The following is a 57,671-nucleotide window of genomic DNA, read 5'->3' as shown; positions in this document are numbered from 1 at the left end:
TTTAATATTCCTGCTGCAATGCGAATATCTTCAATACGCCCGTTGGTGCATGTGCCAACGATAGCCTGGTTCAGTTTTGTTCCCTGAACTTCTGAAACCGCTTTTACATTATCCACATGATGCGGAGCCGCAACCACAGGGAATAATTCCTCAAGATTGATTTCAAACTCTTTTAGATATTTTGCGTCTGCATCGGCCCAGGTGCCTTCAGTTTTTGTTCCTATAAAATCCCACAGCACTTCATCGGCGGGAAATACAGCATTTTTAGCACCCATTTCGGAAGCAAGGTTCGCGATAGTCATCCTGTCTGAAATGCTCAGGGATTTAACGCCATCGCCATGATATTCAATAGACATATAATCGGCTCCGTCAGAACCCATCATGCCAATAATCCAGAGAGCAACATCTTTTGCATAAACACCGGGATTCAGTTTTCCTTTTAAAGTAATTTTTACCGATTCGGGTACACGAAACCATGTCTCGCCCTGCTTCCATAAGCCCGCAGTTTCTGTACGGTCAATACCTGCTGAAAATGCGTTGAAAGCTCCAGCGGTACATGTATGGCTATCGCTGCCCACAATGAGCATATCGGGCCGGGCATACAGCGACATCAACTGATGGCAAATACCGTCTCCGACATCATGAAACTTTTTGATGCCTTGTTTTGCCACAATGTCTCTTATCTTCTGGTAGTCATTGGCAAGTTTGACGTTGGTTGGCGGGGCATTATGGTCCAACACTATGAGCAGCTGGTCGGGAAAAGCTACCTTATCGCCACCCATTTTTGTAAATGTGGCATGTATACTGGCGGTATTGTCGTGCGAGAGCACAATGTCGGGCTTTTTAAAAACGATGCTTCCGCAATCGGCGCCCAGAATTTTTTCGGCATAGGTTTTTCCTGGCATAAATATTTTTTTTAGAATTTCTTAGCAAAGTTAAAAGCATTTTCTCAATAGGATAAGTTTCGCTATTAAATATTTTGTAAAACAAAAAATGTAAAATTTCAGTAATTTTGTTATCTTATATTCATTTTATGAAAACACTCATCACTATAATTATATGCACTTTCTTTTTCGCCGTTGTACAAGCTCAGCCGTGGATGCGTTCACCATACCTCGAAAAGAACAAAAGCGAGGCAAACTTTTATGATATTCAGCAGGCATTTTATAAATATTGGGGTGACAGGCCTTATGAACGCGGCAAAGGGTTTAAGCAATTTAAACGCTGGGAATATGAAATGACGCCGAAATGTTATCCCGATGGCATTATTCCTTCGCCATCAAAATATTATGATGAATACAAAAAGTTTCTCAGCACCCTCTCCCTGGAAGAAAAATCAAGAGCCGGTTCACCATGGACGCCCCTGGGAATTACGACATGGACAAATGGCCTAAGCGGTTATAACCCCGGCAACGGGCGCATCAATGCCGTTACTGTTGACATGACAGATACCGATATTATTTACGCGGCAGCCCCTTCAGGAGGTATTTGGAAAAGCAACGACTGCGGTCAGTCGTGGAATACCACTTTCGACACCATGAGCGTGCTGGGGACTTCAGCTATTGCCATACACCCCAACGAGCCAAACACCATTTTCATTGGCACGGGCGACAGGGATGCATGGGACTCAAGAGGCACAGGAATTTATAAATCCACAGACGGAGGAAACACTTGGCAACCCGGTGGGTTAAATTTCAACCCCTCAAACCGTAGTATAAATAAATTACTTATCAATCCGTTGAACCCATCCAAAATGTTTGCCGCCGCCTCCGATGGTGTTTATCGCTCAAAAAACGGAGGAAGCAGCTGGCAAAAGATTTACAGCGGCGAAGTTAGAGACCTGAAATTCAAGCCTAACGATACCACGGTGATATACGGCAGCGGAAATTATTTTATACGTTCTGTTAATGGTGGCAACACCTTCCAAAAACATTTGACAACGCTACCTAACGACACGGTGAGGATAGAATTCGATGTTACACCGGCAAATGCTGACTATGTGTACGTTGTTGTATCCCGTCCGGATAATACTTTTGAAGGCGTTTATCGTTCGGAGAACTCCGGCGAAACATTTAGCGGGCGTTGTTTTTCGCCTAACATTTTAGGATATGATGAGTATGGTGCTGATTCTGCAGGACAGGCATGGTACGACCTTGCCATTGCTGTTTCTCCCGAAAATGCCAATCATGTTTTTATTGGGGGCATCAACGTATGGAAATCCGTGGACGGTGGCACAACATTTTTTGTAAATACAATGTGGTACACCGATAGCCCTTATATTTACATTCACTGCGACATCCATTCGCTGAATTTTTACGGCAACAGCCTGTATTGTGGCAGCGATGGAGGAGTTTTTGTATCACACGATTACGGAAATAGTTGGAGCGACCTCAGTGCAGGCTTAGGTATTTCGCAGTTTTATGCCATGAGCGGATGCGAAACAGAGCCCGGCCTGATAACCGCCGGAGCTCAGGATGTAGGCTCAAACAAATACGATAACGGCTCATGGACACATGTTTTCGGTGCAGATGGCATGGAAACCATTATCAGTAATGCAAACCCTCAGACGATATATGTTTCGTACCAGATGGGAGGCATTCTCAAATCTATGGATGGAGGAGATATCTTTTTCGGAGCAAAACCTTATGATACTCTTGACGGCGGATGGGTTACGCCGTATGTTATGTACCCGGCAGATAATCAGACCCTTTTAGCCGGATACCAGGAAATATACAAAACAACAGATGGTGCTGCTTCATGGACACAACTGACCAGCAACCTGACAGGTGGATTGACTATCAGCAAACTTGCCATCGCACCTTCTGACCCGAATTATATTTATGCTGCTGAAAACGAAAACCTTTACGTTTCAGAAAACGGAGGAACTGACTGGAATACTTTTAACCCATCAAATGGATATTATATCTCAGGCATCGCTATTGATGAGTATAACCCCGAACGTTTATGGCTTACACTCACTTCATATTATGGCGATAAAGTATTATATTCGGAAAATGCCGGCGGAAATTTTGAAGATATAACTGGTAACCTCACCAATATGGGCTTTAACTGTATCGCACACCACAAAAACCTTAAAGACGCTTTGTTTCTCGGAACTGAAACGGGTATTTTTTACACCGACAGCACGCTGACAGGATGGGTGCCCCACAATACCGACCTGCCCAATGTCAGAATCAGTGAATTAGAAATAAATTATGCATCGGGGATGATACGCGCAGCTACCTATGGGCGCGGTATTTGGGAAACATCATTAGATTATGCCGCAGCAATTTCTGAAAAAGACAAGCACCGGCTTTTTAAAGTGTACCCTAACCCTGCAACAGACAAGCTTTCTATTTCCACTTACAATTTAAAGGGTAAACTGTGTATCAGAATTTTTAATATTGTGGGAAAGCTTGTTGTAGAAACAACTTTTGACAAGCCTGGTGATTTGCTAAGTGTAGATGTGTCAAAATTGGTTTCCGGAACTTATTTTATTAAAGCAGATTGCGAGGGAGTGTCATCAACGAAAAAAGTGGTAATATTTAACTAATCCCTGATATACTCAGGCAATGTTTCCGGAATTTCAACAGACAATTCCACCAGGCCTCTACATTCATTATTTTCATACCACGGAAGTTGATGTATTAATTTTCTGACATTTTTTTTTCGTATGGTATATGTGTTACTTTTTTTTGTACGAAGCAACTCCTTTATTTTAGCAGCAGCTTTTTCAGGGTGACAGTCAAAAATGCTTTGCCCGATAAGCGTATCCCCAGTGTGTTTTTGAAAAGTCATCTTTGATTTATCATTCATGTAAACAATAATGCCGTTATTGTCACAGATGGTAACTGCCACGTTAAACTCTTTAAAGTAATCTATATTCATATATATTTATTAAACAATGTTTTTGTCTCAGTTTCGCTGATTTTTTACTGATTAAATCTGCATTTGTCCTTGGTATCCCTGTCCTGCTGGCAGACAGGTGTTGGAAATTATTTTGAAGAATTAAAGTATTTACAAAAACCGGTAATCCCGCAAATATCGCAAAGTGGTTTACGCGCTTTACAGATATACCTGCCATGCAGTATCAGCCAATGATGTGCAATGGAAATATGTTTCTCCGGTATGTTTTTTACCAGTTGTTTTTCTGTTTCCAGCGTGGTTTTTGCATTCTCTGCCAAACCGATGCGGGCTGCCACCCTAAAAACATGAGTATCTACTGCCATGGCGGGTTTCTTAAAAACCACCGAGGCTATCACATTTGCCGTTTTACGGCCAACACCGGGCAATTTCTGTAATTTATCGACATCTTCGGGAACGATGCCTTTAAATACCTTTACCAGCATCTGTGCCATCCCCAGCAGGTTTTTAGCTTTGTTGTTCGGGTATGAACAACTTTTTATCAACTCATAAATTTCTTTCTCTTTTGCTTTCGACAGCGCAATGGCATTAGGAAATTTTTTAAAAAAAGGCGGGGTAATCATATTTACACGTTTATCAGTGCATTGTGCTGATAAGATTACTGCTACGAGCAACTGGTAAGGGCTCGTATAAACCAGCTCCGTATCGGCCTGTGGCTGGTGCTCCGAAAAATATTCAATAAATAACTTGTATCGTATTGTCTGGGAAAGCATTTTTCTGCAAAGATAAAAAAAGCCCCGCATCCTGCAGGGCTTTTCTATCTTAATTTTGAATCATCATGTTCAGTCCGGGCACTTTCATGTCCATAACTGCAAGCGCTTTGGAGTAGGCCATGATGTTTTTTACCAATAAGTCCGGCGGGTTTACCATACTGTCATCCATGATTTTTTTTGTATTTTTCAGTCTTGTATATTCTTCAAGAAAAGAATTTTTCGACTCTATTTCGTGAATGATATTTTCTTTCTGAGTCTCGTCTGCTTCGCCGTAAGTAAAAAGTAAAATTTCTTCGAGGGTTGAGATTTTATTCATAGGCAATTTTAATTAGTTAAACATTTAACTAAAAAAATAACGCCCATAATTTTTTCTTATTGTATTATTTAAAAAAAATATTAAAAAACATCTTCTTCCTGGTTATGCATTACTGAACTTAATTTTTTCTGTTGGCAGCAAAGGTTTTCTTAAATACTTCAACAGCAATTGAGCAACACTGACAACATCTTTTTCACAGTACCTGACAATGCGTGGCAGGTCTTTCTCTTTCCAGTAAACGGAAGCCACTTCACTGCCATTTATATCATCTTTCGGTGTTGGTATTTCAAACAATGCACATAAAAGTTCAAGGGAAGTATAGCTTTTATAATCTCCGAATTTCCATAAATCCATAGTGTCAATCAATTGAACTTCCCAGGGTTTCTTAGTCCGGGTATCAAGCATTTCAGGAATGTTATAACCGTTGATCAGCATCCTCCGTGAAATATACGGGAAGTCAAATTCCTTGCCATTATGGGCACACATATTTGTACCCGCAGTAGGAAATTCTTTGCATAAATCGTTAAATTTTTCAAGTACATATTTCTCATCATCGCCAAAAAATGATTTCACAACCAAAACATCATTCTGAAAATATGCCCATGAGATGCAGATAATTTTCCCAAACTCTGCATATATACCAGCACGTTCATAAAGTTCCTCAGAAGTTTGCTCTTTGCCACCGGCAATGAATTGTGCTTTATGGTCCCATAATTTTTTAAAATTATCAGGCATGGAGTTATAACTTTCCCAACGGGGAACTGTTTCTATATCAAGAAACAAGGTTTTATAAGGATTAATGTTATCGAGCATATATTTTGAGGTTTAATTTTATTAAAAAAGTAAAATTATAATAATAATCAGTAAAACTAATAAAAAAAAACCACTGATATAAATCCATCAGTGGTTCGTTAAAAATGCTTCTAAGATAAATTACTACGCCAGATTAAAGTTTCGGGCCTGCGGAGACGAGGCGCTTTCCTTCTACGTTATCTGTAAAACTGTTGAAATTTTTAATAAACTTTTCTCCGAGGTTTTTTGCCGCAGCATCCCATTCGGCAGGGTTAGCCCATATATTGCGGGGGTTAAGTATTTTGCTGTTTACGCCTTTGACTGCTTTCGGAATATTTAAGCCGAAAACGGGCAAATCTTCATATTCCACATCAACAAGGGAACCGTCTAGTATTGCATCAATGATGGCACGCGTGGAAGGTATGTCAATTCTTCGCCCAACACCATAAGGTCCTTCTATCCATCCTGTATTCACAAGATATGCCGCCGAACCATGCTGTTTCATTTTTTTTGCCAGCTCCTGAGCATAAACAGTGGGATGCAACAGAAGGAAAGCAGCGCCGAAGCAGGAAGAAAAAGTGGGTGTCGGTTCTTTTATTCCCCTCTCTGTGCCGGCAACTTTAGCCGTATAGCCACTTAAAAAATGATACATCGTCTGGTCATAAGTGAGTTTAGCCACCGGTGGCAACACACCGAAAGCATCAGCGGTAAGGAAAATGATATTTTGGGGATGTGTGCCTTTGGAAACCGGTTTCACAATGTTGTTGATAAAATAAATAGGGTAAGAAACCCTTGTATTTTCTGTTTTGGCAGCACTGGCAAAATCAATAGCGCCGGTTTTTTCATCGAATACAACATTTTCCAAAAGGGCATCCCGTTTGATTGCATTATAAATATCCGGCTCATTTTCTTTGCTCAAATTAATACATTTTGCATAACATCCTCCCTCAAAGTTAAAAACGCCATCGTCATCCCATCCATGCTCATCATCCCCGATAAGGAAGCGTTTCGGGTCGGCCGACAAGGTTGTTTTTCCTGTGCCCGATAAGCCGAAGAAAATTGCAGTATCTCCATCTTTACCCATATTAGCTGAACAATGCATGGAAGCTATGCCTTTCAGTGGCAAAAAATAATTCATCACGGAGAAAAAGCCTTTTTTGATCTCTCCGCCATACCAGGAACCGCCAATAACAGCCATACGTTCCTTCAGGTTAAATGCGACAAACACTTCGCTGTTGAGGTTCTGTTCTTTCCATTGCGGGTTAACAGCCTTACAAGCATGATACACTACAAAATCCGGGGTAAAATCCTTCAATTCTTCTTCTGTTGGTCTGACAAACATATTTTTCACAAAATGTGAAGCCCAGGCAACTTCTGTTATTACCCGTATTTTTATGCGTGTATTTTTGTTTGCACCGCAAAAGGCATCGCTGACGTAAAGCTTTTTGCCGCTAAGTTGTTGCTTTGCTATGCCTTTCAGATGCGCCCATGTTTCCTCTGAAATAGGTTTGTTGTCAGAACCTTTGCGTTCAGGGCTGGCCCACCAGACGTTTTTTTCATTCTCTGACTCTTTAACAATATATTTGTCTTTGGGCGAGCGTCCTGTAAAAATGCCTGTGTCAACATTAACAGCTCCTGTATTGGTTAAAAATCCTTTTTCATAACCCTGCAAATTATTATCAGTTTCGTGTTTAAACAAATCATCATAGGAAATATTATAAAATACTTCCTTGACATTATCTATCCCATATTGAGATAAATCTATAACTTTTTTATTTGAACAACAGCAATCCATAATTTTATTTATTTTTAATAGTTTTTTTATTCAAATTTGTTTTTTTTAATGAAGTGGTAATTTTTTTACCATACTTTAATGAAGCCTGAGCAGCAGCTAGTCTTGCAATAGGGACGCGGAACGGCGAACAGCTGACATAAGTCAGGCCTGCCCGGTAACAAAATTCAACAGAAGCAGGGTCTCCGCCCTGTTCGCCGCAAATACCCACCTTCAGATCCGGACGCGTGTTACGGCCTTTTGTGACAGCCATTTCTACCAGTTGCCCGGTTCCTTCCTGATCAATTGTCTGGAACGGATCGGCAGATAATATTTTCTGGTCCAGATAATCGTTGATAAATCCGTTTATATCGTCGCGGCTAAAGCCGAAAGTCATTTGTGTAAGGTCGTTGGTGCCAAAGGAGAAAAACTGTGCCGTTTTCGCCATTCTGTCGGCCAGCAGGCAGGCACGCGGTATCTCTATCATGGTGCCATAAAGGTAATTGATGCTCTTCACTTTAAATTTCTTACACACTTCATCATATATCCTGTCGGCAATTTTTTTGGTAACATCCAGTTCGGCCATTTCACATGTCACAGGTACCATTATTTCAGGTTTTGGGTGATAGCCTTCTTTTTGCAATTCAAGAGTGGATTCAAAAATAGCGCGGAACTGCATTTCCGAAACTTCGGGATAAGTAACACTTAATCGTACGCCACGATGTCCCATCATCGGGTTACTTTCATGCAATGATTCGCCGCGTTTAACTATATCTGCCACTTTGATGTTAAGTTCTTTAGCCAGTTCAGCCTGTTTGTCAGGGCTTTGAGGAACGAATTCATGCAAAGGAGGGTCAAGAAGCCGGAAGGTGACAGGAAGTTTGTCCATTGCCATCAAAGTAGCTTTAATATCCTTCTTCACATATGGATACAGTTCCTTGAGTGCTTTCACGCGTTCTTCCAAGGTGTTACTCAATATCATCTTGCGGAGTGCCAGCAAAGGTTTTTCAGCGCCAACACCATAAAACATGTGTTCTGTGCGGAATAGTCCTATACCTTCTGCGCCGAAATCACGGGCAACTTTGGCATCAGCCGGAGTGTCAGCATTGGTGCGAACACCCATTTCGCGGTAGCTGTCAACCATTTTCATAAAATGCCTGAAGAGCGGGTTTTCAGAAGCATCCATAAGTTTCAGCCCTTGCTGGTAAACATGACCTTTTGTTCCGTTCAGGGTAACCACGTCGCCTTCTTTCAATACAACGTTCGTACCTTCAACCTTAGCAGTTTTTGCATTTGCGTTCACATGTAATTTCCCTGCGCCTACTATGCAGCATTTTCCCCATCCACGGGCTACAAGGGCAGCATGTGAAGTCATGCCTCCTCTGGCGGTAAGAATACCAACGGCAGCACGCATGCCTTCCACATCTTCAGGGTTGGTTTCTTCGCGAAGCAATATTACTTTTTTGCCCTTGCGTTGCCATGCTACGGCATCTTCGGCGGTAAACACCAGTTGTCCGACAGCGGCGCCGGGACCGGCAGGTAAGCCTTTTACCAGCACTGAAACTTTCTTCTCTTCAGCCGGGTCACATATCGGATGAAGGAGTTCATCGAGCTGGGCCGGGTCAACACGCATCACTGCTGTTTTCTCATCAATAAGTTTTTCTTTCAGCATATCCATGGCCATATTCAGGGCAGCTGTGCCTGTACGCTTGCCAACTCTGCATTGCAGCATATATAATTTGCTTTCCTGTATAGTAAATTCAATATCAAGCATGTCCCTGAAATTCTTTTCAAGTATCCCTCGGATGCGGCATAAATCTTTATATGTATAGGGCATTTGTTCCTGCATGCTATGCAGGTGTTTATTCTGTTCGTTCTTGGTATCGTCATTCAGAGGATTGGGAGTACGGATGCCGGCAACTACATCTTCGCCCTGGGCGTTGATAAGCCATTCACCGTAAAAGAGGTTTTCGCCGGTTGCGGGGTTACGAGTAAATGCAACACCCGTAGCAGAAGTATCACCCATATTGCCAAATACCATTGCCTGAACATTGACAGCAGTACCCCATGTATCGGGGATACCTTCGATGCGGCGATAAGAAACTGCTTTTTTGCCATTCCAGCTTTTGAAAACTGCTTTGATCCCGCCAAATAATTGTTCTTTGGCATCATCGGGAAATTCTTTTCCGATCTCTTTCTTAATGACCTTCTTGAACTCACCGGCAAGAGATTTCAGGTCATCAGCATTCAGTTCAGTATCCTGTTTTACATTCTTTCTTTTTTTGTATTCATCCAGAATATCATCGAGTTTCTTGCGAATATTCAAATCAAGTCCTTCTGCTTTGTCCATAACAACATCGGCGTACATCATGATAAGCCTCCTGTATGAATCCCATACAAAACGAGGATTTTTTGTTTTTTCAATCAATCCTGGAATGGTGGCCGTGCACAGTCCGACATTAAGAACTGTATCCATCATTCCGGGCATGGATTTTCTGGCACCTGAGCGGCATGAAACCAACAGCGGTTTTTTAGGGTCGCCGTATTTCATTCCCATTTCAGTTTCCACCTTTTTCATATCAGCCCATACTTCATCATACAATGATTTTGGCAACTGACAATTATTTTCATAATATGCAGTACAACACTCTGTTGTGATAGTAAATCCGGCAGGTACGGGCAAGCCCAGGTTAACCATTTCTGCAAGGTTGGCACCTTTGCCGCCCAGCAGGTTTTTCATATCAGCTTTGCCTTCTGCTTTCTTGCCACCAAAATAATAAACATACTTTTTGTTTTTTGTTACCATTAATATTTCCTCCTGTAAATGTATTTGTTATAAATGTTTAAATGTTAAATTGTAATTCAGCGTGCAAAGGTATAATAAATAATTTTTATTAGTAAACAGAAATAAAAAAGCCGAACAATTTAGTCCGGCTCAATGAATAAGAAAATATGCTTAACGCCCGTTAATATAATCATTCAACTCATCAATAGAACTTTCAAATGTAAAGGCATCATTAAGTTTGTAATAATTTCCCTGGTCAAAAACACGGCTGAAAGCAAATTTTGCAAAATCAAGTTTTGTAGCCTCGAAAGAAAACAAATTCATCAAGTCTCTGACCTGAGAACAAAGCATGCAATTTGAAGTAAGTACCTGCTTCGCCATGGTTAGTTTGCTGTCTTCGAAAGACTTTGAAGATATGGACATTTTAGCCGACTGAAAATCCTGTTCCGACATAGGCCATGGGCAACCGACAGGGCCGCTGTATCCGGGCATAACGTAATGCTCCTGAATCTGTGTATTTGTTTGTACATTATTTGTCGTAGTAGTTGTTGTTGAAGTCGTAGTAGTTGTAACAGCACCGCCCGTCCCGGCAACACCGCCTGCAACCGACATATTGACACTGATAACTTCACCGGTAACCGGGTCAACAGCATTAATACTTACGGAGCCCCCATCACCGGCATTGTTGGTGTTTCCTGTTACTACAGTTGTTGTTGTTTGATTTGTTGTAACCTGATTGGTATTCGCTGCCGGTTTTTCAACTAACACAAGGGGAGTTGAATATTGTGTATTGTTGTTAGTTGCAGGCACTTCAGCATAACTGCTGAGTTTCAGTTTGTATTCTCCCTTTTTATCTTTGGCAACTTCATAACTAGTGCTTAAATAATTTCCATCTACGTCGCGGGTGAAAATCATTTTGTCAATCGCTGGCAGGCTGCTGTTTTCAAAAATCACCTTTATCTTGTAGTTAGGTTCAGTTAAGCCGGTGATTTTAACATTGGTCTGGGGGGTATCGTTTTGTTTTATACCACTGATTATCACCCAAAACCTTTCGCCTTCCTGATTAAAAACGCCGACACTCGACTGCGCATACATTTCAAATGTAAATGCAGTAATAAGCATGCAAATTGTAAGTAGTCTTTTCATAATTTCTAATTTTATTAATTTTTTTTAATATTTATTTTCTTGGTAAAGCAATATATGTGCCAAATACTTCTAAAAAATTTTTCTGTGAAGTTATACTATTTCAGTAAAAAATCCCTTACCAGCTCTCTGAAAACAAAAAGGGACTTTATATTTTTTAAAGTATTGGCTCTAAGAACTGCCCCTTCCCATGAGAACACAATCAGCTTTGTAATTTTCTCGATATCGGCATTACGGTCAATTTCTCCTGCTTTACGAGCTTGATTGAGACAAATGATATGTAATGATTTAATGTTTTCATAAAACTTCATTACAACTTCGCTTATCTGCTGGTTTTTCTCGCCAAGTTCTAACATCAGGGTTGCAGCAAAATTCCCATATATTGTTCCGCCTAAATTTGTATAATTATCAATATTATCGGAATAAAGCTTAATAATACGCTGCTTAGGTGAAATGTCAGGGTCTGTCAGTATTCTTTCTATTCTTTTTTCAACAATATTAATGTAATACTCAAGTACTTCAAGTGCAAAATCTTCTTTATTTTTAAAATAATAATAAAATGAACCTTTGGGAATTTCCAGATTTTTAACAATTTCATCAACACTAGCACCCTGATATCCATGCTGACGCATCAAATGATAGCCTTCACGTATTATCAGCCTTTTTTTTAGACTGCTTTTTTTCATAATTTTTGTCGTTAAAAAAATGTTTTAATTATTAAAAAAACAAAAATATTTTGTAAAATTAACAAAAATTTCAGAGCAATGAGTTTTTTTATAGGTAACATTACTTTAAATAAAAAAGTGTTTTTATCAGAAACTTTTTGTTTCAGTTTTATTTTTTTAAGTTTGCAGAAAAAAAATATTTATGAGTAAATTTATAGGCATCAGGCACGAAGACAAATACCTTATGGAACGACGCACACCACTCACACCTAAGCATATAGAACGCCTGATACAACATCACAAGCTTGATTTTATTGTTCAAACCTCTGAAAGACGCATTTTTTCGGACAATGAATATATCAAAGCAGGTGCGAAAATCGCAAAAGACTTAAAAAAATGTGATATCATTTTGGGGATAAAAGAAATACCCGAAAATTTTTTCGAGCCTGAAAAAACCTATGTATTCTTTTCTCATGTCATCAAAGGGCAGCCATACAATATGCCTATGCTTCGAAAAATGAAAGAGCTGAAATGCAACCTCATTGATTATGAAAAAATAATTGACGAGCAGGGGAAGCGCCTTATTTTCTTTGGCAGATATGCCGGCCTTGCAGGAATGATAAACAGTTTATGGGCTTGCGGATTAAGACTTAAAGAACTTGGCACAGACAATAAACTGATACGAATAAAACAGTCGCATCTTTATTCCTCGCTGAAAGAAGCAAAAGATATTATTTCTTCAATAGGCCAGAGAATTTCAGAAGACGGACTCACTGAAGGTCTGAAACCTTTTGTTGTTGGCTTCACAGGATACGGCAATGTTTCCAATGGAGCTCAGGAGATACTCGGTTTGCTGCCGGTAAAGGAAATTTCCCCTGAAAAACTCCTCTCACTTAAAAACAGGCATAACCTGCCAAATAATATTATTTACAAAGTTGTATTCAGTGAAGAAGATATTTACGAGCATAAAGAAGGAAAGGATTTCGACCTTCACGACTTGTACGCTAATCCTCAGAATTATAAAAGCAAATTTGAACAGTACGTCCCACACATGTCAATACTTATGAACTGTATGTACTGGGATAACAGGTATCCCCGCATTGTAACCAAAGAATACCTCAAAAAACTTTTTTCAAAAGGGCAGCCCAAACTCACTGTAATAGGCGATATAACCTGCGACCCCGACGGTTCAATTGAATGCACACACGACGGCACACACATTGAAGACCCTATTTTTGTTTACAACCCCGGCACTGATACATACAAAATGGGCTTTAAAGGTGAAGGCATCCTTGACATGGCCGTGTCTATACTTCCCAGCGAACTGCCGCGCGACGCTTCTTATTCTTTTGGCGATATGCTTTTTAACTTTATTAAACCTATTGCCAATGCAGATTATAATATGACCTTTGAAGATATTGACCTCCCCAGGGCTATAAAAAAGGGAATGATATTGCATAATGGAGAGTTTACTCCCGAATACAAATATTTAGAAAGTTTTGTTTCCGCTAAACTCCCAGAAGGTAAGAAGATATAACTTTAGCAGCATTCTCTGAAGCTCCCGAATCACCAAGCGCTTTTCGGAGCATGGCATAATCTTCTTTTATTTGTGCACTTGTGCCTGCATCATATACTATTTTAACAAACTCCTTCTCCAGGGTTTCTTGTGTAAGGTTCATCTGTATCAATTCGGCAACAACTTTTTTATTCATGATAAGGTTTACCAGCGAAATATATTTCACCTTAATGACCATTCTGGCTATCACGTATGAAAACCAGGAACCTTTGTAACATACAACCTGTGGCACATCCAGCAGAGCTGCCTCTAAAGTAGCCGTGCCGGAAGTTACTAAAGCCGCAACGGAAGTTAACAACAAATCATAGGTGCTTCCGTAAACAATTTTTGTATCTGTATTGCTGAGAAAACGGTTATAAAATTCTTTGTGAACAGAAGGCGCACCCGCGATGACAAACTGTACATCTTTAAACTTTTCACCGATGGCTATCATAAGTTGAAGCATGCGCGAGATTTCCTGTTTACGGCTCCCGGGAAGCAGTGCCACCAAAGGCCTTTCGTCAAGGCTATGTTCTTCCCTGAAATTACGGGTAAGGCTGCTATTTTTATAATTTTCAACAGCATCGAGCAAAGGGTGGCCGACAAATTCAACATCCACACCGAATTTTTTGTAAAAATCCTTTTCAAACGGAAGTATCACCAGCATTTTGTCAACATGCTTCCTGATTTTGAAAACCCGTGACTGTTTCCATGCCCATATCTGCGGCGAAATATAATAGAACACTTTATAGCCTTTCTGATGAGCAAAAGCAGCAATCTTCATGTTAAAACCGGGGTAATCAACCAGTATGAGCGCATCAGGGCTGAATTTGCTGATATCTGATTTGCAGAAGCTAAGGTTGCGTAGTATCGTTCTGAGATTTAACAATACTTCGGCGAAACCCATAAAAGAAATTTCGCTGATATGCTTCACTATCTCGCCGCCCTGAGCTTTCATCATGTCGCCTCCCCAGCAGCGGAACACGGCATTTTTATCTTTCTTCTGTAGCTCACGCATGAGGTTGGACGCATGCAGGTCGCCCGAAGCTTCCCCGGCGATGATATAATATTTCATTTTTTAGTTTTAGAATTTAATAACGACCTGCGTAAAAACTCCGAACAGATGACAGCCGCTGCCATAGAAGCGTTCAGCGATTCTGCTTTCCTGCCCTCCCTTGTTCCTGATGGAATAAATAAACGCCTGGAAATATGTACGGCGATTTCGTTTGAAATACCTGAGGATTCATTGCCAATGACAAGATATCCATTATTTTCCAGGCTTGCCTCATAAATGTTTTCACCGTCAAGAAAAGCCCCATAAACTTTTTGCCGCTTATTATTTTCCATAAATATGCTTTGCAGATTTTCATAATAAACATCTACACGGGCAATAGAACCCATGGTTGCCTGAACCGCCTTAGGATTATAAATATCAACGCATTTTTCGGAACACAGCACATGCTTAAACCCAAACCAGTCGGCAATGCGTATGATGGTGCCAAGATTTCCGGGGTCTCTAATGTCATCAAGAGTGAGTATCAGCGTTTTCTCTGCCAGCGAAACATCAAAATGCTTTTCTTGTATCTCAGCTACGGCAAGCACCTGGCAGGGAGTGTCAAGCTGGCTGATTTTAAGCAGTTCGGCTTCATTTATTTCGACCACCTTGTTTGTTGGTGGTATGATAAGCTTATTTTTTTTAATCCATTCAGAAACGGCAAAAATATGCAACACACGAATACTGCTGCCCAAGAGCTCTTCTGTTATCTTAGGGCCTTCGGCAATAAAACAAGCCTGTTGCTTGCGATATTTTTTAACAGCAAGGGAAGTCAGGAATTTTATGGTACTTTTTGATAACATCATCTTTACAAAAATAAAAAATCCCGGAACTTTCCCGGGATTTTAATTTTATATAAAAAATTCATTTATTCGGCAACAACTTCAAATTTTACATCCACTTTGATGTCTTTGTAAATACCAACTTTGGCGGTGTATGCTCCGAGTTCTTTCACATTTTCGCCGTCGAGCTGTATTTTTTTACGGTCAATATCATAATTAAACTGGCTCTTGATAGCTTCAGCAATCTGGATGGCATTAACAGAACCAAATATCTTTCCTGTGCTGCCTGCTTTTGCCCCTATTTTCACGGTAACGTTTTCGAGCGCTCTGGCAAGGGTTTCGGCTTCTTTTCTCAGTTTTTCTTCTTTAAAAGCTTTCTGCTTCATCATTTCGGCATGTTCTTTCTCTGTTGAGGTAGTAAGCATTATTGCAAAGCCTTTAGGGATGAGGTAATTACGGGCGTAGCCGTTTTTAACTTTTACCACTTCGTTGGCATAGCCTAAGTTGGCAACGTCTTGTTTTAATATCACTTTCATGTTTCTTCCCTCCTTATTTTAATAAATCTCCGACATAAGGCAATAATGCAAGGTGGCGTGCCCTTTTGATAGCTCTTGCAAGTTTACGCTGGTATTTTAATGATGTGCCTGTGAGGCGGCGCGGCAAAATCTTGCCCTGCTCGTTGATGAATTTCAGCAGGAAGTCAGCATCTTTGTAATCAATAAATTTTATGCCGTGTTTTTTGAAGCGGCAATATTTTTTCTTTTTAACATCGACATTTATCGGGGTTAAATATCTTATTTCGCTGTCGTTTTGTGCCATGTTTTTCTCGTTTTAGGGTTTTACATTATACAGATTCTTTTTCCTTTTTTTGTTTTTCAGCCCGTTTGCGCTCTTTATAGGCCACGGCGTGCTTGTCTAGAGCTACGGTAAGATAACGGATGATGCGTTCATCACGTTTGAAGGTTACTTCCAGCTCGGCAATAATTTCGGTGTCGCCATTAAACTCAATCAGGTGGTAAAAACCCGAGGATTTTTTTTGTATGGGGTATGCCAGCTTGCGCAGCCCCCAGTTCTCCGAGACGATAATTTCCGCTTTCCGCTCTTTGAGGAAATCGAGAAATTTCTTTACCGCTTCCTTTACCTGGTCATCAGATAAAACGGGAGTTAAAATGAAAACGGTTTCATAATGTTTTGTCATTTCCTTAACTATTTAATAATTAATAATTTTTTTTCCAAAAATGGAGTGCAAAGGTAGGAATAATAATTTTAATGGCAAAATAATGTAACTAACTATTTTTGAAAAATAAAAAATGATACTTTTTTTTTACAATAATTTCTCCCTATCGGGACTAAGAATTAATTCTGCTTTTCTTAGGCTTTCCTATAAAGAAATATTATTCTTTTTAAACAAATCTTTATCCTGTATGGCTTTCACAGCGTTTAAGAATACTTCATCGTTTTCATTGCTGACGCGCCAATAGGCAGCATAATCCCATAAGTTGCGGGCTATCCATGCCTTGAAAAAATTCTTCATATATACCTCAGAAGTTTTATACCCTTCTTCATCTTTTTCAATGCCTTCTCCGGCGGCAAATTCAAAAAATTTTCCCATAAAGTTTTCATCAATGTTATATCCTTTAAGAAACTCTTCAACACTCGGGTATAATGCTTTAATTTTTTCACGGTTTGTTTCAAGGTATTTTATCACATACTGGTTAATAATGCCTTTGCGCAAAAGCTCTGAATAATAAGTTGAGTAGTAGGAAGTGTCAAGAGGTACAAAAAGGTCGGGCATAATGCCGCCGCCGCCATATACAACACGTTTGTTGGGGGTGTAATATTTCAGGGAATCGGGAAATTTTATGCTGTCAGCATGAATATACTCGCCATGTTTAAACCTTTCGGAAAGGTCTTTATAATATTTTTCCACGCCTTCATTATAAGGTTTTTGCACACAACGCCCCGAAGGAGTATAATAATGTGCCGTAGTAAGTCGTATTACCGAACCGTCGGGTAGTGTATAAGGCCGTTGCACCAAACCTTTCCCAAAAGAACGCCTGCCGATAACGAGACCGCGGTCCAAATCCTGCACGGCGCCGGTAACTATTTCGCTGGCCGATGCAGAGCCTTCATTAATCAGAACTATCAAACGCCCTTTTTCAAATTCTCCTTTAGAAGTAGCATAACTAACCTGTCGGGGCGAAGCTTTTCCTTCGGTATAAACTATCATATTATCTTTCGCAAGAAACTCATCAGAAAGTTCTATGGCAGTGTTCAGGTATCCGCCTGAGTTATCTCTCAGGTCAAGGATGAGGTTTTTAAGCCCCAGCTTTTTTAATCCTTTCAAAGCAGCAGAAAACTCCGACATGGTGCTTTGCGAAAACTTATTAAGGCGTATGTACCCCGTTTCTTTGTTAACCATGTAAGCAACATCCAAACTGGTGATAGGGATTTTATCTCTTATAATGGTGCGTTCCATCAACCCGCTAAGCCCTTTGCGGTATATACTAACCTTGACAGAACTTCCTTTGGGACCTCTGAGTTTCTTAACAACATAATCGGTATTAATTTTTTTCCCTACAGCATCTTCTCCGTCAATCTGCACTATTTTATCACCCGACATGACGCCCACTTTTTCTGACGGCCCGTCGGGAGTGGGTGTTACAACAACAATGGTATCTTTAATGATGTTGAATTGCACTCCTATTCCTTCAAAATTACCTATCAGGGGTTCATTGGCTTTATCAATCTCTTCTTTGGTCATATATACCGAATGCGGGTCAAGCTCTTTCAACATGGCAATAATGGCAGCTTCTGTCAGTTTTTCTTCGTCAACGGTATCCACATATGACAAACGTATAAATTGGAAAGCAGTATTCAACTTCTGGTCCGTTTTTTTCGGGTCGCTTTTTTGTGAAAACCCAAGAGAGAAAAAAACAAAATGAAAAAGAAGCAATAAAAAAAAGTTTCTGGTTGTTGGAATCATCATAAAAAAATTTTTTATTTTTAGTGAATTTGCAAAAGTAATAAATGCAGTATTAATTTTAACGTTTCAATTTTATAAATATTCTGTAAGTATTTTATTTTTAAGTTATAGACATTAATTTTATAAAATTGTTACTAAAAAAGTAAGCTTTTTTTATTATGAATAAAGATTTCCGAAAAATAATATATAGCTGTCTTTTCCCCGCGCTTGTTATTTTAATAATGTGGGTGGTAAAAATCATTGAAGTATTTACCCATTCGGATTTTGGGACTCTTGGCATTTCGCCTCATTCTCTCCACGGACTGATAGGTATTGTTACAGCTCCCTACATTCATGCGGATTTTAAGCACCTGATAGCCAATACGGTTCCCATGTTTGTGAGTTTAAGCATTGCGAATTATTTTTATAAAGAGATATTTTATCATATTTTCTTTCTGGTTTGGCTTTTTACAGGTATTTGGGTATGGTCATTTGCACAAAGCGGCACGTTTCACATTGGCGCCAGCGGCCTGGTTTACGGCTATGTGTCTTTTTTGCTCTTCAGCGGCATCATAAGGCGTAACGCCAGACTAATGGCTATCTCGCTGTTGATAGTGTTTCTTTACGGGGGCTTGTTTTGGGGTATTTTCCCCGACTTTTTTCCAAAGCGAAATATCTCATGGGAATCACACCTGATGGGAGGCCTTGCAGGAATAGTTATGGCATTTTTTTACCGTAAAAAAGGTATGCAGCGTGAACAGTATCACTGGGATGAAGAAGAAGATGATGATGAAAACGCAGAATATTTAAATAAAGATGACGAGTGTGAAGGAAAGGACTGTCGCTGATTTTAATTATTCACTCCAAAATATTTCGCCTTTTCAAATTTTCCATCATTCCATTTCAGTAGCATGCGATTCCCTACAGCAAACTCTTTATAAACCTGATTGTCTTCAGAATTTCCCCATTTTGCAATAATATCTTTTCCCTTTTGCGGTAAATCAAAAAGAAGTGTAGCGGAAATATTCTTTTTTCCCATTTCGGCCTTTATTACTTGAACAGTTCTCGAAGAATTTGTATCTGTTAAAAAGAAATCGTTATAAATATCAGGGATTATTTCTTCGTAAGGCACATTCTTATACATATCTCCGTCAAAAATATAAAAATCAAAACCGGCCACTTCACATTCGGGGTCACAGCCTTCCTGATAAACAGATATCATTTTATACCCATTCTTAAGGTTCCAGTAACACATCTTCAGATGACCTTCCATTGCTCCTACCATTTTTAAATATCCGTTACTGACATCTACCATTTCAAAAGAATACATGATGTCAAGCTCGCTCATGTCTTTTGAGGCATCTTCATAGCTTTTATTGTCTTTAGAAACGGCAACAATTTTAGCCCTGTCTTTTCTTAATATCCCTGTCACAGATCTATCCGGAATCATCTGGAAATAATCAAGGATGTTTTGAGGGTAAGCGTCAAAAAATGACATTATTAATAAAGCAAAAAATACATTATTTTAATACATTCACAATTTATGAAGTTCTGGAGTTTAGTGATTTATAAAAATCATTCTTTCTGGTTTATTTCCCTTTTCAAATCTTTTTCTTTCAAAGATTCCCTTTTGTCGTATGAGTGTTTTCCTTTAGCAAGTGCGATGGTAATTTTTGCCAGGCCTTTTTCATTAATAAAGACCATCACAGGCACAATGGTGAAGCCTTTTTCGCGTACTTTTCCCAACCATTTTTTTATTTCTTTTTTGTTCAGCAGCAGTTTGCGTTCCCTTTTGGGTTCATGGTTTGAATAAGTTCCGTAAGAATATTCTGCAATGTGCATATTGAGAATAAACAATTCATTATCCTTAAAGGAACAATATGCATCATTGATGCTTGCCTTACCTTCACGCAATGATTTTATCTCCGTACCTGTAAGCACAATTCCGGCATTCAGTTGTTCCAGTAAAAAATATTCAAAAGATGCCCGGCGGTTTTTTATCTGTATTTTACTTTGCATAAGCCGGATTTAACCAAAAGCAGTTGTCAGAATTGAGGCATGGGGTTTTTGACGTTATAAATCTTCTTATAATAATAGTCGTACATGGCTTTATCGGTAACTTTGTAAGTCAGATAAATTCCTAACCCAGCCGACAGCATGTTACGTGTTATACCCTGATAATAGCTGTCTTTATAAGATAAAATATTGTAACGGAAAGTTGGTTCCAGTGTCAGTGATAATTTATCAGTAAGCGGCACTGAAACAAACAAACATCCCAATGCCTGAATATCAATATCCCTTCCTGTTTTTTCATGTACAATTTCTTTGTGGTCTTCAAAAAATGATACCTGCTGCTTGCCTAAAGAAAATACTGGGGCTACACCAACGCCTATCCCAAAAGTAACTTTTTTGGAACGAACGATATCCACTTTTAAAAGAACAGGAATGTTTAATGAATAATATCTGTATGATTTGTGATAATCTGTGATGCTTAATATCGAATCTCTGTAATTCCAAATAGTGTCGGGCAAAGTGCCTGTTCTGTATCCCTGACTGTGTATAAAAATACCAAATTCCAAAGATAATATTTTATAAACGGGGCGATTTACAGAAAAGCCCAGAGTATATCCGCAACGAGGCAAATCAATTTTTTTCATGGAATCTACACCCACCATAGGATCAATAGTGCTTCCCTTTATAAACTGTGTGTTGTAATCAACAGAGCCGTATATGCTTACACCCCAATAGTTTGTATCTGCATCCATTTCCTGAGAATAGGCAAAAACAGAAACAATAAAAAGGTTGGCAAAAATGATTAAATATTTTTTCATATATTTTTAAATACGGTTTCAAAAATACTATTTTTTTATTTACAGGGAAAATAATGTTAATATGTGCTCAACAATCAAAATCAAAAATCTTATCCAAAAGTATTAACTTTGCAAAACTATTATGAACCTATAATACCTGAATAACATGAGCAATAATCCTAATTACCTTAAAGGCGGTGAATTTCTTACCAGAGACGTTGAGGATATTTTTATCCCTGAAGAATTGAGTGAAGAACAAAAAATGATTTCCGGCACCTGTGATGATTTTCTAAAAAAAGAGATTTTTCCTTTATTAGACGAAATTGACGCAAACAAAGCGGGAATGATGCGTGAACTGCTTAATAAGAGCGGAGAAATGGGGTTGCTGGGCATATCGTTGCCTGAAGAATATATGGGTTTCGGACAATCTTTTACCACTTCGATGCTCACCAGCGACCGATTTGGCGCCGGTTTTTCTTTTGCCGTGGCATATTCTGCCCACACAGGCATTGGTAGTCTTCCAATTTTATATTATGGCACCGAAGAACAAAAACAAAAATACCTTCCAAAACTTGCAACCGGAGAAATGGCAGGGGCATATTGCCTTACTGAACCCAATGCCGGCTCGGATGCCAACTCCGGAAAAACAAAAGCCGTGCTTTCTGCCGATGGTAAACATTATACTTTAAATGGCCAGAAAATGTGGATTACCAATGGTGGTTTTGCCGATGTGTTCACGGTTTTTGCCAAGATTGATGACGACCGCATTTTAAGCGCATTTATTGTGGAACGCAACTTCCCTGGAATCAGTTTTGGTGCGGAAGAGAAAAAAATGGGCATAAAAGGCTCATCAACGGTGCAGATTTTTTTCAACGACTGTCAGGTCCCGGTAGAAAATTTATTAGGTAAACGCGGCGAAGGTTTTCGCATTGCCCTGAACATTCTTCATATCGGTCGTATAAAGCTTGGAGCCAATGTCCTTGGCGCCTGCCGTAATACCATCAATTATTCCGTGAATTATGCCAATGAACGCAAACAGTTTGGCTCACTGATTTCATCTTTCGGAGCGATACAATACAAACTTGCCAATCAAGTCATAAAAGCTTTTACTATTGAATCAGCAGTTTACCGTACCAGCAAGTATATTGATGAAACTATTGAAAATGGTATAGCCACCGGTAAAGATAAATCTCAGGCATACCTCGAAGCCATTGGCGAATACGCCATGGAAGCGGCTATACTTAAAGTTTTTGGTTCAGAAGTGCTGGATTATATTGTTGATGAAGCAGTTCAAATCTATGGAGGCATGGGCTTTTCTGCAGAAATGCCTGTGGATAGATGCTACCGCGATTCACGCATTAACAGGATTTTTGAAGGCACCAACGAGATAAACCGTATGGTTTGTACCGACATGCTGCTGAAATTTGCAAAAAGAGCCGACTCCAAAATATTTGTTGAAAGCAAAGCTATATTTGATGCTATCGGGAATATTTCAAATAAAGCCATAGAAAAGGATGATTTTTTTGAATACTTTAACGAAGTAATTAAAAACTTCAAAAAAATCACCCTGCTGTTAATGTATCGTGCTTATGAAACGCTCGGGAAACAATTCAATACCGAGCAGGAAATCATGATGCATATCGCCGATATGCTGATACAAACCTACGCTGCAGAATCGGTTGTATTGCGCGTCAAAAAACTTATGGATATGCATGCGGATGATAAAAAAATCCTTTACAAAGACATCGTGGATGTTTTTCTTTACGAAGCCGCTTCTCAAATCAGGAAATCCGCTGCCGATACCATTTTTTCTTTTGCCAGTGATGCTGAATTTTCGCAACTTCAGCATGCCGTTGAAACATTGTCGTCATTAAAGCCTGTAAATATTAAGGTCGCCCGAAGGAATATAGCGAAGAAACTTATTGAAGAGAACAAATATTGTTTTTAATTCTTCTTGTACATATATGTAAACATGCTTATCTGGAAAATGATTTTTAAACTTATTGTCAACTGAACAATAAACAAGCTACAGCCATGTTTTATATCCTGAAAAAACAAGTATCTTTGCAAATTAATCCACATAGAACTACTTCTATATACGCATGAGTTTTGAACGTTACAGTCCGACGGGATTTCGTATGCTGCCCCCGGTAGTAAAAAACCTCCTGATTATTAATGGAATATTTTTTCTTGCTACTATGGGCCTTGGCACTGCTTTCAATATTGACTTATATGAAAAACTGGGACTGCATTATTTCAGTGCTGAAAAATTTTCGCCTTACCAGTTTGTAACATATATGTTCATGCATGGCAACTTCATGCACCTGTTTTTCAACATGTTTGCCCTCTGGATGTTCGGATATGTGTTGGAAAATATCTGGGGGCCAAAAAAATTTTTAATTTACTATTTCTTTACGGGTATTGGTGCTGCAATTACTCATTACGTTGTAATTTATTTTCAACTCAACCCTGTCCTTGATGCTATCAATGTTTACCTTGCCAACCCGGGTCATGAACAACTGAATGCTTTTATGAACTCGGGTTATATGGACAAACCCCTTAAGAACTTTATTTCACAATATAATGTTATTGTTCATGAAGACCTAAGCAAAGCCATAAACTACTCTGTTGATTTTGTTACGCAATATAAAACCGACCTGCTGAATGCGCCTGTTGTTGTTGGAGCATCGGGAGCTGTGTTTGGTATTTTGCTTGCTTTCGGAATGATGTTCCCCAATACAAGAATCTATGTTTATTTTGCCATACCTATAAAAGCAAAATGGTTTGTAATACTATACGGGGCGCTGGAACTCATTTCAGGTTTGTCAAATTTCAGTGGAGACAACATTGCACATTTCGCCCACTTAGGAGGCATGCTATTTGGATTTGTTTTACTTATGTTTTGGAAAAGAAAAGGTAAACGACAAAAGCAGGAACCTTATGAATAATTACCAAAATCCTTTCGGGTTTAAAGGAAATAATTATGGCAACCAAAGCCCTCCCTCTCCTTTCGACGGAATTAAACGCTTTTTTGGCAGCAAAACTATTCTGTCAAGGCTGATAATTATCAATGTGGCAGTTTTCATTGTAATCGGGCTCATCAGGCTCACATTAAAGCTGTTCCTAATTTCTCCGGCCACCGGCATAGATAATATTACATTTTTTACCTACTGGTTAGGAGTGCACTCAAATACGGTGTTTCTTCTAAAAATGCCTTGGACAATTCTAACGTATATGTTCCTTCATGAAAATCTCTGGCATATTTTCTTTAACATGTTGATGTTGTATTTTGGAGGGATTATCTTCACAGAATACCTGAGCGGTAAAAAACTTTTGCTGACATACCTCTTGGGGGGGCTCACAGGAGCTGTTTTTTACATTGTGTCGTACAATATCTTTCCTGTTTTTGCCGAATATAAGGCAAATTCAGTAGCGCTGGGGGCTTCGGCATCTGTAATGGCTATCATAATAGCTATAGCAACTTACATCCCCAATTATACTGTTCGCCTGTTTTTCACAATACGAATTAAGTTTAAATGGGTGGCAATTATTTTTGTTATTTTAGACCTTCTAAGTATTGAACAGGGAAATCCGGGAGGTCATATTGCTCACCTCGGTGGCGCTTTTTTTGGCTTCGTTTATATTTTCTCACTAAAAAAAGGTTTAATTGCCAGAAAACTATTTAACCCTATCAGAAAATTATTTTCCAGAAAACCCAAAACCAAAACAAGTTTTACCAACAAGCCCAAAACCGATGATCAATACCGCTATGAACGCAAGGTACACGAACAACGTATTGATGCCATACTGGACAAAATAAAACAATCGGGGTACGAAAGCCTCAGCAAGGAAGACAAGGAATATTTGTTCAAAGCCAGCAAAAACAAATAGAATTATGGCTAAAAAAACAAAAAAAAAACTGAACATTTTTTTTAAAATCCTATTGATTATTAATGTTCTTTTTGTCTTGTTGCTTCTTCTTTCCTTCAGCGCTTCATTTATTAACCCAAAGGACTTCTGGCCATCATCCTTTGCAGGTATTCTTTACCCCCATTTTTTATTTATCAATATAGCTTTTGTCATTTTGTGGGTTTTTGTCAAACTTAGGCTCACTCTTGTATCTCTACTGCCTGTATTAATAGGATACAGTTACATCGGCTCTTTTGTACAGTTTAACTCCGGAATTTCAGAACAAGGAAAAAGAGATTTTTTTAAAATCATGTCGTACAATGTGCATAATTTTGATTTATATAATTACAAAAAAAACTGGCAACTGAGCTTCGAAAAACGAAACGAAATTTTTTCTTTTTTAGAAAAAGAACAACCGGACATTTTATGCTTTCAGGAATTTGTTAATGACAGAAAAAATAATTTTAAGACCATTGACACTCTAATAACTTTTTTAAAAGCAAAAAATGCTCATGCGGAGTATTCAGTGGTTTCTCGAAACACCAATGAGTTTGGCCTGGCTACTTTCAGTTCTTTCCCTATAGTAAACAAAGGTGTAATAAAATTTAAAAATTCGCGAACCAATTTTTGCATCTTCACCGATATATTGAAAGGCAAAGACACCTTGAGAGTTTATAATGCCCATTTCCAATCATTACATCTAAGCAACAACGATATCGAATTTGCCGATAAAATTGCTTCAGGAACTACCGAAGGCAATAACGATGAAATTAAAGACAAATCCATGCACATACTGCGTTTTATGAAACGTGCTTTTATCAAGCGGGCTGCACAAGTAGAAATTGTGGCAACGCATATCAAGAAATGTCCCTATCCTGTTCTGTTATGTACGGACCTCAACGACACACCTTTTTCTTTTGCATATCATCAATTTACAGCCTTGCTGAGTGATGCTTTCAGGGAAGCCGGTTTTGGGCTTGGAAGCACATACAGTAAGATTTATCCGTCATTTCGTATTGACTATATTTTTATTTCATATAATTATCAGGCAGCAAACTTCAAAGTTGAAAAATCGGATTATTCAGACCATTATCCGATAAGTTGCTTTGTATCCAGGAAAAAAAATAATCCATGAAATTTGAACTCACATCGGAATTTTTCCCAACCGGCGACCAACCAGAGGCCATAAAGGAATTATCTGAAGGTATTTTCCGTGATGACGACGCTCAAATACTTCTTGGAGTTACCGGCTCTGGAAAAACTTTTACCATTGCCAATGTGATTCAACAGGTTCAGCGCCCCACACTGGTGTTAAGCCATAATAAAACTTTAGCCGCACAGCTTTTTGGTGAGTTCAGGCAGTTTTTTCCAAAAAATGCTGTGGAATATTTTATTTCATATTATGATTATTACCAGCCGGAAGCATATTTACCGGTTACCAACACATATATTGAAAAAGACCTTTCTATCAATGATGAAATAGAAAAACTGAGACTCAGCGCCACTTCCGCTTTGTTGTCAGGAAGGCGTGACGTAATTGTTGTATCTTCGGTTTCGTGTATTTACGGCATAGGCAACCCCGAAGATTTTGCAAACAATATCATTCGCCTTCAGGTTGGTGAAAAAGTCAGCATAAAAAAATTTCTCCAGGCACTGGTTAACATTTTATATTCCCGAAACGACATCGCTTTCGGCAGGGGGAATTTCCGTGTCAGGGGTGACACTATAGATATTTTTCCTGCTTATGCAGATTTTTGCATCAGGATTTGCTTTTTCGGTGAAGAAATAGAAGCTGTTGAAACTTTTGAGCCTGTCAACGGGCGCTTTATTGAAAAACTCGATTCCATTTCGATATATCCTGCCAACCTTTTTATTTCCTCTCAGGATAAAATGAAACAGGCTGTTGCAGAAATACATTCGGACATGATAGCGCATGTGGCTTATTATAAGGAAATGGGTAAACACATAGAAGCCCAACGTATTGAAGAACGCGTTTCATACGACATGGAGATGATGCGTGAACTTGGCTATTGTTCAGGTATAGAAAATTATTCACGTTATTTCGACGGGCGCAAACCCGGCGGCAGGCCTTTTTGCCTGCTTGATTGTTTTCCTGACGATTATTTGATGGTTGTGGACGAAAGCCATGTAACCATCCCGCAGGTTAGAGCCATGTATGGCGGCGACCGCTCACGCAAGCAAACATTAGTAGAATATGGCTTTAGGCTGCCATCAGCCATGGACAACCGTCCGCTGAAATTCGACGAGTTTGAGCAAATGTTGAACCAGATAATTTTTGTCAGCGCCACGCCCGCAGAATATGAACTTCAGAAATGTCAGGGTGTCGTTGTTGAACAACTGCTCAGGCCCACAGGTTTGCTTGAGCCCATCATAGAAGTAAAACCAAGCATCAACCAGGTTGATGACCTCTTGCATGAAATCAGCCTGCGCGTCAAACAGAATGAAAGGGTACTGATTACAACATTAACAAAAAAAATGGCTGAAGAGCTCACCAAGTACATGCAGAAACTTGATATAAGATGTAAATACATTCATTCGGAGGTTGACACTATTGAAAGGGTTGAAATTCTAAGGGAGCTGCGTACAGGCGAAATTGATGTACTTGTCGGAGTGAACCTCTTACGCGAAGGCCTTGACCTGCCGGAAGTTTCTCTGGTTGCCATCCTTGATGCAGACAAGGAAGGCTTTTTGCGTTCAGAGCGTTCATTAACGCAGACAGCCGGCCGTGCCGCCAGGAACATCAATAGCAAAGTGATTATGTATGCTGACAAAATCACTGAGTCCATGCAGCGTACTATAGATGAAACAAACCGCAGGCGTGAAAAACAATTGAAATACAACACTGAACATAACATAACACCCACTCAGATTTTCAAATCCAAAGAGTCAATACTTGGGCAAACACGGGTAGCTGACAGCAAACAATCCGGGGCAAAACCTTACATTGAAAAAGAACATTCCGATGTAGCCGCCGACCCCGTGATACAATACATGGACAAAGCACAACTGCAGAAAGCCATTACGAAAACCAGAAGCGCTATGGAAAAAGCCGTTAAAGCGCTTGATTTTCATGAAGCTGCCCGGCTTAGGGACGAAATGTATGCACTTGAGAAATTACATAATGAGAAATAAAAACAAAACTTTTTTATTATCACATTATACCTCCATGAAACAAATATCCCTCTCCTTTCTTATTATCATTTTTCAGTGTTATTTATCATTTTCTCAAAATTCATTTCAAAAACTTATTGGCATACGATTTCCGGGAGAAGCCAGGTCGTTCTGCCTTCCGGATGATTCATCCATTATGATTCTTTGCGCAGGAAGTCTTGTAAAAACTGATACTAACGGAAACATTATCTGGGTAAAAAATTATCTTGACCCCGGTATTTACGGAAAAAACATGATTATAAAACTGAATGACAACGGCTTTGTGATGCTTTATGAAATACTTTCAGGAGGTTTTGGTGAAAGCGATATTGGTGTTTTCAATGTAAGTAGCGAAGGATTAATTAACTGGATAAAATATTACGGCACAAATTTATTTAATTCACCCTCTTATATATTGGAGCTGCCTGATAACGACTTCATGATTACAGGACAATCAAACAGCTTTAGAGAAATAAATAAGCATGAGGGCACCAATATATTTCTCATGCGAATAGGAAAATACGGGGAACAATACTGGCAACGCTCTTACGGAAGCATGTCCAATGATGATGATGCAAAAAAAATTGCACATTCCTCTTTCGGAGGTTTTATCCTTGCAGGGAAAATATCCTCACAAAACGCATTACTCCGAACCGATGACAACGGATTGCTGAAATGGGCTATGACATATAATTACGGATGTATTTATGATGCAATAGAAAACCCTGTAAACGGAAATATTTATGCCTGCGGGGTGTCATCACCCGATAATCTCCGCAATGCCAGCTACGTTTTTGTGCTTAACACGGATTCGCTTGGAAATGTAATATGGGCAAAAAAAATAGGGAATCATTATAACGACATCGCTTATTCCATAACTGCCGATGAAAGCTTTTCACATATCTACATTACCGGCGAATACTTTACAGACTCCTTATCACAACCAAAAGCACTCATTTCAGATATTGATGCTCAAAACGGCGACATTTTGTGGTTCAACCTGTATGGCTCTGATGAAAAAAATGTTTTTTACGACAATGTGCTCTTTCGTGGGAATTCTCTGATAAACCTAGGATATTCCGATTTCGCCGACACAAATTATCGTAATATTTATCTGGTTAAAACAAATCTTGAAGGAATTTCCGGCTGTAATGAGAGCATACTCATTCCGGAAGTGGATTCATCATTAAATATGAATGCAACCCCGGCTTCAATTAATATCGACACCGGAGATATATGGATAATGACTTTTTGCAGCCCACCGGATTATATCCAGAATTATCATGAGCTAACTCTTTGTATGAGCAGTATTGATATTAATGAGAACGAAATTTCTCCGCTTGTTTATCCCAACCCTTGCAATGAAATGCTTCATATCAGGTATCATGATATGCATGAAACCAAGCTTGAAGTCTATAATACTTTCGGACAACTGGTAATGAATGAATCTATATCAGGAAATTCAGCTGCTATAAATGTTTCCGAATTCACTTCTGGTATCTATTTTATTAAAATCACCGATGGCAAAAAAATATTTTCTCAAAAAATTGTAATAAACAGCTTATAGCCTGATGAGTTTTTTAAAAAGGGTGCCTCTTTCCTCAAAGTTTTTGAACATCCCATAACTTGCTGCTGCCGGCGACAACAGGCATATCTTATGAGGAGTTGTTACTTTTTTTGCAGTAATCACTGCATTTTCAAAATCATCAAAATAGAAAATCTTCTTTGAATGGTAGTTTTTCTTCTGAAATATCTCATGCAAGCGTTTTCCGGCAGTATCTATTAATATTACATTTTCTATATTGGTTTTTTCTAAATAATCCACAAAAGGATCATAAGATACTCCCCTGTCGTAACCGCCAAGTATCAATGTGTTTACATTTTTTAAAGTACTTATGGCGGCAACAGCAGCTTCAGGTATGGTAGCAATTGAATCATTATAAAAAATTATGTCGTTAAATGTCCCGGCGTATTCCATGCGATGTTCCAAAGGTTTAAATGCTTTTATTGCATTTATCATTTTTTCTGCAGGAATTTCAGCAATGTACCCTGCACATATTGCAGCCATAATATTCTGCAGGTTGTGAACTCCGGGTAAATTATTAAATCCCGTTTTGTATGTCTGTATCTCTTTTTCGGCAGCTTTAAAAATTAAAGTTTTTTCTTTTAAATAACAGCCTTTGGTAACTTCATTTTTTAATGAATATCTCCAAAAATTCCTTTTAATCCCTGCTTTATATAACAATTCAACTATTCTTTCATCATCAGCATTATAAATGAGATTATCTGCTTCTTCCTGAAATCGTGTTATGCTAAATTTTGCCTGCTGATATGTATCAAAAGATTTGTAATGGTCGAGATGTTCTTCATATAAATTAAGAAATACAGCCGTTTTGGGGGAGATTCTTGTCTGCTCAAGCTGATGAGAAGATAATTCGTAAACAATGAGGGTGTCTTTATTTATTTTATCAATAAGGTCGAAAGGAGGAATTCCGATATTTCCTGCCAGCTGGCAGTTTGGGGACCATGAACTGATTATGTGATGTATCAGGCTTGAGGTAGTGCTTTTGCCTTTTGTCCCGGTAATGCCAATTATCTGATTCCTGAAAAATCGAAAAAACAACTCAGTATGAGATGTGAACTTTGAAAAGTCTGTGATACCGATCTTTTCAGGTGAAATGCCAGGAGTTTTAATAATAATATCGAAATCAGACAGGCCTTCCAGATAGTTATTTCCTGTTTGAAGTTGGATATTTTTATCGTTTTTTAGTATCTCAAAGTGTTCAATACACGCTTTTTCATCGGCGATACATATTTTCATTTCAGGAAATAACATTCTGATAAGCCTGAAAGTTGATTTTCCTTCAATGCCAAAACCCAATATAAGTATTTTTTTTCCTTTAAAATATGTCTTCAGGTGGTTCAGCATTAAACATATTTTTTTAAGATTTCTAACTCAGCTGGGCTAAGAAAATGTTCGTTCCCCAATTTTTTTATAAGTGTTTCCGCTGCCACATCTTTGTAACGGAAATATGCATGGCTTTCTTTATAGTCTTGTAACAAAAGAGGCAGCTTCCCGCTATATTTTTTCATAGTCATGATAAGTGCAACATTCACTTCTTCAATGGTTCCAACACATTCAAAAGGTTTCACGGGTTCATTGCCTGTAAGCTGATTTAAATAATATTCCATGAATGCTTTATCCAAAAGATTTTCACCGAATATTTTTTTAAGTTCTCCTTCATCCAAAAAAGGAGATAAAATAATGTATGTAAATAAACATTTTGGGCAATTGCAACACCATTCATCCTTTTTACTTCCTGCATTGCAACTTTTAAAGCCCGGGAAATACTTAGGCATGGATGAAAAAACGGAAGCAATCTGTATTTCATGCAAAGGCCTTAAAAAACTAAAATAATTAATACTGCCCGTGATGTATTCGTTCACATAACTACGGAAGTCCCTTTCAAATGAAAAAGTTTTCGAATACTGATGGTTTACAAAACTACCCTTCACAGTGGACTCATTGGCACTCGATTCGTTTGAAAGTGCAATATTTTTTTTTCCGCTTAGTGCGGAAGCCAGTAAAGAAACAAAAGCCAGTAAAGCTGAGAAAGGCGTATGCCCGTTTAAAAAGCCCAGCTTATTAAGCTGAAGCAATTGTGGATGGATGCTGCGGAGAACAGTAACACTTTCATTGCTGCTGAAGCCGGCAGTTGCAATGCAATCGTCTATAGCCTTTCTCGGGTTAATTACAAAAGGGGTAACAGAGTTTTCTTTTTTCAGTATTTCAAGCGTTATGGCAGAATCTTTTCCGCCTCCAACAGGAACCAGATAGGCAGGTTCTGTAATAATGTCAGTTTTTGTTAACTTTCTGTTCTGAGATGATTCAATTCTTACAAAGGATTCAGCATCTGTCGTGATTCCATTCAGGTAAAAAAACTCGCCCATGCCTTTGTAATACAGATTTTTCCACCATTGTAGCTGCCGGGCTTCGAGATAAAAAGGCTTCACCATGATTTTGGGCGGGCAAGCTGCTTTCCAGTAGCTTATCATTTCTATCATGCCAATATGAAAAATCAAATTCTCCAGCAGTGGAACCGGGATATTTTGGATGTTGACAGCCTTATTGGGAAGAAAAGAAATTTTAGGAGAAAATTTAAACTTGTCAGCTAAATTAAAGTGATATACAATATGCAAGCCTGTATCATCAACATTATAGATAAAGTCCTCATAAATAAAAAAAGGGTATTTTTTACGAAGTTCAAAAAATTTTGTATTATTGCCGCTTGCTGCCAATTGTGTTGGTATTATTTTTGATTATGATACAAAAGCAAATACAAAGATAAACGTAAAATAAAAAACCAGCTAAATAAATTAACCGAGAGGCAATAAAATGGATTCAAACATAAAACCGGCACAGGGCACCATTCTTATCTCGGAACCTTTTTTAAAAGATTTCTATTTCAAGAGATCTATTATTTTGCTCGCAGAACATAACGAAGAAGGCACTTTCGGATTGGTACTCAACAAGCCTACCGAATTAAAACTATCGGATGTTATGAAAAATGAGAAAAACTTATTCCCTGATGATTTTGACAGCTTACTGTATATCGGCGGCCCGGTAAAAACCGACAGCCTCTTTTTTATCCACACACGCAATGACCTTATAGAAAACAGCATAAAAATTATGAACGGTATTTATTGGGGAGGGAAGATAGATACTGTAAACCGACTGATTCAAAACGGGGAACTTAAAGCCGACGAAATCCGTTTTTACATTGGTTATTCCGGCTGGGCTCCCAAACAACTTGAAGAGGAGCTTCGCATTCATTCCTGGGTAGTTTCAAAAGCCAGCGCTGCTTTTCTTTTGAAAAATACTTCTGAAAACCTTTGGACAAACGCAGTGAAAAAACTCGGGAAAGAATACCTCGAATGGGTTAATTATCCCATTGACCCACAGCTCAACTAACAGAAATTAATATTCGCCGTATTCACAGCCGCCATATTCTGCCCTTAATTCATCTATTAATTCAAGCTTTTTACCTTTTTTATAAAACTTTACCATGCCTTGGGCATGGCCTCCGTTCCATAACTTCCGGTGGTGCTTCTCCCCTTTCGGGTTTTCATAATTAACAAGCAACATAAGGTCTTTTCTGCATTTCATTTTTATTTCCAGAAGATGGTTGCTGCTTTCTGATATGACTTCCCAGTTTATATGGGTCTCATCTTCCGACACATGAAAATACTGTTTCGAATACTTCCAGAATTTTGAAAAATTAAATTCATAAAGGCGGCCTTCGTAATAAAACGCCGTAAGGATTTTCCTTTTCAGAGGAATGCCTAAAACAACAGGGCAGCCCCCGCCTACATCCAGGCTGCTTGTCACTTTTTCTCCGGTTTTTTGAGACACAAAATTGTTACAGTTAAGCCATATCCATGGGTTGGTGTAATCCCTGCCCCAGTTTTTATCCTGATAGCCGTAAGAAGTTTCCGGTTCAACAATGTATTTTCTGCCATTAAATTCAACAGTTCCATGAAATTCACTCATCATGCCCTGTACATGCCAGAACATCCTGAAAACAGCCAAAGAAGAAAAAATCTTTGAGCTACCATACCCAACATCATAGGAAAGTTTTTTATTCACCTGAAGTTCCCATTTCATGTGGCCGGCATCCGTCATATATTCAGGGTGCTGCAGGCATTCTTCTTTTGTAATAATTACTTCTCCCTTTAAAAAATTTTCAGTAAGTATATTTTGCCCCAGCCTGCAATCCAACTTCTGGTATGAGAATTCGCAGGCATCCATATCAAAAAAGTTATGTATCTGCGCTTTTTCGCTTCCCCAGCTTCCTGCCTTTATCATTGCATAACAGGGGCGTTTATCCCCAGCACTGTTTTCCTTCAACTGCCCGAAAACCTTCTTCCCTTTCCACAAAGCCGGATTAATAACATAATATTCTATAAAAAAAGGTTTTAACTCTCCTGTTTCGGCATCCCTGCCTGTAAACGAATGCCACCACCAGTCGTAAGCATTTTTTGCCAACAGGCCTTTTAATTTGTATGCATTTTTGTTCATAGAATAGGAAGTTAAATGATAAAAAGGCGGAAAAATTGTGAAGTATTATTCCTTAATATATGTATCAACCTTATACCAGGGGTCAATATAAGCATCACTATGTTTCGAGGGCATCATATACATTTTACCTTTCTCTTTTACTATTTTAAATGTCAGACGGTGCATCCATCTTTTTTCCTCACCCCATATTTTTGTAACAATAAGACCTTCTTTGTTATCGTACGAGTCAATACTAAAGCCCCATACCGAGTAATTATTCACTTTGTATTTCTCTTTGTCTATATCATTTTTCTTAATGTATTCAGGCGAAAGTCCATCCATAAGCTTTTTATATTTGGGGCCATTGGCATGGTCCATATAGTTAATGTACGTTGCGGTGAATTGCTTTTCAGTATCGCCGTTTACGGATAATTTGGAAGTCTGGCATGCAGTTAAACTAAATAATGTACTGCACAAAAACAAAACTGCTTTTTTCATAATCTTAATTTTCCACTAAATTAAGTAGTTTTTATTTATTCAGGAAATTTTACATATTTTTTTAACTTTGAAAAAATTCTCTAAAATTGAAGCGGCAGCTGGCAGTATTTATCTTCATTTCAGGTATTTCTATTTTTTGTATTGCCCAAAACCTCACACAAACGATAAGGGGTGTTGTAGTTGACAAAGAAACAAAAATGCCCCTGCCGGGAGCCAACGTTGTGCTGATGAACACCGACCCCATACGTGGCACAACAACAGATATCAACGGTAAATTCCGCCTCGAAAACGTAGCTGTGGGCCGGCAGAGCCTCGCTGTAAGCTTTCTTGGCTATGAAGAGTTTTACATAAAAAATATTGAAATCGGTTCGGCACACGAAATGATACTTACCATAGAACTTACTGAAAAGATTTATACCAGTAAGGAGGTGGTCATCACCGCCGGGAATAAAAAACAAAACACCATCAATGAGATGGCTGTCATCAGCACCCGGCAATTTTCGGTGGAAGAAACCAACAAATACGCAGGTTCCTGGGGCGATATTTCGCGCATGGCAGCCAACTTTGCCGGTGTGTCTATGCCTTCCGACGAACGCAACGACATTGTGGTGCGCGGCAATTCGCCTATGGGCGTTTTGTGGCGGCTCGACGGTGTGGAAATCCCCAACCCCAACCATTTTGCAGAGGTTGGCAGCTCGGGAGGTGCCATCAGCATGATAAACAACAACCTGCTCGACAACTCCGATTTTTCCAGCGGCGCTTTTGCCCCGGAATACGGCAATGCCACCTCGGCAGTTTTCGACCTGAAGCTGAGAAACGGCAATAACGAAAAACGCGAATACATTGCACAAATTGGCGCCAACGGCGTGGAATTCGGCACCGAAGGGCCTTTCATCAAAGGGAAACAGGCCTCGTATCTTGCATCGTACCGCTATTCAACCGTTTCGCTGCTCAGCCTTATCGGCATAAAAATCGTGGAATCCGTGCCCGATTTTCAGGACCTTTCTTTTAAGCTGAATTTTCCTCTGAAAAAAGGCTACATTTCGCTTTTCGGTGTGGGAGGCATCAGCAAGGCAGTTTACCGACCCGAAAAAGACTCTTCTCAATGGGATAATGCAGGCGACCGATTCGGAGATATTTCAGGCTCCCGCTCGGCTTTCGGTGCACTAACATGGTTTATGCCCGCAGGAAAAAATTCCTATTTTAAAACCATTATCGCCTCTTCCTATTTTAATCCCGATTATTTGACAGACTCCACAGGCTCCGATTATGAAGTGTATAAAATAAACAGGAAATCCACATCACAACAAACAAATATAGTTTCCATATTATTCAACAGTAAAATAACAACAAAACATATTTTCAGAGCCGGCATCATCTTCCGCAACCAAAATTTTGACGACAACACTTATTATTATTCATATAGCGGAACTCCTGCCAAATACACAGTAAACGATTACAATGGCTCGCTGAATTTGCTTCAGGCTTATCTGCAATACAAATACAATATCAATGAAAAAATTACGCTCACACCGGGATTTCATGCTTTATATCTTTTAAACAACAACCGATTAAGCTTTGAGCCAAGGCTTGCACTTAAGTATGCCGTGAACAACCTGCATAGTTTATCGCTGGGCTTTGGCCTGCACGGACAATCACAACCTTCTCAGATATATTATTCCGAAGTTACTTCCGGAAGCGACACCACCCATCCAAACACATCACTTGATTTCACCAAAAGCTACCATGCCGTGCTAAGCTACGATTGGCTTTTTGCCGAGATGTGGCGTGCAAAAACAGAAGTGTATTATCAGCACTTGACAAGCATACCGGTATCGCCGGAAGCTGCTTACTTGTCTCTGATAAATTTCAGCAACACCGATGACGCTTTCGCCAATAAGGAGCTTGTAAATAAAGGCAAAGGCAGAAATTACGGCATAGAGCTTACCATTGAAAAATTCCTGAGCAGAGGTTACTACATACTGTTCACAGCATCCCTTTACGATTCAAAGTATTACGGCTGCAATAAAATGGAACGCAATACGCGCTTCAACAGCAATTATGCGTTCAACCTGCTGGGAGGCTATGAATTTAAAATCGGCAAAAAGAAAAACAGCTCACTGTGTTTCAGCATCAAAGCCGTTGAGGTTGGCGGGCAGCGCTATACTCCTATTGATGAGGAACAATCGGCCCTGCAACACCGGGCAGTGTATATCGACTCCCTGGCTTACACTAAGAAAACAAAAGATTTTATAAAAATTGACATTCGCATGCGTTACCGCCTGAATGCCAGACGCTGTTCACATGAGTTTGCTGTGGAACTGGGAAACATCCTTGACCGCAAAAATGTGGCCGGCATACGTTATAATGTTTATACCAACGAAATTGAATACATCCACGACCTTCCGCTGATACCACTGGCATCATACAGGATAGAGTTTTAGAAAATAAAAAAGGAAGCTGTTTTTGCTTCCTTTTGCGGTCTGGACGGGACTCGAACCCGCGACCCCGTGCGTGACAGGCACGTATTCTAACCAACTGAACTACCAGACCTGAATTATGAGTGCAAAGATACTATTAATTTGAATTCAAGCAACCCTTATTAATTTTTTTTTATTTTTTATTCATTCCAAATTTTCCAGGATGCCTCCGCCTGTGCTTTCAGCATCGGCATTCCATTACACACCCAAGCACCCTGTGCCGCGCATTTCTTTAAAAAAATTGTTTCTTCCGGGTTATAAATCAAGTCAATGCAGCAATGATTTTTTGTAATAAGAGAATACGGAATGTCAGGAAATGCATTCACATCAGGAAACATTCCCATGGGAGTTGTATTAATTATCAGTTTATATTCATTAATTATTTTTTCAGTTATTCCTGAATAAGACAATATTTTATCACACATTGGTGTGCGCGAAACCAAACTAAAATCAATTTCTTTTTGTTTTAGCACATACGATACGGCCTTTGAACTACCACCGGTGCCCAAAATAAGCGCTTTGTATTGCTTTGGCAGTTTCTGCTTTTCAAGTAATTTGTTAAAACCGTAAACATCGGTGTTATATCCCTTCAAAAAAAATTTATTATTTCGGGTTTCAATCTTTACAGTGTTTACAGCTCTTGCTGCTGCTGCTTCGGCATCAATTTCGTCCAGATAAGGAATGATAGCTTGCTTATAAGGAATAGTAATATTAAATCCTGATATTTGATTTTGTTCAATTAAGGTAAGCAATTGCCCAATATCATTCAATGGGAATAATTTATACTGCGCATCTTCAATATTTTCATGCAGAAATTTTTCGTTGAAAAGTTTTGCAGAAAAGGAATGTCCGAGGGGGAAGCCAATTAATCCGTATGTGCGCATCTATTCTGCGTACTTTGATTTCTTCCTGTTTTTGTGAAGTTTGTAACCGTAATATATTACAATAATTAATAGCAATGCCACAACCACATAATCAATGATATGGCTGTATTTCATAATCTCTCCCCAGTTGTCCCTAAGGTAATAACCTGCTACAGAGAGAATGGTATTCCATATGCCTGCGCCAATAATGGTGTAAATCGAAAAACGTAGCAGATTCATTTTCCCCATGCCTGCTGGTATGGAGATTACATGGCGCACAACAGGAATAAAACGGCAGACGAAAACAGTAATATCTCCGCGTTTGTTAAACCATTTTTCTGTTATATCGAGATCATGCTTATCGAGTAACAAATATTTTCCCCATTTTTCCACAAGCGGCCTCCCTCCTTTAGCTCCCATCCAGTAACCAATCAGCGAACCGATAATGCTTCCTAGCGTGCTAAAAATAATTACACCGGCCCATCCGAGTGTCCCTTCATATATGGCAAAACCGGCGAATGGCATTACAGCCTCGCTGGGAACAGGAGCTACCATGCTCTCAAGCATCATCAAAATCATCACGCCAGCATAACCTGTTGTCTCAATAAAATTGGTAGCAAAGTTGGCTATCCATGCAGTAATACCTGAATGTGTCTCTGCAGCAAGCATTCTGGTAGTATCAATTGTTTGAGTAATTTTTTGTATCAGAATCATAATTAAAATTTGCGCCAAATTTAGCCATTTTTATAAGCTCATTAGGCTAAAAAATACTTTTAAGTGTTTTAAATCAAAAAATCAATTTTTTTTACATCATCTGTTTTAGGAAAAAGCCGGATGATACCTTAATTCGGGTGCAAATAAAAACACTTCTTCATTTTTGCCCGGGTCAAGGGTTAGCGCATGTTTGTATGCTTCATTTGCCTCTTTGTCCCTGCCTGCATAAGCAAGATAGGCAGCAAGACGATAGCATAAGGATGCGTTATCAGGTTGTTGTTTAATGCTTTTGAGGATAACCTCAATAGCCGAGTGTGTTTCGCCCATACTGAATTTTGCTTCAGAAATATTAATCCATATTTCATTGTGATTAGGTATCAGCTCCGCTACTTTCAAATATGCTTTCAAGGCCTGCTCATATTGAGCCATTTTCATCAGTATGTCACCCAGAATATACCAGTATCCATCATTGATGGGTTCCACTTCAACAGCTTTCTGGGTATATAACAAAGCTTTCGGGTTGTTTCCTATCTCTTCATACACACATCCCAATCCTGCCCAAGCTTCGGCAAAGAACTCATCCAGTTCAAGGGCTTTGTTATAATATAAAATGGCATTATTCCAGTTGCCTTCCTTTTCATAACATTCACCAATATTATAATATACCATCGCATCCTGGTATTGAACAGCAATCAATTCTTTGAAGGTTTCCGCAGCCTGATTATAACATTTTAATTCTTTCAAAGCAAAGGCTTTATTGTAATAAGCCGAAGCGAAATTGTCGTCAATGGCAATTGCGTAATCATTGGCTTCAATGGCTTTCTCAAACTGTCCCGTATTGCTAAATGCTATGGCCAGATTAAACCATGCCACTTCGGAATAAGGGTTGCTATCAATATATTTTTGAAAAAAATCGATGGCTTCTTCTTTTTTATTCAGCATCTCAAAGCAATAGCCCAATTCGTAAAGCATGCTGTCGCAGATGATATTTTTTTTTATCGCCGACTTAAGGCATTGAATAGCTTTCAAGTAATCGCCGGAATTTTCATATTCATAGGCAATATTCATGTAAATTTCTGAGGGGTCGTCCCAAACGTGAATCAGTTTCTGAAACTCCCTTACCGAATTGTGATGCATTTTCAGCCGGCTGAAAATATTTGCCCGGGTGAAAATCAGCTCGGATTCCTTGTCTGATGAGGGGTTGATGCTTTTGAGGATGTGCAAAGCTTTATCTTTTTCATTTTGATAAGCATAATGCATCGCCTGACGAAGTTTCAGGGTATCGGAAGCGGGATGCAAATCAATGGCATACTGCAACGCAAGCCTTGATTTTTCGGTGTTATCAGATTCCAGATAGTAATCAATGATATCCACAAATTCATAAACATCAAAAAATACCGGTTTCTCATGCTTCAGCATATTTTCAAAACGGTTCACCAGTAAAGACACTTCTATATCTTCAACATCGCCAAAACTTTCCGGCTCATCAAAATAATCCGACATCTCTGCTTCTGTGTTTGTTCTACAAATTTAATAATTTATTCAGAAATATTGATGTTTTTTTCAACAAAAAGAAAAAAAGCTGTTGAAAATTTTTATAAAATAATCGGAATATTTCTAAGTTTCTATTAACATATATTTAATTTTGTCCCTGTTTTAATTTTGTAAATATGACATTGATACGTTCAATTTCCGGAATAAGAGGCACTATAGGAGGGAAGTCAGGCGAGGGGCTTAATCCCTGTGATGTAGTAAAGTACACCGGGGCTTATGCTTTTTTTATATCGCAGGGGAAATTTCCATGTAAAGTCGTTGTTGGCCGTGATGCACGTACTTCCGGCGAAATGATAAACAATCTGGTGTGCGGGACACTGATGTCCATGGGCATTGATGTGGTTGATATCGGGCTTACAACAACACCGACTACCGAAATAGCCGTTAACGAACTCCACGCACAGGGTGGCATCATCATCACCGCCAGCCACAATCCGGAAAACTGGAATGCACTTAAATTGCTTAATGCCAGAGGAGAATTTCTGAATAATGAAGAAGCGAAAAAGTTACTGAACATTGCTGAAAACGAGGAACTAATTTATTGTGAAGTAGGTAAAATCGGGAAATATTCAAAAAATGAAACGCTTATTGATATACATATTCAAAAAATTCTGAATCTTCCTCTTGTTGATGTTGCCGCCATAAAAAAAGCAAACTTCAAGCTAACAATTGACTGTGTGAACTCCACAGGAAGTATTGCGTTACCCCGCCTGCTAAAAGCGCTTGGAGTAGATGCAGTTCAAGAGTTGTACTGCGAACCTGACGGGAAATTCCCCCACAACCCTGAGCCTTTGCCAGAAAACCTCGGTGAACTTTCCCTGACTGTCATTAAAAACAAATCACATGTGGGGTTTGTTGTTGACCCTGATGTTGACCGGCTGGCCATCGTTTGTGAAGACGGAGAGATGTTCGGCGAAGAATATACACTGGTTGCTGTGGCTGATTATGTATTAAAAAAAACTCCCGGCAACACCGTCTCAAACCTTTCGTCAACTTCAGCATTGCGTGACATCACCAAGAAATATAAACAGGAGTATTTCACATCGGCCGTTGGAGAAGTAAATGTGGTTGAAGTCATGAAAAAGAAAAAGGCGGTCATAGGCGGCGAAGGCAACGGCGGTGTTATTTACCCGGAGCTGCATTACGGGAGAGATGCTTTGGTCGGCATAGCGCTTTTTCTTTCTCACCTTGCCAGGGAAAAAGTATCCTGTTCTGCGCTTCGTGCCAAATACCCTAACTATTTTATCTCCAAAAACAAAGTGGAAGTTAATACAGATAAAGATATCAGCGCCATTTTGAACAGTATTAAAGAAAAGTATAAGAAATACCCTATCAATACTACCGATGGTGTCAGGATAGATATTGATGAAGGATGGGTTCACCTGAGAAAGTCAAATACGGAGCCCATCATACGTATATATTGTGAAAGTAACTCGTTAGTCAAAGCAGAATCCCTGGCGAAAAAGATGATTGCCGACATCAGGGAAATGATAAGCAACACCCCTCTCGACAGCTCGGAAATAATTATATAAAGAAATTAAGTTATTTTTTCTTTTCCAGAAGTTGTATGTCTTTTTTTGGGTTTTGAATGGCATTTACGGCTTTGTAGTTTTCGTAGCGGTATATCATGCAGGATGTATTTTCAAAACCTCCGTTTTCCGATTTGATAAAAGAGAAACCAGTTTCCAGCAGTTCGGGGCTGTATTTATTGAGGCATAAACTGAAATCTTTACCATATTTTTTTATAACACCGGCAAAATACATCATTATATCATATCCCTGAAACCCAAAATAGTCAGGGTCTGTATGGTATTTTTCCCTGAACTTCTTAATAAATTTTTTCGTGGCTGCTGAAGAATAATCCACAAAGCTATGGCCAAAAATATGCAGGTTCAGGTTCATGAGATATTCGAGGTCAAGGCTGAAATATTGCTCCCATGAGGGCATACCAAAAAGTACTATTTTATTATTATAAGCAAGCTCGTTCAGGCTGCGTATGTATGAAGCCACAAAAGCTTCCCCATCGGCAAGTGTAATGATAATGTTTGTTTTGTTATCAGATAACGTTTTAACCAGTCCAGAATAGCCCGCATTGCTATAATTTACGATGTTGTAAGTAAAAATTCCCTGTTGGCCCGACAGGGCTTCAGCCCTTTCAATAAAAGCCTTATAAAGCAAACTGTCCGCATTACGGTGCACGATTGTAATATTACAATCCGGGTAAGTCGCCGAAATAAAAGAAAGCACCTTTTCGGCCTGTGCACTGTATGAAGGCATCAGTTTGAAGGCGGAAGTATTATCCTGTATGGCATCTTCTTTTTTTGAAAAAGGATTTACAATGGGTATTTGATGGCGCATACACCATTCAGCAGCAACAGCAAAATTACTCATGAAAAAAGGGCCGATGACAAGGTCCATATTTTTTAGTTCCAACTTATTCTTTAATAATTCTGCCATGTCTGTGTTTTCAGCCACGTCATAAACATATATCATAAAAGAGCTTCCGCTTTTTCCGATACTATCAAACGCAATCTTCACGCCTTCATAAAATTGGATAAATGTCAGCGACTTATGAGTTGAGGCATATGATTTACTTTCAGCTGTATCAATACTATATGAATGGTCAAGATAAAACGGTATCATCAAAGCGATACGGTATGTTTCCTGCATGCCGGTTTTTCCACAATCATAATTTTTCAGGGTGTCTTTGGGAATAGTATCCCGGATAGCGCTAACAACAGGAACTTTTATTAGTTGGCCTATCTGGATATTTTCACTTAAGCCCGGATTATTTTTTTTCAAGGTTTCCACGGTAAGAAAATATTGCCTGGCTATAGACAGTAATGTCTCACCTTGTTTAACAATATGATTGCCGGAAAAAGATGTTTTTGGTTCTTCTTTGGGTTTAGCAGAAACTGGAATTTTAATCTCCTGACCTGCTTTTATTTTCTCTGTCAGGCCTTCGTTTGCTGCTAATATATCCGCTACCTTGACATTATAATTGAAAGAAATCGTATATAGCGTTTCACCCTTTTTAACATGATGGATGATATAATTTTTATCTTCTTTGCTTTTTGTTACGGGAATATATAGTACAGAACCTGCCTGAATTCCCTTTTTTGAACCCGGATTCACTTTATAAACATCCTCAATATTCACAGAATAAGCCTTTGAAATGCTGTATATGGTCTGCCCGTGCTCCACATTATGAAGGTAACATTCCACATTACCTACCATTGCTGTCCGGGTGCTTTTAACTATTTCCTGAGCCCCAGCAAAGCTAACGAATATAAAAAAAATCAGTACTATGAAAGTAATATTTTTATAATTTTTCATGATTTATTCCCATTCGATGGTTGCAGGAGGCTTGGAACTGATGTCATACACGACCCTGTTCACGCCCTTCACTTTATTAATTATGTCGTTGGAAACCCTTGCCAGAAACTCATGCGGCAAATACGCCCAGTCGGCTGTCATGCCATCGGTTGAAGTTACTGCCCGAAGCGCAACAACATTTTCATAAGTCCGTTCGTCACCCATCACTCCAACAGACTGTATGGGAAGCAATATGGCTGCTGCCTGCCATACCTGAGAATATAAACCTGAGTTTTTCAATCCTTCAATAAAAATGTAGTCCACTTCCTGCAATATCTGTACCTTTTCATGTGTGATATCGCTGATAATGCGTATTCCAAGCCCCGGGCCCGGAAAAGGGTGGCGGCTCAGTATCGTTTCACTCAGACCGAGAGTTTTACCAACCCTTCTGACTTCATCTTTAAAAAGCGATTTCAAAGGTTCCACAACCTGAAGTTTCATAAATGCAGGCAAGCCTCCCACATTGTGATGGGATTTTATGGTGGCTGAAGGGCCTTTCACCGACACCGACTCAATAACATCCGGATATATCGTACCTTGTGCCAGCCATTTCACATCCTGTATTTTTGCTGCTTCCCTGTCGAATACTTCAATAAAAGTTTTTCCAATAATTTTTCTTTTCATTTCCGGCTCAACTACACCTTTCAGATGCTGTAAAAATTTCTCTCCCGCCCTGACGCCGGTAACATTCAATCCCATACTTTTATAATTTTCCAGCACGCTTTCAAATTCATTTTTGCGCAACAAACCGTTGTCCACAAATATGCAATACAAGTTGCTGTCTATCGCCCTGTTAAGAAGTATCGCCGCCACAGAAGAATCCACACCGCCCGACAGTCCCAGTACTACCTTGTCGTTCTGAAGCTGTTCCTTAAGCAAAGAGATAGAGCTATCCACAAAGGAATCGGGTGTCCAGTCCTGTGAACATCCACAAATACCTGCAATAAAATTACTGAGCAATTTCATTCCATCCGTAGAATGATACACTTCGGGATGAAACTGTATTCCGTAGGTTTCTTCGCCATCAACTGTAAATGCAGCAACTTTCACCTCTGCTGTACTTGCCGTAACAATGAAATTATCAGGTATTTTCAATATAGTGTCTCCATGAGACATCCAAACCTGTGAGCCGGGTGTTAAGCCACAAAAAAGTTTGTCCTCTTTTGAAATATAATCCAGATTTGCCCTGCCGTATTCACGTATCTGTGATGGGGCTACCTCTCCCCCATTTGTATGTGCCAGGTATTGAGCTCCATAACAAACCGCCAGCAAAGGAATTTTCCCTTTTATATTGCTTAATATAGGTGCCGGAGCTTCTTTCTGCCTCACAGAAAAAGGACTGCCGGACAAAATAACTCCTTTAATATCTTTAGTGATATCAGGCATTTTATTGTACGGATGAATTTCGCAATACACATTGAGCTCGCGTACCCTGCGGGCAATAAGCTGGGTATATTGCGAACCAAAATCCAGGATAAGTATGGTCTGAGGCATGAAAATGTTTTACCCTGCAAAATTATAAATATGAACGGAATATCATCTATAAATAGTGTATGTATTTATTAACAAAAAACGGAAAGAGAGATGAATACAGGCCGTTCGTAAAAAAAACAAATGTGAACTAGTGTATTTTTGATACCCTGAAATATTTTGTTTGTTCAGGTGTATTGACCATTAAAATATAAAGCCCGTCAGCCAAAGCAGAAATATTTATGTCGTGTGTTTTTTCAATGGTATTCATCTTTTCCTGATACATCAGTTGCCCCGAAACATCATACATGTTAATTTCAACCGGAATATTGATGGGCTGGCCAAAATCAAGAATTACAAAATCACTTGCAGGATTAGGCAACACAAGCAGTTGCGACAGGCAATTTTCTGCAATGCCTGACAGGGCAATACTTACATCATGATATACCGTATCATAACATTCGCCATTGATTGCAACAAGCATCACCGTATATGTGCCACTATCTGTGTATGTGTGCTGCGGATTAGTTTCGTTGCCGGTATTGCCATCTCCGAAATCCCAGAAATAATTTGCAGCACCCGTAGAATTGTTCGTAAATGTAACCGTTGTATTAACAATGTTGTTATTGAATTCAGCATAAGGCTCATCATAAATATTTGCAATAACAGGTACTCGAAAACTAACACAACCTGTTTGTTGTACCTGCCAATCATAGAAGTAATAATAGTATGCATTTCCTGCATCACTACCTGTTATTGATAAAACGCTTGGTATCGTATAAGGGTATGATACTCCATTACTATGACGATAGAGATTAGTTCCTTCGGTACAGTTCAAACGCATATTCGTGCCAGCAGGTACTGAAAAGTTAAGAGTGAGAGTTTGGGGTCCCGTAGGAATACTTAGGGTGATTTGCTGGTTATTGATAACATTATCTGAGGCATTCAATAAACGGATAGTTTTGGAAATAGTTGTTGCTGAAGTATTATTGACTTTTACCGTTTGAAGAGTGAAAGGGACATCGGCATTAAAAATAAGATAATGCGAGCCCGAGCTTGTTCCACTACCTCCACTGGCAACAAATGTCATCCCGCCTGTAACAGGTGCAGGCACTTCATCATTTTCCACATAATAAGTAGTGCTATTATTTAGTAACGGCGTTGTGTATGTGTTACCTGTGTTTAATAATGTACCGCTCGTAGCAGCATCGTACCATTTAACACTGCCATTGGCAGAAGCAGATAATTCAACAATACCAGGCCCGCAATGGTAACCATCCGTAACAGAAGGCGGAACAGCCATGTCAATAACCACATAATCGGTTCGCACCAGTGAGTCGTCTCCTTTACAGTTAAATGCATTAAGTTTTACAGTATACGTTCCGTTGGCGGCATAAATGTGAATTGGATTTACATCGGTAGAAGTAGCGCCATCACCAAAAAACCACATATACGAACTTGCCGCTATTGAAGTATTGGTAAATTGCACCGTACCACTGCAACTATCGTTTAATGTTCCGGTAAAACCGGCTACAGGCAATGCCGTTGGGGCTAAATAAACATTTTCATAAGTAGCCTGCCCGTTAGCCAATACTACATTATTTATTGTTTTGGATGTGTAGCCGGGTGCAGAATAAGTTATGCTGTATGTACCGGCTATCATGTATTTATGATAATTTCCAACGGGCAAAGCAGAATAAACCTGCGAGCTGTCGTTTGCCTGGTCATAGCCGTTAACCCAAACTTTTGCCAGGATAGGTTGTCCGCTGCAGGAGTCCGTAATAATACCACGAACGCCATACAATGATTCCTGGATATAATCTAAAAGCGATTGATAATTTAAATTCCACATATTATTTACATTCTCTGTGGGTGTAGTTTTTTCAAAATCAAGCTCAATGGTTACCTCCCTGCATTGTTTGAAATAATTCATGTAGTCTTGCCTTCCCCCTGTAATCTCATACCAGTCGCCTCCTTCTGTTACACCATCCGGATAGCTTGACATATACGAACTATTTACAGTTCTTGCAGTAGTAACATAATTTGTGCATACCCTCTCCCACCACGCTGCGTCTGCATTAGGGTTATCCGAAGTTTCCCAAGTATCCCAGGGATAATTCATAACCTCTGCTCCTCCATGAAAATTTGCACCCATATTAAAGTGATGTTCATTGGCAAATGCCATGAATGCTATTGTTTCCGGCTGCCATGAGTTATTATCCGGATGCTGGCCGGCACTCGGGTCAGGATAATTTCTGTTCAGGTCAACATTCGCTTGATTGCCTCTCCGTGTTCCTCCAAATGAAGTAACAATTTCACTGCCGGGAGGATTTGAACCATAATATGTACCGTCAGGATTAGCTAAAGGGCATATCCATATCTCGGCGCCATTTACAAGATTTGTCACCTGAGTAATAGAACCATAGTTTGTCAGTAAGTAATTAATTAGTCTAAGCATCAAATAATAACCGGTCGTTTCATCTCCGTGCATTGACGAAGAATAAAGAAATTGCGGCTCGTTTTCAGCTGTATTAACATTATCCGATATTTTAGCAATCAGAATTTTATAATTGCCTGAAGGAGTTGGTGACAAAATAGTGTCAATATCGCATAAAGTAGGATAAGTGCTGGCAAAATTTGCCAGCATTTGTTCGTAAACACTATATGTCGGATACCTGTCCCAATTGAGCATTTCAGCAATGGTAGTAGCCATAGTAACTGCCTTGGCGCTACTTTTATTAACTATTTCATAAGGCAGATTTCTTGTTAAAAACTGCTGAAATTCATTCATATTAGCATAAGCACGGACTTCATACCCTTGACCATCAGATAATTCTTTTACATAATCAATGGACATTATCTGAGTTAGGTCATTATTAATCTCTGCTTTAGTAGCCACATTAAATTTAATAACAATTTCCCCGTGTTGTTGCAATATTTGCAGTGCCTGCTTATCTTTAATCTGGGTTTTATTATCTTGCTGCGCAAACAGAAAATTCACTACAAACAACAAGAATATATAAACTACAAATGTCCTCATACGTATTTGAAATTTTTCCGAAAATTACGAAACTTTATCGTTTCGTCTTTATGTTTAGCTAAAATTTAACAATAAGACGCAGATAAGAAAAAAAAGGTTGTTCAGAATAAGACAATACTATTCAGCAGCCTGTTTGCTTCCCAACATGGCAATCTGCTCCAGCATCTGCTGCGCCAGAACTATAGGTTCGGGCTTCTCTTCCAGAGAAATCATGAGGTCATAAAATTTCCGGTTGGTTTCGGAAAAAACACCAACTTTTAATTTTGCCGCCGAAAGCGCTGCTGCATAAGCCAGTGAGGGATTATCAGAGTTATCAATATTCATAAGGATATCAAAATCTTTATTGATAAAATCCACCACTTTTTCTCCCAGCGGTTTTTGATACCAGTTTATATTTTTCTTAGTAACGTAATCGAACATCAGTCGCGGATAGCAATAATGTGGAAGGTTCTTATAATTTACCCAGCCCAGGGTCCTTACTTCTTTTTTCCCGGCCTGCAGCCTGCTCACAAAATTGGTTATGGCAACATATTCGTTCTCTTCGCCAACGGTATAAATAATTCCTATAGTTTTTGCATAGTCAGGATGGGTAAGTTTCTTTTCCCTTACAATTTTAGGAAGTTTGTTTTTTATTTCGTTGTTCAGAAAATATGTTCTTAATTTTTCAAACATTAAAATTATTTTTATTCAGATGAAACGAGAAAATCTTTCTTTTTGTATATCGCAAAGCTACTTTTTATCAGATTTTCTAAATCTATAATTATTTTTTCATCCGCAGTTTTAAAATGGAAACATGATTTTCCGGTCATGCATTTTTCAAGATGTTCCGGCATTTGTTCAAGTAATTCAGGGAAAATATAAACCGGCATGAGATAAAACGCTACATACTTTGGCTTTAAAACAAGTCCGCCAAAATAAAATTCGGGATATTTTCTTCCAAGCCATGTTACTTTCTTTTTAGACCAAAGGTCGTAACGGCTTTCTGTTGACGTTGTTACGGTAAGTGGCGGGGCGTAGCCATCCATTATTTTTTTCAAGCGTTGAAAAATAATTTGTAATTCCATTATTCCGCTTTAAAGGCATTTATTATTTCGCAAATATACATACGGTGATAATCTTTAATGGGATAATTTTTGTCAATCTCGGGAAGGAGAAAGTGTGCAGGTTTGATATCATCGTGATAAAGCTTTTTGCATTCAAAAAACAAACGTGATTCCTGAAATGAAATATTCTTCAAAGAAGTTTCAACAACACTCAGGCCTTCAATGTTCATTTTATTAATCTCTTTTCCGGATTTGGTTCCCAGCAAAGTCAAAATATCCCGGTATTTTTCCGAAAAGAATGACAAAGTAAGATAGTCATTGCTTTCAACAAATTGGTATGTATGCCGCTGAGGACGTATAAAAACAAAGGCAACGGGTTTTTTCCACAAAACACCAAAGCCGCCCCAGGAAGCCGTCATCATGTTGTAATTATCTTTTGTGCCCGCAGCAACCAGCATCCAGTCCTTGTCGAGCATTGCAAAAGCGTTTTCGGTCAGTGAAAAAATGTCAATAGTTTTAAAATGCTGCATCTTGATTTTTTTATCATGCAAATTTATGAATTACTAAACATACCTGTGTAAATTAATATTCAAAATTCATTTTTCAGGGCTGAAACCTGTTGTTTGGAAATAATTAATAGAGGTTGTCTCAAAATCACTTTGTGCACCTTTGTGCAGTCCCTGCCTCGCTGTCAGGCAGGCTTTGAGGTTAACATTGTGGTAAATATAAATTGTTGAAACACAAAGAACACAAAGTACACACTAAGGTAATCACAAAGGTAAAGCCAACAATTTAAACCTTCGAGGCAGCCTCTGTTAATAACGGATACCAACACATTCAATAAAGGCTTTAACCCTACTGTGAATTAACAAACCAAAATCTATTGTTTTATTGACAAAAAAATCTATTTTTGTTAAACATAAAAAATCATAAAACATGAAAAAACTATCCACCCTCTTATCCTTTTTGGTCCTGTCATTATTTTCTCAGGCACAACTCAGTCCGATATGGTCACTCAATTGCGGAGGAAATAACATGGATATACTGGAAAACTGTTGTTACGGAAAAGAAAACAAATACACCTTTGTGGGAAATACCCGTTCCACAAATCACGATATAACAACAAACCACGGAGGTGTTGATGCATGGATTTATATAAAAAATGCCGATGGTTCAACTTTTTATTCCAAAACCCTTGACGGCACTTTTGACGATTATGTAACAGATGTGGTACAAAACAGCGACACTCTATACACCTTTCTCATCAACTCCAATTCATTCGGCACCACTGATTTTCCAAATTACAACGGTTCTTCAGATATTTGGCTAAAAACATTAGGCTCCGACACCCTGCTGAGTACCGGAATCAATATCGGCGGTTTCGATGCTGATTACGGTTACGACCTTTTACTGCCTCCGGATGAAGGATACATCGTGGCAGGCAAATCCAGTTCAACAAATGGAATTTATAGTGAAAACCATGGGGGGGAAGACGGGTTTGTGGTGAGGTACTCTAACACAGGTACATTGTCCTGGGGACATTGTTTTGGAAGCGCTGCCGATGAAGGCTTATTTAAAATGGCTTTAACTCCCAACGGAAATATATTTGCTTTCGGGCAAACCAAAGTGTCAGGAAATTACAACCCATGGCTGTTAAAACTAAGCTCAACAGGAAATCAACTGGATGAACGCATTATTCAGGGCGACAGCAATACCTATCCTTTGGCACTGGTTGCCATTAACGACAATCTGTTATTTGCTGGAGGATTCACCAATTCAACGGAAATGGAATTTGATGCCAATAACGACAACCATGCCGGATACATTGTACGTTTTGACGGCAATACCGATTATGACACAATTGTCTTCATTTCGGGGAACAGCATGGAAATGCTTACCGACATCATCAGGTATGGTGATACTTTGTTGCTGGCTACCATAGTCAGCATTTCCAATGCAGGCATTTTCACCGGAAATCATGGCAGCAGCGATGTTTTTGTAGCCATTTATGATTTAGATCTCAACATTAAAGGCATTTACCCCTTTGGCGGCACCGGTATGGACGGGGTGTATGAGTTCTGCCTTTCTTCTTCATTTCTAACGCCATCCAATGAAATGGTCGTTGCCACTTGCTCCGAATCCACAAATGGCCATGTGCCGGCAAATTACGGTATGGTTGACGGCTGGATTTTTAAGTTTAACCCCGAATTACTTATTTCTGGAATCAGCGATGATGCAGAAGAAAACATCAGCATTTATCCCAACCCTGCAAAGGAAACACTCAACGTGCTGCTTCCGGAAATATCAACATGCAGCATCAAACTTTGCGGCATCAACGGAAAGATTTTGAAAGAATGGCAAAATTGCGGCAATATTAACCGTTTGGATATAGGAGACATCCCGGGCGGAATTTATCTGCTGCAAATCAACAATGAAAAAAACACCATCACCCGCAAAATTATTATCCCTTAAAAAATGTACGTTACTTTTCTCGGTACAGGGACATCCCAGGGAGTTCCTGTCATTACATGCAATTGTGAAACCTGCCTTTCGGATGACCCCCGCGACAAACGCCTGCGCTCATCATTACTTGTTGAAACATCGGAAGTAACTTTTGTTATTGACACCGGACCGGATTTCCGCCAGCAAATGCTGCGCGAAAAAGTAAAAAAACTTGACGCCGTTATCCTTACCCATGAGCATAAAGACCATACTGCCGGCCTCGATGATATCAGGGCTTTCAATTTTATACAAAACTGCGCCATGGATGTTTATGCACGGGCTTCGGTAAACCGTATCATCAGAAGAGAATTTGATTATGTGTTCAGCAAAAACAAATACCCGGGCGTTCCCAAAATCATTCAACATGATATCCGTAACGAAGCGTTTACCGTAAAAGGAATTAACATCATACCGGTTGAAGCCAAACATTATATGCTTAAGATTTTCGGATACCGTATCGGTTCTTTTGCTTACCTGACCGATGCCAGCGACATCCATATCCGGGAAAAGAAAAAGTTACTGCAGCTTGATGTTCTGGCCGTCAACGCATTACGCATAAAACCACATCATTCGCATTATAATCTGGAACAGGCATTATTTTTGATTGAGGAACTTCAACCGAAAAAAGCATACCTGACACATATCAGCCACCTGATGGGAAAACACAGCGACATAGAAAAAAAACTACCTGAGCATGTGTCCCTTGCTTATGACGGCTTAAAAATTTCAATTTAATTTTGTAATTTTGCATCTGCATTATTTGATATGTTTTTTTTGCAACATAAAATAACACTTTCGGTTCTTCTGTTCATGGCAATAAGCCTGTCATACGGTCAGAATTTCCCTGTGTTGCCCGGCGACAGCAATCCGCAAAACACAGAAAATATTTTTCCCCCGCCTGTACCTATTATTAGTATAAAAGACAGCATTCCTGTGTTTGACTCCCTGCACGGTAAACTGAATATTTTTGTTAAGAATATCACTAAAATAATCGGCACCATCAATATTGCTATTTTCAACAACATGAACAGCTTTATGAATAAAGGGCCGATTTTCAAAGGAATGATTATCCCTGTGAACGCATTCAGTATGATGATTCCTTTCGACTCCTTACCCAAAGGCCTTTATGCAGTGGCCGTATTTCATGACGAAGATAATAACGGTATCCTGAATACGAATAAAATGAATATCCCCACGGAAGGCTACGGGTTTTCAAATAATATAGCCAGCAACCTTGGCCCGCCTTCCTTTGCCCAGACCAATTTTTTATATCCCGGTAAAAACAAAACCATAACCATAAATATGGTTTATTTTAAGTTTCCGAAATAACGGTTCACGCGTATGTGGCAATAGCGGATTAGAAGCACTTCACTTTCCGTTTTGCACAATGTTTCTTAGAAGCATATACTTTCTATTTACCACTTCACCCGCTATTGCCAAATACACGCTGTTACAAAACATTATTTCTTTTTGCGCATTCTTAATAAAATATTATACTTTAAACCTTCGTAAGAGGATTTTGCTTGATAAATTATAAATTCAGCAGTGTCAGTTTGTATTAATTTAAAGTTTCCCCCCATGTGTTCATTTTCGTATTTGTTAGAATAATCATTTACAAAAATTGGGTTATTTATATGAGGATTGAAAGTGTTACCACCATCAGTTGAGAGATAGACTCCCAATTGAGCATCATCAACATTCCCTGATTTGTCTAAATACATTCGTTTTGTTATGTAATGGTGCCAAGCTCCCATTTTAAATTTCTTAACACCTGCTACCATTAAGAAAATACTGTCGCCTCTTATTTCGATATAATTTGGCTCTGAACAACCGACAGAGCTTCTCCAGCCATAATGCTGATCCAATACAGGGTTATTATCGGAATTAGTCCAACTAGTTAAATCATTTGAAAAAGCCATACCTACTCTCTCATAGCCTTTAGAATTTCTTCCATCGTAAAACATAATAAATCCATCCTTATATTTTTTTACTTTCGCATAAAATACAGATTCATCATTCCAATCACCTTTTCGACCTGGTGATAAAATGGGATTTTTAGATATCTCGAATGGTCCGATTAAAGAGGTCTTAGATGTTGCCATACCTATATGCCTTTTCCCGTCAGAGCTATACCCATCCAGAAATAAATACCAGATATTGTTATTTCGAACAATATCAGAGACAAATGGAGTTTGTTTGTTTTTTCCTGATTTGTCTATTCCTGCCCAAATACAATTTTTAAAATCAGAAACAGACAGAATTGGGGCACCTTCATTAGCTGCATCCCAGTTCACTAAATCATCTGAAACAGCCGCGTATATCTGAATCTTTGAGATGTCAACCTCATTTACTATCATTACCCACTTTCTTAATAAGCTATCATATTCTATGGATGAAAAACCTATGCTCTCACCACTGAATTGAGGCCATATTTTCGGATTAATTATTGGCTTTTTAAGGTGATTTTTAAAGCCTGAAGGAGCTGTATTCCATAAAACAACTCTCTGTTTTTTTTCAGGAAATCCAGTTCCTCTTATTAGTTTCCCAAGGAATATTTTATTTTTGTCAAAATCAATTTTTTTTATTTGTCGTATATTTTCCACTCCTGCATCAAACAAGGGCTTATTGCTACCCCAACCAATTACCCAATTCTCAATTGAAAGAGAATCTAAAGAAAGTTTTTTTAAGTTTTTGATGATTAAACTGGAATCATTGTCCAGAAACTCTTCTGTTAAAATATAATTACCTTCAACTGTATTGTCAAGTTCATAATTTAAAATCATGCATGGTTCTGAGATCGTAAAATTAAAATTCACCTTTTCAATTTTATCTGAACATGAAAAAGTGATTGCAAGTATTAAAGTTAATGATATATATTTTTTCATAATATTTTGTAATGATTGGCGTTTGGAATAGCTGGGCATTTAGTAGCAGTTGGTGTTAAACCACTGAAATATTTGAACGTTGTATTAATTGTCAAGTTGTACGTTACTGCCCAGTTATTTCCAAGTGTGTGTTATGGCGCATAATTAATACTTTTTTATCTATGAAAAGCTGAGCCAATGATTTCAATAAAAGTTTTATCAAAATCCTTTCTCAACAAATATAGCTGTATTGCAGCAATTCCTAACCAAGGTATCTGAATATAACCAAATGGAGTTATAAGAATTAAAAAAATTGATGTTCCAATTAGTCCAAGTTTTACTTTTTTATGCTTATTAAGAATCAATAATCCCATAGTAATCTGAAATAATGCTATAACTAAGATAAAAAATTCAGGAGCCTTTGATACAATTTCAGAAAATATTGTTCTATAGAACTTCAGGAGTGAAGCCTCTCCCATTTGAATAGTAGATTGCGGATTGGTAATTGCATTAACTATATTAATCCCTATTGCCATTATCAAATAAAAAATCCCAAGAAAAATTCGGCCAATGTTAGGTTTTAAAACACATAATAGTATGACTATTAGCACAAAACCAATGCTCCAAATAATTTTTTCATCCATATCTCAATAACTTTTAATTATTAGTAAATTCCTTTAGTTAATGTATTAGAGTCTTAATATTATACAGCACAACACCTGTGTTAGCGTATTACGTATATTTTCACTTTAGTTCTTTATTGCATTTACTTAATTTTAACAACTTAAAGTGCACATATTCAACTAAATAAGTATCTACAAATTTAGCAACAGGATACAACGGCAATAATTTCCAATCATAAAATTACACAAATTTTACTTATTATTATTTTTTGAATGATTTTTTTATTCACATTTAAAACAATACCTCCAACAATAAAATTTTACCTTTGCCCTACAATAAAAATAGCCACTAGCCACTAGCCACTAGCCACTAGCCAATGGCCACGAGCTAAGAGCCAAGAGCCAATGGCCACGAGCCAAGAGCCAATAGCTAATGGCCACGAGCCAAGAGCCAATAGCTAATGGCCACGAGCCAAGAGCCAATAGCTAATGGCCAAAAGCAACAAGTCAATGGCTAATGGCTAATAGCAAAAAAATACGTATCAAAATAAAAAAACATGACTCCACAAAAAACACACTTCGTTGACTTCAACATCATGGAACGCTTCATGGCTGAAGTTCTTATAAAAGTCGGCGTACCGGAATATGATGCAAAAATATGCGCCGAAGTACTTATCACCGCTGATAAATCCGGCATTGACTCACATGGTTTTAACCGACTGAAACCGATATATTTTGACCGTATCAAAGAGGGCATTTTAAATCCTGTTACCAATTTTGAAGTTGTTAGGGAAAGTCCCGCCACCGCTGTGGTTGACGGGCATAACGGCATGGGGCATGTCATTGCAAAACGCTCCATGCAAATTGCCATTGACAAAGCAAAAAAAACCGGCATGGGAATGGTGGCGGTTCGCAACTCCACACATTACGGCATTGCCGGGTATTATGCGCTGATGGCCGCCAAAGAAAATATGATAGGTATTACGGGAACCAATGCCCGTCCTTCTATTGCACCAACTTTTGGTGTGGAAAACATGTTGGGGACAAACCCTCTGACCTTCGGCATGCCAACGGATGAAGATTTTCCCTTTTTGCTGGATTGCGCCACTTCTGTTACACAACGAGGAAAAATAGAATTGTATGCGCGGCAGGGAAAGGATGTGCCTAAAGGCTGGGTGATTGATGAAAACGGAGAATCAAAAACCAATGCTCAGGAAATTCTCAAAGACCTGGTAGCCGAGAAGGCAGCGCTGGCGCCTTTGGGAGGTGTGGGAGAAGATACAGCTGGCTATAAAGGTTATGGCTATGCTGCCGTGGTGGAAATACTTTCTGCAGCCCTGCAAAGCGGCAGCTATATGAAAATGCTGCTGGGATATGAAAACGGGAAAAAAGTCCCCTACCCGCTCGGACATTTTTTTATTGCCATTGACATCAGCGCCTTTACCGAACCTGAAGAGTTTAAACATATTACAGGCAATATTTTACGCGAGCTGCGCGCTTCAAAAAAAATGCCCGGGCAAAACCGCATTTATACCGCCGGAGAAAAAGAACACCTGGCATGGCTGGAACGAAAAAACAAAGGGCTTGCAATCAATGAATCCCTTCAAAAAGACATTATTCAATTAGTAAAAGAACTTGGAATAACCGGCTACAGTTTTCCGTTCCTGAATAAATAATTTTGGCTTTTATTAAAATGTATTTTATTTTACAAAAAAAAAATGTTGAAAGTTTATATAAAATATTTCTCATCAATTTTATTCTTGTGTTTTGCATGTGTTGCAACAGCACAAAATAATAACCCAAACAATGGGAAAAAATATGTAACTACCGCATTTATAAATGGTGTTAATAATGGAGAAATTAAAGCAGTGGAATTGTGTAAAGATTCTGTTTTAACTGCTGATTCCAATTATGTAATCATTGAATTTACTTTGACTGCAAAAGTAAATAGTAATAATGACCTTGTCCAAATTAATAGCCATAGCAATAAGTTCACTGAGCAACAAAAAAAAATATTGTTAACTAAAAACCCCGGCGAAAAAGTTTATATTGAATATATCATCTGCAGTGATACTACCGGTAATAGATACGAACTCGCACCATTAATTATAACACTTAAATAATTAAACTAACCCGTTGTGCTATTAAAATTGTTAAATAAATTGTTCATAAATAAATCAAAAAAATTGTGTAATATACTGATATTCAGCATATAAGATTAATATTTCAAAA

The 57,671-nt window shown here is 38.8% G+C and carries 50 protein-coding genes and 1 tRNA gene (1 of these 51 running past the window's edge); 17 read left to right on the top strand and 34 right to left on the bottom strand.

The annotated features are described in order from the left end of the window. Window positions 1-905, bottom strand: the 5' portion of a protein-coding gene (locus M0R16_09445; protein MCK9613105.1) for an aconitase/3-isopropylmalate dehydratase large subunit family protein. The gene continues 868 nt to the left of window position 1, outside the view; only the first 905 of its 1,773 coding nucleotides appear in the window; it begins with the start codon at window positions 903-905; its stop codon lies off the left edge, out of view. A 128-nt stretch (window positions 906-1,033) separates the two neighbouring features. Between M0R16_09445 and M0R16_09440 the strand changes: the two genes are divergently transcribed. After that, window positions 1,034-3,553, top strand: a complete 2,520-nt coding sequence (locus M0R16_09440) for a T9SS type A sorting domain-containing protein (GenBank protein ID MCK9613104.1) — start codon at window positions 1,034-1,036, stop codon at window positions 3,551-3,553. Here the strand turns inward: M0R16_09440 and M0R16_09435 are convergent. The 8 genes from M0R16_09435 to M0R16_09400 form a co-directional block, all read right to left on the bottom strand. Then, a complete protein-coding gene (locus tag M0R16_09435) occupies window positions 3,550-3,888 on the bottom strand; it encodes a PAS domain-containing protein (protein MCK9613103.1) in 339 nt (112 codons plus the stop codon). The genes M0R16_09440 and M0R16_09435 overlap by 4 nt on opposite strands. 107 nt (window positions 3,889-3,995) lie before the next feature. Next, window positions 3,996-4,667 (bottom strand): endonuclease III, encoded by a 672-nt coding sequence (nth, locus tag M0R16_09430; protein ID MCK9613102.1) that lies wholly within the window; start codon window positions 4,665-4,667, stop codon window positions 3,996-3,998. Window positions 4,668-4,686: 19 nt separating this feature from the next. Then, window positions 4,687-4,953: a hypothetical protein gene (locus tag M0R16_09425; protein ID MCK9613101.1), complete on the bottom strand. Its 267-nt coding sequence runs from the start codon at window positions 4,951-4,953 to the stop codon at window positions 4,687-4,689. 102 nt (window positions 4,954-5,055) lie between these two features. Further along, on the bottom strand, window positions 5,056-5,766 hold the full coding sequence (locus M0R16_09420) for a ribonuclease H-like domain-containing protein (GenBank protein MCK9613100.1): 711 nt from the start codon (window positions 5,764-5,766) through the stop codon (window positions 5,056-5,058). A gap of 133 nt (window positions 5,767-5,899) precedes the next feature. After that, complete coding sequence (pckA, locus tag M0R16_09415; protein MCK9613099.1) at window positions 5,900-7,540, bottom strand: phosphoenolpyruvate carboxykinase (ATP); 1,641 nt, start codon at window positions 7,538-7,540, stop codon at window positions 5,900-5,902. 4 nt (window positions 7,541-7,544) lie between these two features. Next, complete coding sequence (gene ppdK / locus M0R16_09410; GenBank protein ID MCK9613098.1) at window positions 7,545-10,322, bottom strand: pyruvate, phosphate dikinase; 2,778 nt, start codon at window positions 10,320-10,322, stop codon at window positions 7,545-7,547. A 150-nt stretch (window positions 10,323-10,472) separates the two neighbouring features. Then, complete coding sequence (locus tag M0R16_09405) at window positions 10,473-11,447, bottom strand: DUF4476 domain-containing protein (protein MCK9613097.1); 975 nt, start codon at window positions 11,445-11,447, stop codon at window positions 10,473-10,475. A 95-nt stretch (window positions 11,448-11,542) separates the two neighbouring features. After that, window positions 11,543-12,130, bottom strand: a complete 588-nt coding sequence (locus M0R16_09400; protein ID MCK9613096.1) for a TetR/AcrR family transcriptional regulator — start codon at window positions 12,128-12,130, stop codon at window positions 11,543-11,545. A gap of 181 nt (window positions 12,131-12,311) precedes the next feature. Between M0R16_09400 and M0R16_09395 the strand changes: the two genes are divergently transcribed. Further along, complete coding sequence (locus M0R16_09395) at window positions 12,312-13,646, top strand: bifunctional lysine ketoglutarate reductase /saccharopine dehydrogenase family protein (protein ID MCK9613095.1); 1,335 nt, start codon at window positions 12,312-12,314, stop codon at window positions 13,644-13,646. On the opposite strand, the gene lpxB is transcribed toward M0R16_09395, so the two are convergent. From lpxB to M0R16_09365, 6 genes are all read right to left on the bottom strand, one after another. Beyond that, window positions 13,618-14,739: a lipid-A-disaccharide synthase gene (lpxB, locus tag M0R16_09390; GenBank protein ID MCK9613094.1), complete on the bottom strand. Its 1,122-nt coding sequence runs from the start codon at window positions 14,737-14,739 to the stop codon at window positions 13,618-13,620. The genes M0R16_09395 and lpxB overlap by 29 nt on opposite strands. Then, entirely contained in the window at window positions 14,736-15,524 is a 789-nt protein-coding gene (locus tag M0R16_09385; protein MCK9613093.1) for an RNA methyltransferase, read from the bottom strand. The genes lpxB and M0R16_09385 overlap by 4 nt, the downstream gene beginning before the upstream one ends. 62 nt (window positions 15,525-15,586) lie before the next feature. Further along, complete coding sequence (rplI, locus tag M0R16_09380; protein MCK9613092.1) at window positions 15,587-16,036, bottom strand: 50S ribosomal protein L9; 450 nt, start codon at window positions 16,034-16,036, stop codon at window positions 15,587-15,589. 13 nt (window positions 16,037-16,049) lie between these two features. Continuing rightward, entirely contained in the window at window positions 16,050-16,319 is a 270-nt protein-coding gene (rpsR, locus tag M0R16_09375; GenBank protein MCK9613091.1) for a 30S ribosomal protein S18, read from the bottom strand. A gap of 25 nt (window positions 16,320-16,344) precedes the next feature. After that, window positions 16,345-16,698 carry a 30S ribosomal protein S6 gene (gene rpsF / locus M0R16_09370; GenBank protein ID MCK9613090.1) on the bottom strand — a complete coding sequence of 118 codons (354 nt, stop codon included), beginning with the start codon at window positions 16,696-16,698 and terminating at the stop codon, window positions 16,345-16,347. Between the two features lie 183 nt (window positions 16,699-16,881). Further along, the gene (locus M0R16_09365; protein ID MCK9613089.1) at window positions 16,882-18,489 is read right to left on the bottom strand and encodes a S41 family peptidase; all 1,608 of its coding nucleotides are present in this window, start codon (window positions 18,487-18,489) and stop codon (window positions 16,882-16,884) included. Window positions 18,490-18,644: 155 nt separating this feature from the next. Between M0R16_09365 and M0R16_09360 the strand changes: the two genes are divergently transcribed. Then, window positions 18,645-19,313 carry a rhomboid family intramembrane serine protease gene (locus tag M0R16_09360; protein ID MCK9613088.1) on the top strand — a complete coding sequence of 223 codons (669 nt, stop codon included), beginning with the start codon at window positions 18,645-18,647 and terminating at the stop codon, window positions 19,311-19,313. Window positions 19,314-19,315: 2 nt separating this feature from the next. Here M0R16_09360 and M0R16_09355 read toward each other — a convergent pair whose 3' ends face one another. From M0R16_09355 to M0R16_09345, 3 genes are all read right to left on the bottom strand, one after another. Further along, entirely contained in the window at window positions 19,316-19,963 is a 648-nt protein-coding gene (locus M0R16_09355) for a hypothetical protein (GenBank protein ID MCK9613087.1), read from the bottom strand. Between the two features lie 77 nt (window positions 19,964-20,040). Next, window positions 20,041-20,484 (bottom strand): SsrA-binding protein SmpB, encoded by a 444-nt coding sequence (smpB, locus tag M0R16_09350; GenBank protein ID MCK9613086.1) that lies wholly within the window; start codon window positions 20,482-20,484, stop codon window positions 20,041-20,043. A 26-nt stretch (window positions 20,485-20,510) separates the two neighbouring features. Next, complete coding sequence (locus M0R16_09345; protein ID MCK9613085.1) at window positions 20,511-21,296, bottom strand: outer membrane beta-barrel protein; 786 nt, start codon at window positions 21,294-21,296, stop codon at window positions 20,511-20,513. A gap of 145 nt (window positions 21,297-21,441) precedes the next feature. Between M0R16_09345 and M0R16_09340 the strand changes: the two genes are divergently transcribed. From M0R16_09340 to M0R16_09315, 6 genes are all read left to right on the top strand, one after another. Beyond that, window positions 21,442-23,223, top strand: a complete 1,782-nt coding sequence (locus tag M0R16_09340; GenBank protein MCK9613084.1) for an acyl-CoA dehydrogenase family protein — start codon at window positions 21,442-21,444, stop codon at window positions 23,221-23,223. A gap of 154 nt (window positions 23,224-23,377) precedes the next feature. Then, on the top strand, window positions 23,378-24,223 hold the full coding sequence (locus tag M0R16_09335; protein MCK9613083.1) for a rhomboid family intramembrane serine protease: 846 nt from the start codon (window positions 23,378-23,380) through the stop codon (window positions 24,221-24,223). Beyond that, complete coding sequence (locus M0R16_09330) at window positions 24,216-25,166, top strand: rhomboid family intramembrane serine protease (GenBank protein MCK9613082.1); 951 nt, start codon at window positions 24,216-24,218, stop codon at window positions 25,164-25,166. The genes M0R16_09335 and M0R16_09330 overlap by 8 nt, the downstream gene beginning before the upstream one ends. A gap of 4 nt (window positions 25,167-25,170) precedes the next feature. Further along, window positions 25,171-26,319, top strand: coding sequence for an endonuclease/exonuclease/phosphatase family protein (locus M0R16_09325; GenBank protein ID MCK9613081.1), 1,149 nt, complete (start codon window positions 25,171-25,173; stop codon window positions 26,317-26,319). Next, window positions 26,316-28,337, top strand: a complete 2,022-nt coding sequence (uvrB, locus tag M0R16_09320) for an excinuclease ABC subunit UvrB (GenBank protein ID MCK9613080.1) — start codon at window positions 26,316-26,318, stop codon at window positions 28,335-28,337. Before M0R16_09325 ends, uvrB begins: the two co-directional genes overlap by 4 nt. After that, window positions 28,327-29,922 carry a T9SS type A sorting domain-containing protein gene (locus tag M0R16_09315; GenBank protein MCK9613079.1) on the top strand — a complete coding sequence of 532 codons (1,596 nt, stop codon included), beginning with the start codon at window positions 28,327-28,329 and terminating at the stop codon, window positions 29,920-29,922. Before uvrB ends, M0R16_09315 begins: the two co-directional genes overlap by 11 nt. On the opposite strand, the gene murD is transcribed toward M0R16_09315, so the two are convergent. Both murD and M0R16_09305 read right to left on the bottom strand, forming a co-directional pair. After that, the gene (gene murD, locus M0R16_09310) at window positions 29,917-31,284 is read right to left on the bottom strand and encodes a UDP-N-acetylmuramoyl-L-alanine--D-glutamate ligase (protein MCK9613078.1); all 1,368 of its coding nucleotides are present in this window, start codon (window positions 31,282-31,284) and stop codon (window positions 29,917-29,919) included. The genes M0R16_09315 and murD overlap by 6 nt on opposite strands. Then, window positions 31,284-32,654, bottom strand: a complete 1,371-nt coding sequence (locus M0R16_09305; protein MCK9613077.1) for a hypothetical protein — start codon at window positions 32,652-32,654, stop codon at window positions 31,284-31,286. Before M0R16_09305 ends, murD begins: the two co-directional genes overlap by 1 nt. A 97-nt stretch (window positions 32,655-32,751) precedes the next feature. Between M0R16_09305 and M0R16_09300 the strand changes: the two genes are divergently transcribed. Further along, on the top strand, window positions 32,752-33,327 hold the full coding sequence (locus M0R16_09300) for a YqgE/AlgH family protein (GenBank protein ID MCK9613076.1): 576 nt from the start codon (window positions 32,752-32,754) through the stop codon (window positions 33,325-33,327). A 6-nt stretch (window positions 33,328-33,333) separates the two neighbouring features. On the opposite strand, the gene M0R16_09295 is transcribed toward M0R16_09300, so the two are convergent. Together M0R16_09295 and M0R16_09290 are read right to left on the bottom strand one after the other, a co-directional pair. After that, window positions 33,334-34,434, bottom strand: coding sequence for a tocopherol cyclase family protein (locus M0R16_09295; protein ID MCK9613075.1), 1,101 nt, complete (start codon window positions 34,432-34,434; stop codon window positions 33,334-33,336). Between the two features lie 45 nt (window positions 34,435-34,479). Then, window positions 34,480-34,911 carry a hypothetical protein gene (locus M0R16_09290; protein MCK9613074.1) on the bottom strand — a complete coding sequence of 144 codons (432 nt, stop codon included), beginning with the start codon at window positions 34,909-34,911 and terminating at the stop codon, window positions 34,480-34,482. Between the two features lie 86 nt (window positions 34,912-34,997). Here M0R16_09290 and M0R16_09285 point away from each other — a divergent pair, with 86 nt between their 5' ends. Next, complete coding sequence (locus M0R16_09285) at window positions 34,998-37,355, top strand: TonB-dependent receptor (GenBank protein ID MCK9613073.1); 2,358 nt, start codon at window positions 34,998-35,000, stop codon at window positions 37,353-37,355. A 35-nt stretch (window positions 37,356-37,390) separates the two neighbouring features. Here the strand turns inward: M0R16_09285 and M0R16_09280 are convergent. The 4 genes from M0R16_09280 to M0R16_09265 form a co-directional block, all read right to left on the bottom strand. Next, a tRNA-Asp gene (locus M0R16_09280) sits at window positions 37,391-37,464 on the bottom strand. Window positions 37,465-37,531: 67 nt separating this feature from the next. Beyond that, window positions 37,532-38,275 (bottom strand): shikimate dehydrogenase, encoded by a 744-nt coding sequence (locus M0R16_09275; protein MCK9613072.1) that lies wholly within the window; start codon window positions 38,273-38,275, stop codon window positions 37,532-37,534. Further along, complete coding sequence (locus M0R16_09270) at window positions 38,276-38,968, bottom strand: DedA family protein (protein ID MCK9613071.1); 693 nt, start codon at window positions 38,966-38,968, stop codon at window positions 38,276-38,278. Window positions 38,969-39,073: 105 nt separating this feature from the next. Beyond that, on the bottom strand, window positions 39,074-40,471 hold the full coding sequence (locus M0R16_09265) for a tetratricopeptide repeat protein (GenBank protein ID MCK9613070.1): 1,398 nt from the start codon (window positions 40,469-40,471) through the stop codon (window positions 39,074-39,076). A 167-nt stretch (window positions 40,472-40,638) separates the two neighbouring features. Between M0R16_09265 and glmM the strand changes: the two genes are divergently transcribed. Beyond that, window positions 40,639-42,054, top strand: coding sequence for a phosphoglucosamine mutase (gene glmM / locus M0R16_09260; protein ID MCK9613069.1), 1,416 nt, complete (start codon window positions 40,639-40,641; stop codon window positions 42,052-42,054). A gap of 10 nt (window positions 42,055-42,064) precedes the next feature. Here the strand turns inward: glmM and M0R16_09255 are convergent, their stop codons facing one another. From M0R16_09255 to M0R16_09230, 6 genes are all read right to left on the bottom strand, one after another. Then, complete coding sequence (locus M0R16_09255; protein ID MCK9613068.1) at window positions 42,065-43,858, bottom strand: LysM peptidoglycan-binding domain-containing protein; 1,794 nt, start codon at window positions 43,856-43,858, stop codon at window positions 42,065-42,067. Window positions 43,859-43,861: 3 nt separating this feature from the next. Then, window positions 43,862-45,391: a glutamine-hydrolyzing GMP synthase gene (gene guaA / locus M0R16_09250; GenBank protein ID MCK9613067.1), complete on the bottom strand. Its 1,530-nt coding sequence runs from the start codon at window positions 45,389-45,391 to the stop codon at window positions 43,862-43,864. Window positions 45,392-45,518: 127 nt separating this feature from the next. Beyond that, complete coding sequence (locus M0R16_09245; protein ID MCK9613066.1) at window positions 45,519-48,407, bottom strand: PKD domain-containing protein; 2,889 nt, start codon at window positions 48,405-48,407, stop codon at window positions 45,519-45,521. Between the two features lie 117 nt (window positions 48,408-48,524). Then, window positions 48,525-49,079, bottom strand: a complete 555-nt coding sequence (locus tag M0R16_09240) for a hypothetical protein (GenBank protein ID MCK9613065.1) — start codon at window positions 49,077-49,079, stop codon at window positions 48,525-48,527. Between the two features lie 11 nt (window positions 49,080-49,090). Then, complete coding sequence (locus M0R16_09235) at window positions 49,091-49,471, bottom strand: hypothetical protein (GenBank protein MCK9613064.1); 381 nt, start codon at window positions 49,469-49,471, stop codon at window positions 49,091-49,093. Next, window positions 49,471-49,980, bottom strand: a complete 510-nt coding sequence (locus tag M0R16_09230; GenBank protein MCK9613063.1) for a flavin reductase — start codon at window positions 49,978-49,980, stop codon at window positions 49,471-49,473. Before M0R16_09230 ends, M0R16_09235 begins: the two co-directional genes overlap by 1 nt. A gap of 406 nt (window positions 49,981-50,386) precedes the next feature. On the opposite strand from M0R16_09230, the gene M0R16_09225 reads away from it, so the two are divergent. Genes M0R16_09225 through M0R16_09215 form a run of 3 tightly spaced genes read left to right on the top strand, consistent with a single transcriptional unit; the run spans window position 50,387 to window position 53,281 of the window. Beyond that, complete coding sequence (locus M0R16_09225) at window positions 50,387-51,922, top strand: T9SS type A sorting domain-containing protein (GenBank protein ID MCK9613062.1); 1,536 nt, start codon at window positions 50,387-50,389, stop codon at window positions 51,920-51,922. A 3-nt stretch (window positions 51,923-51,925) separates the two neighbouring features. Then, window positions 51,926-52,687 (top strand): MBL fold metallo-hydrolase, encoded by a 762-nt coding sequence (locus tag M0R16_09220; GenBank protein ID MCK9613061.1) that lies wholly within the window; start codon window positions 51,926-51,928, stop codon window positions 52,685-52,687. A gap of 39 nt (window positions 52,688-52,726) precedes the next feature. After that, window positions 52,727-53,281: a DUF2141 domain-containing protein gene (locus M0R16_09215; protein MCK9613060.1), complete on the top strand. Its 555-nt coding sequence runs from the start codon at window positions 52,727-52,729 to the stop codon at window positions 53,279-53,281. A gap of 131 nt (window positions 53,282-53,412) precedes the next feature. Here the strand turns inward: M0R16_09215 and M0R16_09210 are convergent, their stop codons facing one another. Continuing rightward, window positions 53,413-54,837, bottom strand: coding sequence for a hypothetical protein (locus M0R16_09210; protein ID MCK9613059.1), 1,425 nt, complete (start codon window positions 54,835-54,837; stop codon window positions 53,413-53,415). Between the two features lie 155 nt (window positions 54,838-54,992). Further along, window positions 54,993-55,460 carry a hypothetical protein gene (locus tag M0R16_09205; protein ID MCK9613058.1) on the bottom strand — a complete coding sequence of 156 codons (468 nt, stop codon included), beginning with the start codon at window positions 55,458-55,460 and terminating at the stop codon, window positions 54,993-54,995. Between the two features lie 536 nt (window positions 55,461-55,996). Here M0R16_09205 and M0R16_09200 point away from each other — a divergent pair. Both M0R16_09200 and M0R16_09195 read left to right on the top strand, forming a co-directional pair. Continuing rightward, entirely contained in the window at window positions 55,997-57,115 is a 1,119-nt protein-coding gene (locus tag M0R16_09200; GenBank protein ID MCK9613057.1) for an Ldh family oxidoreductase, read from the top strand. 42 nt (window positions 57,116-57,157) lie between these two features. Then, window positions 57,158-57,562: a hypothetical protein gene (locus M0R16_09195; GenBank protein MCK9613056.1), complete on the top strand. Its 405-nt coding sequence runs from the start codon at window positions 57,158-57,160 to the stop codon at window positions 57,560-57,562. Window positions 57,563-57,671 lie beyond the last annotated feature (109 nt).

Source organism: Bacteroidales bacterium, assembly GCA_023228145.1.
GTDB lineage: Bacteria > Bacteroidota > Bacteroidia > Bacteroidales > CAIWKO01 > CAIWKO01.
Note: the sequence above shows the minus strand (reverse complement) of the source record. Positions and strands in the feature narration are given on the sequence as shown.

Coding starts and splice junctions, on each gene's coding strand:
- glmM (MCK9613069.1), top strand. CDS start 40,639: ATGACATTGATACGTTCAATTTCCGGAATAAGAGGCACTATAGGAGGG.
- M0R16_09345 (MCK9613085.1), bottom strand. CDS start 21,296: ATGAAAAAATATTTAATCATTTTTGCCAACCTTTTTATTGTTTCTGTT.
- M0R16_09365 (MCK9613089.1), bottom strand. CDS start 18,489: ATGATGATTCCAACAACCAGAAACTTTTTTTTATTGCTTCTTTTTCAT.
- pckA (MCK9613099.1), bottom strand. CDS start 7,540: ATGGATTGCTGTTGTTCAAATAAAAAAGTTATAGATTTATCTCAATAT.
- smpB (MCK9613086.1), bottom strand. CDS start 20,484: ATGCAAAGTAAAATACAGATAAAAAACCGCCGGGCATCTTTTGAATAT.
- rpsR (MCK9613091.1), bottom strand. CDS start 16,319: ATGGCACAAAACGACAGCGAAATAAGATATTTAACCCCGATAAATGTC.
- M0R16_09265 (MCK9613070.1), bottom strand. CDS start 40,471: ATGTCGGATTATTTTGATGAGCCGGAAAGTTTTGGCGATGTTGAAGAT.
- M0R16_09315 (MCK9613079.1), top strand. CDS start 28,327: ATGAGAAATAAAAACAAAACTTTTTTATTATCACATTATACCTCCATG.
- M0R16_09425 (MCK9613101.1), bottom strand. CDS start 4,953: ATGAATAAAATCTCAACCCTCGAAGAAATTTTACTTTTTACTTACGGC.
- M0R16_09335 (MCK9613083.1), top strand. CDS start 23,378: ATGAGTTTTGAACGTTACAGTCCGACGGGATTTCGTATGCTGCCCCCG.
- M0R16_09290 (MCK9613074.1), bottom strand. CDS start 34,911: ATGAAAAAAGCAGTTTTGTTTTTGTGCAGTACATTATTTAGTTTAACT.
- M0R16_09225 (MCK9613062.1), top strand. CDS start 50,387: ATGAAAAAACTATCCACCCTCTTATCCTTTTTGGTCCTGTCATTATTT.
- nth (MCK9613102.1), bottom strand. CDS start 4,667: ATGCGGGGCTTTTTTTATCTTTGCAGAAAAATGCTTTCCCAGACAATA.
- M0R16_09435 (MCK9613103.1), bottom strand. CDS start 3,888: ATGAATATAGATTACTTTAAAGAGTTTAACGTGGCAGTTACCATCTGT.
- M0R16_09295 (MCK9613075.1), bottom strand. CDS start 34,434: ATGAACAAAAATGCATACAAATTAAAAGGCCTGTTGGCAAAAAATGCT.
- M0R16_09220 (MCK9613061.1), top strand. CDS start 51,926: ATGTACGTTACTTTTCTCGGTACAGGGACATCCCAGGGAGTTCCTGTC.
- M0R16_09325 (MCK9613081.1), top strand. CDS start 25,171: ATGGCTAAAAAAACAAAAAAAAAACTGAACATTTTTTTTAAAATCCTA.
- ppdK (MCK9613098.1), bottom strand. CDS start 10,322: ATGGTAACAAAAAACAAAAAGTATGTTTATTATTTTGGTGGCAAGAAA.
- rplI (MCK9613092.1), bottom strand. CDS start 16,036: ATGAAAGTGATATTAAAACAAGACGTTGCCAACTTAGGCTATGCCAAC.
- lpxB (MCK9613094.1), bottom strand. CDS start 14,739: ATGAAATATTATATCATCGCCGGGGAAGCTTCGGGCGACCTGCATGCG.
- M0R16_09340 (MCK9613084.1), top strand. CDS start 21,442: ATGAGCAATAATCCTAATTACCTTAAAGGCGGTGAATTTCTTACCAGA.
- M0R16_09245 (MCK9613066.1), bottom strand. CDS start 48,407: ATGAGGACATTTGTAGTTTATATATTCTTGTTGTTTGTAGTGAATTTT.
- M0R16_09330 (MCK9613082.1), top strand. CDS start 24,216: ATGAATAATTACCAAAATCCTTTCGGGTTTAAAGGAAATAATTATGGC.
- M0R16_09240 (MCK9613065.1), bottom strand. CDS start 49,079: ATGTTTGAAAAATTAAGAACATATTTTCTGAACAACGAAATAAAAAAC.
- M0R16_09355 (MCK9613087.1), bottom strand. CDS start 19,963: ATGTCATTTTTTGACGCTTACCCTCAAAACATCCTTGATTATTTCCAG.
- M0R16_09230 (MCK9613063.1), bottom strand. CDS start 49,980: ATGCAGCATTTTAAAACTATTGACATTTTTTCACTGACCGAAAACGCT.
- M0R16_09235 (MCK9613064.1), bottom strand. CDS start 49,471: ATGGAATTACAAATTATTTTTCAACGCTTGAAAAAAATAATGGATGGC.
- M0R16_09440 (MCK9613104.1), top strand. CDS start 1,034: ATGAAAACACTCATCACTATAATTATATGCACTTTCTTTTTCGCCGTT.
- M0R16_09270 (MCK9613071.1), bottom strand. CDS start 38,968: ATGATTCTGATACAAAAAATTACTCAAACAATTGATACTACCAGAATG.
- M0R16_09405 (MCK9613097.1), bottom strand. CDS start 11,447: ATGAAAAGACTACTTACAATTTGCATGCTTATTACTGCATTTACATTT.
- M0R16_09275 (MCK9613072.1), bottom strand. CDS start 38,275: ATGCGCACATACGGATTAATTGGCTTCCCCCTCGGACATTCCTTTTCT.
- uvrB (MCK9613080.1), top strand. CDS start 26,316: ATGAAATTTGAACTCACATCGGAATTTTTCCCAACCGGCGACCAACCA.
- M0R16_09200 (MCK9613057.1), top strand. CDS start 55,997: ATGACTCCACAAAAAACACACTTCGTTGACTTCAACATCATGGAACGC.
- M0R16_09395 (MCK9613095.1), top strand. CDS start 12,312: ATGAGTAAATTTATAGGCATCAGGCACGAAGACAAATACCTTATGGAA.
- M0R16_09300 (MCK9613076.1), top strand. CDS start 32,752: ATGGATTCAAACATAAAACCGGCACAGGGCACCATTCTTATCTCGGAA.
- guaA (MCK9613067.1), bottom strand. CDS start 45,391: ATGCCTCAGACCATACTTATCCTGGATTTTGGTTCGCAATATACCCAG.
- M0R16_09210 (MCK9613059.1), bottom strand. CDS start 54,837: ATGAAAAAATATATATCATTAACTTTAATACTTGCAATCACTTTTTCA.
- rpsF (MCK9613090.1), bottom strand. CDS start 16,698: ATGACAAAACATTATGAAACCGTTTTCATTTTAACTCCCGTTTTATCT.
- M0R16_09360 (MCK9613088.1), top strand. CDS start 18,645: ATGAATAAAGATTTCCGAAAAATAATATATAGCTGTCTTTTCCCCGCG.
- murD (MCK9613078.1), bottom strand. CDS start 31,284: ATGCTGAACCACCTGAAGACATATTTTAAAGGAAAAAAAATACTTATA.
- M0R16_09420 (MCK9613100.1), bottom strand. CDS start 5,766: ATGCTCGATAACATTAATCCTTATAAAACCTTGTTTCTTGATATAGAA.
- M0R16_09385 (MCK9613093.1), bottom strand. CDS start 15,524: ATGATGTTATCAAAAAGTACCATAAAATTCCTGACTTCCCTTGCTGTT.
- M0R16_09255 (MCK9613068.1), bottom strand. CDS start 43,858: ATGAAAAATTATAAAAATATTACTTTCATAGTACTGATTTTTTTTATA.
- M0R16_09195 (MCK9613056.1), top strand. CDS start 57,158: ATGTTGAAAGTTTATATAAAATATTTCTCATCAATTTTATTCTTGTGT.
- M0R16_09400 (MCK9613096.1), bottom strand. CDS start 12,130: ATGAAAAAAAGCAGTCTAAAAAAAAGGCTGATAATACGTGAAGGCTAT.
- M0R16_09205 (MCK9613058.1), bottom strand. CDS start 55,460: ATGGATGAAAAAATTATTTGGAGCATTGGTTTTGTGCTAATAGTCATA.